At 70.3% G+C, this 54994-nt stretch carries 58 protein-coding genes and 1 pseudogene (1 of these 59 cut by a window edge); 37 read left to right on the plus strand and 22 right to left on the minus strand.

The window, feature by feature from the left end; all coding sequences use genetic code 11:
- Positions 1-111 precede the first annotated feature (111 nt).
- The 9 genes from pssA to RMT89_RS05180 all read right to left on the minus strand — a co-directional run bounded on the left by pssA (position 112) and on the right by RMT89_RS05180 (position 11051).
- Entirely contained in the window at positions 112-930 is an 819-nt protein-coding gene (gene pssA / locus RMT89_RS05140) for a CDP-diacylglycerol--serine O-phosphatidyltransferase (RefSeq protein ID WP_315882850.1), read from the minus strand.
- A 22-nt stretch (positions 931-952) separates the two neighbouring features.
- Positions 953-1609, minus strand: coding sequence for a phosphatidylserine decarboxylase (locus RMT89_RS05145; RefSeq protein ID WP_151786655.1), 657 nt, complete (start codon positions 1607-1609; stop codon positions 953-955).
- Positions 1610-1779: 170 nt separating this feature from the next.
- On the minus strand, positions 1780-2985 hold the full coding sequence (locus RMT89_RS05150) for an acyl-CoA dehydrogenase family protein (protein WP_315882706.1): 1206 nt from the start codon (positions 2983-2985) through the stop codon (positions 1780-1782).
- Between the two features lie 2 nt (positions 2986-2987).
- Positions 2988-3557: a MaoC family dehydratase gene (locus RMT89_RS05155; protein WP_315882707.1), complete on the minus strand. Its 570-nt coding sequence runs from the start codon at positions 3555-3557 to the stop codon at positions 2988-2990.
- Between the two features lie 15 nt (positions 3558-3572).
- Entirely contained in the window at positions 3573-4532 is a 960-nt protein-coding gene (locus tag RMT89_RS05160) for a CoA ester lyase (protein ID WP_315882708.1), read from the minus strand.
- Positions 4529-6556, minus strand: a complete 2028-nt coding sequence (locus RMT89_RS05165; RefSeq protein WP_315882709.1) for a protein meaA — start codon at positions 6554-6556, stop codon at positions 4529-4531. Before RMT89_RS05165 ends, RMT89_RS05160 begins: the two co-directional genes overlap by 4 nt.
- A 10-nt stretch (positions 6557-6566) precedes the next feature.
- The gene (gene ccrA, locus RMT89_RS05170; protein ID WP_315882851.1) at positions 6567-7904 is read right to left on the minus strand and encodes a crotonyl-CoA carboxylase/reductase; all 1338 of its coding nucleotides are present in this window, start codon (positions 7902-7904) and stop codon (positions 6567-6569) included.
- Between the two features lie 395 nt (positions 7905-8299).
- Positions 8300-9127 carry a TetR family transcriptional regulator gene (locus RMT89_RS05175; protein WP_315882710.1) on the minus strand — a complete coding sequence of 276 codons (828 nt, stop codon included), beginning with the start codon at positions 9125-9127 and terminating at the stop codon, positions 8300-8302.
- 118 nt (positions 9128-9245) lie between these two features.
- Positions 9246-11051, minus strand: coding sequence for a 3-hydroxyacyl-CoA dehydrogenase family protein (locus tag RMT89_RS05180; RefSeq protein WP_315882711.1), 1806 nt, complete (start codon positions 11049-11051; stop codon positions 9246-9248).
- A 387-nt stretch (positions 11052-11438) separates the two neighbouring features.
- On the opposite strand from RMT89_RS05180, the gene RMT89_RS05185 reads away from it, so the two are divergent.
- Entirely contained in the window at positions 11439-12014 is a 576-nt protein-coding gene (locus tag RMT89_RS05185) for an adenylosuccinate lyase (protein WP_315882712.1), read from the plus strand.
- 201 nt (positions 12015-12215) lie between these two features.
- On the opposite strand, the gene RMT89_RS05190 is transcribed toward RMT89_RS05185, so the two are convergent.
- The 4 genes from RMT89_RS05190 to RMT89_RS05205 form a co-directional block, all read right to left on the minus strand.
- Positions 12216-12719, minus strand: coding sequence for a GNAT family N-acetyltransferase (locus RMT89_RS05190; RefSeq protein ID WP_315882852.1), 504 nt, complete (start codon positions 12717-12719; stop codon positions 12216-12218).
- 20 nt (positions 12720-12739) lie between these two features.
- Positions 12740-13138, minus strand: a complete 399-nt coding sequence (locus RMT89_RS05195; protein WP_315882713.1) for a RidA family protein — start codon at positions 13136-13138, stop codon at positions 12740-12742.
- Between the two features lie 51 nt (positions 13139-13189).
- On the minus strand, positions 13190-14749 hold the full coding sequence (locus tag RMT89_RS05200; protein WP_315882714.1) for an alpha/beta hydrolase: 1560 nt from the start codon (positions 14747-14749) through the stop codon (positions 13190-13192).
- A gap of 136 nt (positions 14750-14885) precedes the next feature.
- Entirely contained in the window at positions 14886-15728 is an 843-nt protein-coding gene (locus RMT89_RS05205; RefSeq protein WP_315882715.1) for a radical SAM protein, read from the minus strand.
- Here RMT89_RS05205 and RMT89_RS05210 point away from each other — a divergent pair.
- The 11 genes from RMT89_RS05210 to RMT89_RS05260 all read left to right on the plus strand — a co-directional run bounded on the left by RMT89_RS05210 (position 15727) and on the right by RMT89_RS05260 (position 22743).
- Entirely contained in the window at positions 15727-16260 is a 534-nt protein-coding gene (locus tag RMT89_RS05210) for a transglycosylase SLT domain-containing protein (RefSeq protein WP_315882716.1), read from the plus strand. The genes RMT89_RS05205 and RMT89_RS05210 overlap by 2 nt on opposite strands.
- A 13-nt stretch (positions 16261-16273) precedes the next feature.
- Positions 16274-18589 (plus strand): LamG-like jellyroll fold domain-containing protein, encoded by a 2316-nt coding sequence (locus tag RMT89_RS05215; RefSeq protein ID WP_315882717.1) that lies wholly within the window; start codon positions 16274-16276, stop codon positions 18587-18589.
- A gap of 46 nt (positions 18590-18635) precedes the next feature.
- Complete coding sequence (locus RMT89_RS05220) at positions 18636-19121, plus strand: hypothetical protein (RefSeq protein ID WP_315882718.1); 486 nt, start codon at positions 18636-18638, stop codon at positions 19119-19121.
- Between the two features lie 3 nt (positions 19122-19124).
- On the plus strand, positions 19125-19661 hold the full coding sequence (locus tag RMT89_RS05225) for a hypothetical protein (protein ID WP_315882719.1): 537 nt from the start codon (positions 19125-19127) through the stop codon (positions 19659-19661).
- A gap of 26 nt (positions 19662-19687) precedes the next feature.
- Positions 19688-20386: a hypothetical protein gene (locus tag RMT89_RS05230; RefSeq protein WP_315882720.1), complete on the plus strand. Its 699-nt coding sequence runs from the start codon at positions 19688-19690 to the stop codon at positions 20384-20386.
- A gap of 173 nt (positions 20387-20559) precedes the next feature.
- On the plus strand, positions 20560-20835 hold the full coding sequence (locus tag RMT89_RS05235; RefSeq protein WP_315882721.1) for a hypothetical protein: 276 nt from the start codon (positions 20560-20562) through the stop codon (positions 20833-20835).
- Positions 20832-21044 (plus strand): hypothetical protein, encoded by a 213-nt coding sequence (locus tag RMT89_RS05240; protein ID WP_315882722.1) that lies wholly within the window; start codon positions 20832-20834, stop codon positions 21042-21044. The genes RMT89_RS05235 and RMT89_RS05240 overlap by 4 nt, the downstream gene beginning before the upstream one ends.
- Before the next feature lies 1 nt (position 21045).
- A complete protein-coding gene (locus RMT89_RS05245; RefSeq protein WP_315882723.1) occupies positions 21046-21288 on the plus strand; it encodes a hypothetical protein in 243 nt (80 codons plus the stop codon).
- Positions 21288-22232: a glycoside hydrolase family 25 protein gene (locus tag RMT89_RS05250; RefSeq protein WP_315882724.1), complete on the plus strand. Its 945-nt coding sequence runs from the start codon at positions 21288-21290 to the stop codon at positions 22230-22232. The genes RMT89_RS05245 and RMT89_RS05250 overlap by 1 nt, the downstream gene beginning before the upstream one ends.
- A gap of 14 nt (positions 22233-22246) precedes the next feature.
- On the plus strand, positions 22247-22432 hold the full coding sequence (locus RMT89_RS05255) for a hypothetical protein (protein WP_315882725.1): 186 nt from the start codon (positions 22247-22249) through the stop codon (positions 22430-22432).
- On the plus strand, positions 22429-22743 hold the full coding sequence (locus tag RMT89_RS05260; RefSeq protein ID WP_315882726.1) for a hypothetical protein: 315 nt from the start codon (positions 22429-22431) through the stop codon (positions 22741-22743). The genes RMT89_RS05255 and RMT89_RS05260 overlap by 4 nt, the downstream gene beginning before the upstream one ends.
- A 266-nt stretch (positions 22744-23009) precedes the next feature.
- Here RMT89_RS05260 and RMT89_RS05265 read toward each other — a convergent pair whose 3' ends face one another.
- The 3 genes from RMT89_RS05265 to RMT89_RS05275 all read right to left on the minus strand — a co-directional run bounded on the left by RMT89_RS05265 (position 23010) and on the right by RMT89_RS05275 (position 25425).
- The gene (locus RMT89_RS05265) at positions 23010-23225 is read right to left on the minus strand and encodes a hypothetical protein (RefSeq protein WP_315882727.1); all 216 of its coding nucleotides are present in this window, start codon (positions 23223-23225) and stop codon (positions 23010-23012) included.
- A gap of 263 nt (positions 23226-23488) precedes the next feature.
- Positions 23489-23980, minus strand: coding sequence for a hypothetical protein (locus RMT89_RS05270; RefSeq protein WP_315882728.1), 492 nt, complete (start codon positions 23978-23980; stop codon positions 23489-23491).
- Positions 23977-25425, minus strand: coding sequence for a hypothetical protein (locus RMT89_RS05275; RefSeq protein ID WP_315882729.1), 1449 nt, complete (start codon positions 25423-25425; stop codon positions 23977-23979). Before RMT89_RS05275 ends, RMT89_RS05270 begins: the two co-directional genes overlap by 4 nt.
- Before the next feature lie 309 nt (positions 25426-25734).
- Here RMT89_RS05275 and RMT89_RS05280 point away from each other — a divergent pair, with 309 nt between their 5' ends.
- The 5 genes from RMT89_RS05280 to RMT89_RS05300 all read left to right on the plus strand — a co-directional run bounded on the left by RMT89_RS05280 (position 25735) and on the right by RMT89_RS05300 (position 28595).
- A complete protein-coding gene (locus RMT89_RS05280; protein ID WP_315882730.1) occupies positions 25735-26178 on the plus strand; it encodes a hypothetical protein in 444 nt (147 codons plus the stop codon).
- Positions 26169-26669, plus strand: a complete 501-nt coding sequence (locus RMT89_RS05285; RefSeq protein ID WP_315882731.1) for a DUF6415 family natural product biosynthesis protein — start codon at positions 26169-26171, stop codon at positions 26667-26669. The genes RMT89_RS05280 and RMT89_RS05285 overlap by 10 nt, the downstream gene beginning before the upstream one ends.
- A gap of 178 nt (positions 26670-26847) precedes the next feature.
- On the plus strand, positions 26848-27087 hold the full coding sequence (locus tag RMT89_RS05290) for a DUF397 domain-containing protein (protein ID WP_315882732.1): 240 nt from the start codon (positions 26848-26850) through the stop codon (positions 27085-27087).
- 70 nt (positions 27088-27157) lie between these two features.
- Positions 27158-27679, plus strand: a complete 522-nt coding sequence (locus tag RMT89_RS05295) for a hypothetical protein (protein WP_315882733.1) — start codon at positions 27158-27160, stop codon at positions 27677-27679.
- 19 nt (positions 27680-27698) lie between these two features.
- Positions 27699-28595 carry a JmjC domain-containing protein gene (locus RMT89_RS05300; RefSeq protein WP_315882734.1) on the plus strand — a complete coding sequence of 299 codons (897 nt, stop codon included), beginning with the start codon at positions 27699-27701 and terminating at the stop codon, positions 28593-28595.
- Between the two features lie 61 nt (positions 28596-28656).
- Here the strand turns inward: RMT89_RS05300 and RMT89_RS05305 are convergent, their stop codons facing one another.
- Both RMT89_RS05305 and RMT89_RS05310 read right to left on the minus strand, forming a co-directional pair.
- Positions 28657-28899 carry a winged helix-turn-helix domain-containing protein gene (locus tag RMT89_RS05305; RefSeq protein ID WP_315882735.1) on the minus strand — a complete coding sequence of 81 codons (243 nt, stop codon included), beginning with the start codon at positions 28897-28899 and terminating at the stop codon, positions 28657-28659.
- 522 nt (positions 28900-29421) lie between these two features.
- Positions 29422-29649: pseudogene (locus RMT89_RS05310) on the minus strand (radical SAM protein); the annotation flags it as partial.
- A gap of 135 nt (positions 29650-29784) precedes the next feature.
- Here RMT89_RS05310 and RMT89_RS05315 point away from each other — a divergent pair.
- The 4 genes from RMT89_RS05315 to RMT89_RS05330 all read left to right on the plus strand — a co-directional run bounded on the left by RMT89_RS05315 (position 29785) and on the right by RMT89_RS05330 (position 36289).
- Positions 29785-30228 (plus strand): SRPBCC family protein, encoded by a 444-nt coding sequence (locus tag RMT89_RS05315; RefSeq protein ID WP_315882736.1) that lies wholly within the window; start codon positions 29785-29787, stop codon positions 30226-30228.
- A gap of 159 nt (positions 30229-30387) precedes the next feature.
- Positions 30388-32802 carry an MFS transporter gene (locus RMT89_RS05320; RefSeq protein WP_399497608.1) on the plus strand — a complete coding sequence of 805 codons (2415 nt, stop codon included), beginning with the start codon at positions 30388-30390 and terminating at the stop codon, positions 32800-32802.
- Positions 32803-32943: 141 nt separating this feature from the next.
- The gene (locus RMT89_RS05325) at positions 32944-35400 is read left to right on the plus strand and encodes a SpoIIE family protein phosphatase (protein ID WP_315882854.1); all 2457 of its coding nucleotides are present in this window, start codon (positions 32944-32946) and stop codon (positions 35398-35400) included.
- Between the two features lie 166 nt (positions 35401-35566).
- Positions 35567-36289 (plus strand): class I SAM-dependent methyltransferase, encoded by a 723-nt coding sequence (locus RMT89_RS05330; RefSeq protein WP_315882737.1) that lies wholly within the window; start codon positions 35567-35569, stop codon positions 36287-36289.
- A 114-nt stretch (positions 36290-36403) separates the two neighbouring features.
- Here RMT89_RS05330 and RMT89_RS05335 read toward each other — a convergent pair whose 3' ends face one another.
- Positions 36404-36574, minus strand: a complete 171-nt coding sequence (locus tag RMT89_RS05335; RefSeq protein ID WP_315882738.1) for a hypothetical protein — start codon at positions 36572-36574, stop codon at positions 36404-36406.
- Here RMT89_RS05335 and RMT89_RS05340 point away from each other — a divergent pair.
- The 7 genes from RMT89_RS05340 to RMT89_RS05370 are packed head-to-tail and all read left to right on the plus strand — an operon-like array spanning position 36573 to position 44389.
- Positions 36573-37406, plus strand: a complete 834-nt coding sequence (locus tag RMT89_RS05340) for a M55 family metallopeptidase (protein ID WP_315882739.1) — start codon at positions 36573-36575, stop codon at positions 37404-37406. The genes RMT89_RS05335 and RMT89_RS05340 overlap by 2 nt on opposite strands.
- Positions 37399-38703, plus strand: coding sequence for a M20/M25/M40 family metallo-hydrolase (locus RMT89_RS05345; protein ID WP_315882740.1), 1305 nt, complete (start codon positions 37399-37401; stop codon positions 38701-38703). Before RMT89_RS05340 ends, RMT89_RS05345 begins: the two co-directional genes overlap by 8 nt.
- 17 nt (positions 38704-38720) lie before the next feature.
- A complete protein-coding gene (locus tag RMT89_RS05350; protein ID WP_315882741.1) occupies positions 38721-40703 on the plus strand; it encodes a prolyl oligopeptidase family serine peptidase in 1983 nt (660 codons plus the stop codon).
- Entirely contained in the window at positions 40700-41623 is a 924-nt protein-coding gene (locus RMT89_RS05355; protein WP_315882742.1) for an LD-carboxypeptidase, read from the plus strand. The genes RMT89_RS05350 and RMT89_RS05355 overlap by 4 nt, the downstream gene beginning before the upstream one ends.
- 57 nt (positions 41624-41680) lie before the next feature.
- Positions 41681-43483, plus strand: a complete 1803-nt coding sequence (locus RMT89_RS05360) for a CocE/NonD family hydrolase (protein ID WP_399497611.1) — start codon at positions 41681-41683, stop codon at positions 43481-43483.
- 59 nt (positions 43484-43542) lie between these two features.
- The gene (locus tag RMT89_RS05365; protein WP_315882744.1) at positions 43543-43803 is read left to right on the plus strand and encodes a LapA family protein; all 261 of its coding nucleotides are present in this window, start codon (positions 43543-43545) and stop codon (positions 43801-43803) included.
- A 19-nt stretch (positions 43804-43822) separates the two neighbouring features.
- Positions 43823-44389 (plus strand): GNAT family protein, encoded by a 567-nt coding sequence (locus RMT89_RS05370; protein ID WP_315882745.1) that lies wholly within the window; start codon positions 43823-43825, stop codon positions 44387-44389.
- On the opposite strand, the gene RMT89_RS05375 is transcribed toward RMT89_RS05370, so the two are convergent.
- Positions 44380-44727, minus strand: a complete 348-nt coding sequence (locus RMT89_RS05375; RefSeq protein WP_315882746.1) for a VOC family protein — start codon at positions 44725-44727, stop codon at positions 44380-44382. The two genes, RMT89_RS05370 and RMT89_RS05375, sit on opposite strands and share 10 nt — an antisense overlap.
- Before the next feature lie 100 nt (positions 44728-44827).
- Here RMT89_RS05375 and RMT89_RS05380 point away from each other — a divergent pair, with 100 nt between their 5' ends.
- Together RMT89_RS05380 and RMT89_RS05385 are read left to right on the plus strand one after the other, a co-directional pair.
- Positions 44828-45316 carry a phage holin family protein gene (locus RMT89_RS05380; protein WP_315882747.1) on the plus strand — a complete coding sequence of 163 codons (489 nt, stop codon included), beginning with the start codon at positions 44828-44830 and terminating at the stop codon, positions 45314-45316.
- Positions 45317-45322: 6 nt separating this feature from the next.
- Entirely contained in the window at positions 45323-46360 is a 1038-nt protein-coding gene (locus RMT89_RS05385; protein ID WP_315882748.1) for an SDR family oxidoreductase, read from the plus strand.
- Positions 46361-46545: 185 nt separating this feature from the next.
- Here the strand turns inward: RMT89_RS05385 and RMT89_RS05390 are convergent, their stop codons facing one another.
- Both RMT89_RS05390 and RMT89_RS05395 read right to left on the minus strand, forming a co-directional pair.
- Positions 46546-47637 (minus strand): enolase C-terminal domain-like protein, encoded by a 1092-nt coding sequence (locus RMT89_RS05390; RefSeq protein WP_315882749.1) that lies wholly within the window; start codon positions 47635-47637, stop codon positions 46546-46548.
- A 3-nt stretch (positions 47638-47640) separates the two neighbouring features.
- The gene (locus RMT89_RS05395; protein ID WP_315882750.1) at positions 47641-48600 is read right to left on the minus strand and encodes a TIGR03557 family F420-dependent LLM class oxidoreductase; all 960 of its coding nucleotides are present in this window, start codon (positions 48598-48600) and stop codon (positions 47641-47643) included.
- A gap of 165 nt (positions 48601-48765) precedes the next feature.
- On the opposite strand from RMT89_RS05395, the gene RMT89_RS05400 reads away from it, so the two are divergent.
- The 7 genes in view from RMT89_RS05400 to RMT89_RS05430 are tightly spaced (at most 55 nt apart) and all read left to right on the plus strand, a layout consistent with a single transcriptional unit that may run on beyond the window.
- Entirely contained in the window at positions 48766-50499 is a 1734-nt protein-coding gene (locus RMT89_RS05400; RefSeq protein WP_315882751.1) for an FAD-dependent oxidoreductase, read from the plus strand.
- Positions 50496-52343 (plus strand): transketolase, encoded by a 1848-nt coding sequence (locus RMT89_RS05405; protein ID WP_315882752.1) that lies wholly within the window; start codon positions 50496-50498, stop codon positions 52341-52343. The genes RMT89_RS05400 and RMT89_RS05405 overlap by 4 nt, the downstream gene beginning before the upstream one ends.
- A complete protein-coding gene (gene ligD, locus RMT89_RS05410) occupies positions 52340-53278 on the plus strand; it encodes a non-homologous end-joining DNA ligase (RefSeq protein WP_315882753.1) in 939 nt (312 codons plus the stop codon). Before RMT89_RS05405 ends, ligD begins: the two co-directional genes overlap by 4 nt.
- Positions 53279-53329: 51 nt before the next feature.
- Complete coding sequence (locus tag RMT89_RS05415; RefSeq protein ID WP_315882754.1) at positions 53330-53662, plus strand: gas vesicle protein; 333 nt, start codon at positions 53330-53332, stop codon at positions 53660-53662.
- Between the two features lie 55 nt (positions 53663-53717).
- Complete coding sequence (locus tag RMT89_RS05420) at positions 53718-54143, plus strand: gas vesicle structural protein GvpA (protein WP_315882755.1); 426 nt, start codon at positions 53718-53720, stop codon at positions 54141-54143.
- Entirely contained in the window at positions 54140-54904 is a 765-nt protein-coding gene (locus RMT89_RS05425; protein ID WP_315882756.1) for a GvpL/GvpF family gas vesicle protein, read from the plus strand. Before RMT89_RS05420 ends, RMT89_RS05425 begins: the two co-directional genes overlap by 4 nt.
- A gap of 6 nt (positions 54905-54910) precedes the next feature.
- Positions 54911-54994, plus strand: partial view of a gas vesicle protein GvpG gene (locus RMT89_RS05430; protein ID WP_315882757.1) — the 5' end (the start) only. It continues 144 nt past the right edge of the window; the window shows 84 of its 228 coding nt (coding positions 1-84); it begins with the start codon at positions 54911-54913; its stop codon lies off the right edge, out of view.

Below are 54994 nucleotides of genomic sequence, written 5' to 3' on the forward strand. Positions count from 1 at the left end.
ACTTCGCAGCACTTCGCCCCGCCGACCAAACGACCGGCGGGGCGAAGTAGCAGGGCCCCGGATTAACCAACAGCGTCCGTAACCCGGTCCGGGGCCCCACTCAGCGGAGCGCTACGGCAGCTGCGCCGCCCGCGCCTCACGCCTGTTGTCCCTGAAGTTGTTCACCCGACGTGCCGTGGCGAACAGCGGAATCACCGCCCCCATGACCAGCTGCAGAGCGCAGCCCGTCTGCAGGAGCAGCTGCCCGCCCGGCGCGTCGAACGCCCACGCCGTCAGCAACGCCATCGAGAGCACGATCCACGCCAGCATCGCCACCGCGAGCCGCCCCCGCGGCTTCGGGTACTCGACCCGGCTCACCATCAGCCACGCCGTCCCAAGGACCGCCAGCAGCGTCGCCACGAAGGGCAGCTCCAGCAGCACGATCGAGACGACCGTCAGCGCGCCGAACGGCGAGGGCATGCCCTGGAACATGCCGTTCGGTGGCGTCACGCACGAGAACCGCGCAAGCCGCAGCACCACCGCCAGCAGCACCACGATCGCGCCGACCGCGGCCACCTTCTGGTGGGCCCCGTCGGTCACCATGCCGTAGACGAGCACGAAGTACGCCGGCGCGAGGCCGAAGCTGATCAGGTCCGAGAGGTTGTCCAGCTCGGCGCCCATCGGCGAGGAGCGCAGCTTGCGCGCGACCAGGCCGTCGAACAGGTCGAAGATGGCGGCGCACAGCATCAGGATCACGGCCGTGGCCGCGCTGTGCCGCGCCATGCCGACCTCTTCACCGCCCGTGAAGTGCGGGATGAGGATGCCGGTGGTGGTGAAGTACACCGCCATGAAGCCGCACGTGGCGTTGCCGAGGGTGAGGGTGTCCGCTATCGAGAGGCGGAGAGAGAGGGGCATCTCCTCCTCTTCGTCCACCTCGTCCGCCTCGGGCACCCAGCCCGTCTGAGTCTCCGGATCAATCACGGTCAATGCGAGTCACCCCAGCCACGGTCTTCTGCCCGACCTCGACCGCGACCTCCACGCCCTCGGGCAGGTAGATGTCGACACGCGAGCCGAAGCGGATCAGACCGATCCGGTCACCCTGCTCGACCTTCGTCCCCTGCGGGATGTACGGCACGATGCGACGGGCTACCGCGCCGGCGATCTGGATCATCTCGATGTCGCCGAGTTCGGTGTCGAAATGCCAGACTACGCGCTCGTTGTTCTCGCTCTCCTTGTTGAACGCCGGAACGAACCCACCCGGGATGTGCTCGACCGAGGTCACCGTGCCGGAGAGGGGCGCGCGGTTGACGTGGACGTTCAGCGGGCTCATGAAGATCGCGACGCGGGTGCGGCCGTCCTTCCACGGCATGATGCTCTGCACCACACCGTCGGCGGGCGAGATGACCCGGCCCTGGGCGATCTCGCGCTCGGGGTCGCGGAAGAACCACAGCATGCCCGCCGCGAGCGCGGTGGCGGGCACGGCCACGGCCTTGGCGGCGCCGGAGCGGCGGGCCCTGGCCAGGCTGAGGGCTGCGGTGGCGACGGTCGGGAGAAGCCACGGCGATGCTCCGCGCGCGAGGCGTACGCCGGCCCGGCTGTCGCGAGGTGCAGAGGTTTGGCTGTGGGGCATGGATGACCTTCGTAGCGGATGATGCCGCGCGGTGAGGGGGGACGGCGGCTTTCCCGGGATCGTACCGGTCGCGGGCCGCAACTGGGCAAGCCAGGAAGCCGAGTCGGCAGCCGAAGAGTGTTGACGGGGTGTGATCTTCTTCTCGAAGAAAACACCCCGAACCCGGACATCTAGCCCTGGAGTCGATACTCTTCGAGCAGCCTGCGACCGATGATCATTTTCTGGATCTCGGCGGTACCTTCACCGATCAGCAGCATCGGAGCCTCACGGTAGAGGCGCTCGATCTCGTACTCCTTGGAGAAGCCGTAGCCGCCGTGGATCCGGAAGGCGTCCTCCACGACCTCCTTGCAGTACTCGGAGGCGAGGTACTTCGCCATCCCAGCCTCAAGGTCGTTTCGTTCCCCGGAGTCCTTTTTGCGTGCCGCGTTCACCATCATCGCATGGGCGGCCTCGACCTTGGTAGCCATCTCGGCCAGCTTGAACTGGATCGCCTGGTGCTGGGCGATCGGCTTGCCGAAAGTGTGACGCTGCTGGGCGTAGTGGACGCCGAGTTCGAACGCACGCTGAGCGACACCGCAACCACGCGCCGCCACGTTGACGCGGCCGACTTCCACGCCGTCCATCATTTGGTAAAAACCTCGGCCGGTGGTCCCGCCGAGCACCCGGTCGGCGGGAATCCGCAGGCCATCCATGATGAGTTCGGTCGTGTCCACCCCCTTGTACCCCATCTTGTCGATCTTGCCCGGAATGGTCAGGCCGGGGCGGACCTCACCGAAGCCGGGCTCCTTCTCGACGAGGAAGGTCGTCATCGACTTGTGGGGCGCCGTGCCCTCGGGGTGTCCTTCGTCACTTCGCACCAGAACGGCCACGAGGGACGACGTTCCGCCGTTCGTCAGCCACATCTTCTGACCGTTCAGGACGTACTCGTCGCCGTCCTTGACCGCCTTCGACGTGATGGCCGACACATCGGAGCCCAGGCCCGGCTCCGACATCGAGAAGGCGCCGCGGATGTCGCCGGCCGCCATGCGCGGCAGGAAGTGGTCCTTCTGCTCCTGCGTGCCGTGCTGCTTGAGCATGTACGCCACGATGAAGTGGGTGTTGATGATGCCGGAGACCGACATCCAGCCGCGGGCGATCTCCTCGACGCAGAGGGCGTACGTCAGGAGCGACTCGCCCAGACCGCCGTACTCCTCGGGGATCATCAGGCCGAACAGGCCCAACTCCTTGAGGCCGTCGACGATCTGCTGCGGGTACTCGTCGCGGTGCTCCAGCTCGGTCGCGACCGGAATGATCTCCTTGTCCACGAAGTCGCGGACGGTGGAGAGGATCTCCTGCTGGATGTCGGTCAGACCGGCGGTCTGGGCGAGTCGCGCCATGGCTACTTCTCCTGCTCCTTGAGCTCAGAACCAGCGGGGTCGGCCCGCAGGGCCGTCGGTTGAGGGTGGTGGGGGGAGACGGGCGGGCGGCCCGGCTGCTCGCCGCCGCGCTCCTTGATGTACGTCTCGGTCGGCACCATCACCTTGCGGCGGAACACACAGACCAGCGTGCCGTCCTGCTTGTAGCCCTTCGTCTCGACGTAGACGATGCCGCGGTCGTTCTTCGACTTCGACGGCCACTTGTCGAGCACGGTCGTCTGGCCGTAGATGGTGTCGCCGTGGAAGGTCGGCGCCACGTGCTTGAGCGACTCGATCTCCAGGTTGGCGATGGCCTTTCCGGAGATGTCCGGGACGGACATGCCGAGCAGCAGCGAGTAGATGTAGTTCCCGACGACGACGTTCTTGCCGAAGTCCGTCGTCTTCTCCGCATAGTTGGTGTCCATGTGGAGCGGGTGGTGGTTCATGGTGAGGAGACAGAACAGGTGGTCGTCGTACTCCGTGACCGTCTTTCCGGGCCAGTGCTTGTACGTCGCCCCGACCTCGAACTCCTCGTAGGTGCGTCCGAACTGCATCGCGCTCAGGGCTCCTTAGTTGCCGGGGGTCTCGAACTTGCTGGTGCGCTGCATGCCGGCGGCGCGGCCCTTGCCGGAGATGACCAGGGCCATCTTGCGGCTGGCCTCGTCGATCATCTCGTCGCCGAGCATCGCGGAGCCCTTCTTGCCGCCCGCCTCGGACGTGTAGTAGTCGTACGCGTCCAGGATCAGCTCGGCGTGGTCGAAGTCCTCCTGCGAGGGCGAGAAGATCTCGTTGGACGCCTCGACCTGACCCGGGTGCAGCACCCACTTGCCGTCGAAGCCGAGCGCGGCGGCGCGCTGGGCGACCTCGCGGTAGCCGTCGATGTTGCGGATCTGGAGGTAGGGGCCGTCGATCGCCTGGAGGTTGTTGGCGCGGGCGGCCATCAGGATCTTCATCAGGATGTAGTGGTAGGCGTCCGCCGGGTAGCCGGGCGGCTGCTCACCGACGACGAGCGACTTCATGTTGATCGAGGCCATGAAGTCGGCCGGGCCGAAGATGATCGTCTCGACGCGCTGGGACGCGGTCGCGATCTCGTTGACGTTGTTCAGGCCCTGGGCGTTCTCGATCTGCGCCTCGATGCCGATCTTGCCGACCTCGAAGCCCATCGTCTTCTCGATCTGCGTCAGCAGCAGGTCAAGGGCCACGATCTGCTGGGGCGTCTGCACCTTCGGCAGCATGATGCAGTCGAGGTTCTGGCCCGCGCCCTCGACGACGGTCACGACATCGCGGTACGTCCACTCGGTCGTCCAGTCGTTGACGCGCACGACCCGCGTCTTGCCCGTCCAGTCGCCCTCGTTGAGGAACTTGACGATGGTGTGCCGCGCCTCGGGCTTGGCGAGCGGGGCGCACGCGTCCTCCAGGTCCAGGAAGACCTGGTCCGCCGGGAGGCCCTGCGCCTTCTCCAGGAAGCGCGGGTTGCTTCCCGGTACCGCCAGGCAGGAACGGCGGGGACGCAGACGGTTGACGGTCATGCGGGGACCTCCAGGGGGTCGAGCTTGTTCGCTTTCCGGATCTCGTCGACGATGCGGCCGATGATCCCGGTGATGTCGAAGTCCTTCGGGGTGAAGACCGCGGCGACTCCGGCGGCTCGCAGCTGCTCGGCGTCACCGTTGGGGATGATGCCACCTGCGATCACGGGTATATCTGTGGCACCGGCCACACGCAGCCGTTCCAGCACGTCCGGCACCAGCTGGGCGTGCGAGCCGGACAGGATGGACAGGCCGACCGCGTGCACGTCCTCGGCGAGGGCCGCGTCCACGATCTGCTCGGGGGTGAGCCGGATGCCCTGGTAGACCACCTCGAAACCGGCGTCACGCGCGCGTACGGCGATCTGCTCGGCGCCGTTGGAGTGCCCGTCCAGGCCCGGCTTGCCGACCAGGAAGCGCAGCTTGCCGACGCCGAGATCGCGGGCCGTCTCCGCCACCCGCCGGCGGACCAGCGCCATCGCGGTGCCCTCCTCGGCGGTCACCGCGACCGGCGCGGAGGACACGCCCGTCGGCGCCCGGAACTCGCCGAACACCTCGCGCAGGGCCCCGGCCCACTCGCCGGTCGTGACGCCGGCGCGGGCGCACTCCAGGGTGGCCTCCATGAGGTTGGCGGTGCCCTTGGCGGCCTCCTTCAGCTTCTCCAGCGCCTTGCAGGGGCGCGGGTGGTTGAAGGGCGGCTGGTAGCGGGTGTCGCGCCAGTGCGCCAGGGCCTCGACGACCCGGGCCTCGACGGCCGGGTCGACGGTCTGGATCGCGGCGTCCAGGTCGGCCGTGAGCGGGTTCGGCTCGGTCGACTCGTAGATGTTGACGCCGACGATCTTCTCCTGCCCGGATTCGATACGGGCGCGGCGCTCGGCGTGGGACGCCACGAGCTGCGACTTGAGATAGCCGGACTCGACGGCGGCCATCGCGCCGCCCATCTCCTGGATCCGGTCGATCTCCGCGAGCGACTCCTCGACCAGCGCTGCGACCTTGGCCTCGATCACCTTCGAGCCCTCGAAGATGTCCTCGTACTCCAGCAGATCGCTCTCATGGGCGAGCACCTGCTGGATACGCAGCGACCACTGCTGGTCCCAGGGCCGGGGCAGGCCCAGCGCCTCGTTCCAGGCCGGGAGCTGGACGGCACGCGCGCGTGCGTCCTTGGAGAGGGTGACGGCCAGCATCTCCAGCACGATCCGCTGGACGTTGTTCTCCGGCTGAGCCTCCGTCAGGCCCAGGGAGTTGACCTGGACGCCGTAGCGGAAGCGGCGCTGCTTGGCGTCCTGGATGCCGTAGCGCTCCAGGGTGATCTTCTCCCAGATGCGGCCGAAGGCGCGCATCTTGCACATCTCCTCGACGAAGCGGACGCCCGCGTTCACGAAGAAGGAGATCCGGGCGACGACATCGCCCATGCGCTCCTCGGGGACCTGGCCGCTGTCGCGCACGGCGTCGAGGACCGCGATCGCCGTGGACATCGCGTACGCGATCTCCTGGACCGGCGTGGCGCCCGCCTCCTGCAGGTGGTAGCTGCAGATGTTGATCGGGTTCCACTTGGGGATGTGGGAGACCGTGTACGCGATCATGTCCGTGGTCAGGCGGAGCGAAGGCCCGGGCGGGAAGACGTGCGTGCCCCGGGACAGGTACTCCTTGACGATGTCGTTCTGGGTCGTGCCCTGGAGCTTGGTGATGTCCGCACCCTGCTCCTCAGCGACGACCTGGTAGAGCGCCAGCAGCCACATGGCGGTGGCGTTGATGGTCATCGAGGTGTTCATCTGATCCAGGGGGATGTCCTGGAACAGCCGGCGCATGTCACCGAGGTGCGAGACGGGCACCCCGACCCGGCCCACCTCGCCGCGGGCGAGGATGTGGTCCGGGTCGTAGCCGGTCTGCGTCGGCAGGTCGAAGGCGACGGACAGACCCGTCTGGCCCTTGGCGAGGTTGCGCCGGTACAGCTCGTTGGACGCCTCGGCCGTGGAGTGACCGGCATAGGTCCGCATGAGCCACGGCCGGTCCTTCTGACGCTCAGTCATGCATCGGCCCTCAGATGTTGCGGAAGCGGTTGATGGCGTCGATGTGCTGGGCGCGCAGTTCCTCGTCGCGCACGCCCAGGCCCTCCTCGGGGGCCAGGCACAGCACGCCGACCTTGCCCTGGTGGAGGTTGCGGTGCACGTCGAACGCGGCCTGGCCGGTGTCCTCCAGGGAGTAGACCTTCGACAGCGTCGGGTGGATCTTGCCCTTCGCGATCAGCCGGTTGGCCTCCCAGGCCTCGCGGTAGTTGGCGAAGTGCGAGCCGATGATCCGCTTCAGCGACATCCACAGGTAGCGGTTGTCGTACTCGTGCATGTAGCCCGAGGTCGAGGCGCAGGTGGTGATGGTGCCGCCCTTGCGGGTGACGAAGACGGAGGCACCGAAGGTCTCGCGGCCGGGGTGCTCGAAGACGATGTCGATGTCCTCGCCGCCGGTGAGTTCGCGGATGCGCTTGCCGAAGCGCTTCCACTCCTTCGGGTCCTGGGTGGTCTCGTCCTTCCAGAACTTGTAGCCCTCGGCGTTGCGGTCGATGATCGCCTCGGCGCCCATCGAGCGGCAGATCTCCGCCTTCTGAGGGCTGCTCACCACACAGATCGGGTTGGCGCCACCGGCCAGCGCGAACTGCGTGGCGTAGCTGCCGAGTCCGCCGCTCGCGCCCCAGATCAGGACGTTGTCGCCCTGCTTCATGCCGGCGCCGTTGCGGGAGACCAGCTGGCGGTAGGCGGTGGAGTTGACCAGGCCCGGGGCGGCGGCCTCCTCCCAGCTGAGGTGCTTGGGCTTGGGCATCAGCTGGTTGGACTTGACGAGGGCGATCTCGGCGAGGCCGCCGAAGTTCGTCTCGAAGCCCCAGATGCGCTGCTCCGGGTCGAGCATCGTGTCGTTGTGGCCGTCGGAGGACTCCAGCTCGACGGAGAGACAGTGCGCGACGACCTCGTCACCGGGGTTCCAGGCGTTGACGCCCGGTCCGGTGCGCAGGACGACGCCCGCGAGGTCGGAGCCGATGATGTGGTAGGGCAGGTCGTGGCGCTTGGTGAGCTCGCTGAGCCGGCCGTAGCGCTCCAGGAACCCGAAGGTCGACAGCGGCTCGAAGATCGAGGTCCAGACCGAGTTGTAGTTCACCGAGGAGGCCATGACGGCCACCAGGGCCTCGCCCGGGCCGAGTTCCGGCACCGGCACGTCGTCCAGGTGGATCGACTTGCGGGGGTCCTTGTCGCGGGTTTCGAGGCCCGCGAACATCTCCGTCTCGTCCTTGTGCACGGTGATCGCGCGGTACGACTCGGGGAGCGGCAGAGCGGCGAAGTCGGCCGGGGTCGATTCCGGCGACTGGATCGCGTCCAGGATGTCCTTCACGGTCACGGTGTTGCCTCCGGCGATACGCGTCCTGAGGGGGACGCTGAGGGTTACGTCGGTGCTGCTGAGGGTGGGTGCGGTTGCCGTCGGTTCGGCGTGTGGTGCTGTTCGGCAGCGCTTTGTGGCGCGGGAGGGTGCCTGTGACGCAGGCGTCCGGCGCGCGGGCCGTTGGGCTCGTCGGGACAGGCCGGACACCATCAACGTATGACACCGCGTGTCAGGTGGCAAGGCACTGAGTGCCAGGAGTTGCTCTCAAGTGAAATCTTTACGTAACAAATGAGCGATGATCGATCGAACCGGGTCTGAGAGATGCTGGAAAACCTGCCCTGACATGCCAAAACGGCCACCCCGCGGGGTGGCCGTCATCACAGTGGCGAAGGGTCCTGGAGACCGCTTCAGCGCTCCTTGAGCGCCTCCTCGATGGTCCGCATCACCTGGTCCAGCGGTGCGTCCGTACGGGCGACCGTCACCAGCACCTCGCCGTGGGTGGAGACCGTCGCCGCGGTCGGCTGGGGGGTGGTGGACCGGCCGGCGCCGATGCCGGTGCCGAAGGTCTTGCGGACGATGGCGAAGGCGTGGTCCAGCTGCGTCTCCACATCGCCCTGGCCGCCCGCCCGCAGCCAGCGCCGCAGCACATGGTTGTGGGCGGTGACCACGGCGGACGCGGCCACCTCCGCCAGCAGCGGGTCGTCGTTGGCGTCGTCGTCGTGCGCGTGCTCGTCGAAGTGGCCGAGGAGATAACGGGTGAAGAGGCGTTCGTAGCGGGCCACCGACGCGATCTCGGCCTCGCGCAGGGTGGGCACCTCGCGCGTGAGCTTGTAGCGGGCGACCGAGATCTCCGGGCGGGCCGCGTACATCCGCATGACTTCCTTGATGCCGCGGCACACCGTGTCGAGCGGATGCTCGTGCGCGGGGGCGGCGTTGAGCACCGCCTCGGCACGGATCAGGGTGTCGTCGTGATCGGGGAAGATCGCCTCTTCCTTGGAGCGGAAGTGGCGGAAGAAGGTGCGGCGAGCGACCCCGGCCGCGGCCGCGATCTCGTCGACGGTGGTCGCCTCGTACCCCTTCGTGGAGAACAGCTCCATCGCCGCGGCCGCCAGTTCTCGGCGCATCTTGAGCCGCTGGGCGGCCGCGCGGCTGCCTGCGGCACTTTCCGGCGCGTCGGGCGTAGCTGGTGTACGTGAGGACTTGGCGGACTGGGACATGACCCGAACGTACTGCATCTGTGCAGGGTGGTGCGCATGCCCCGGGGTTCCCCCGCCCTGGCCGGGCGGGGGAACGGCCGCGGGGTCGAGCAGTCCGCCCCAGTCCTCGCCTACGCGGAACCAGTCGCCGGGACGGTCACCGGCGGGCATATTCGCGGAAGCCGCGGCCCGTCTTGCGGCCGAGGCAGCCCGCGGCCACCAAGTGCTCCAGCAGGGGCGCCGGAGCCAGGCCCGGGTCACGGAACTCGCGGTGCAGGACCTTCTCGATGGCCAGCGAGACATCGAGCCCGACCACGTCCAGGAGCTCGAACGGGCCCATGGGGTAGCCGCCGCCGAGCTTCATCGCCGCGTCGATGTCGTCGAGCGAGGCGTAGTGCTCCTGCACCATCTTGATCGCGTTGTTCAGGTACGGGAACAGCAGGGCGTTCACGATGAATCCGGCCCGGTCGCCGCAGTCCACGGCGTGCTTCTTGATGCGGCCGCAGACCTCGCGGACCGTGGCGTGCACCTCGTCGGCCGTCAGGACGGTACGGACGACCTCGACCAGCTTCATGGCCGGCGCCGGGTTGAAGAAGTGCATGCCGATCACGTCCTGCGGACGCGAGGTGGCGCGGGCGCAGGCGACGACGGGCAGCGAGGAGGTGGTGGTGGCCAGCACCGCGCCGGGCTTGCAGACCTTGTCCAGGGTGGCGAACAGCTGCTGCTTGACCTCCAGGTCCTCGGCGACGGCCTCGACGGCGAGGTCGACCTCGGCGAAGGCGTCGTAGGAGCCCGCAGGGGTGATCCGGTCCAGGGTCAGGGCGGCGGCCTCCGCGGTCATCCGGCCCTTGTCGACGGAGCGCGCGAGGGACTTGCCGATCCGGGCCTTCGCGGTCTCGGCCTTCTCCTCGCTGCGGGCGGCGAGGACCACCTCGTAGCCGGCCTTGGCGAAGACCTCGGCGATGCCGGAGGCCATGGTGCCGGAACCGGCGACACCGACGGAGCGGACCTCGCGGCCCGCGACCGGGACGGAGCCCTCCAGCGGCGTCAGGGCGTCCCGCACGACGGCCGCGCTGCCCGGGGCCTCGTAGGTGTAGAAGCCGCGTCCCGACTTACGGCCCGTCAGGCCCGCCTCGCTGAGCTGCTTGAGGATCGGCGCGGGGGCGTGCAGCCGGTCGTGGGACTCGGCGTACATGGCGTCCAGGACCGTGCGCGCGGTGTCGATGCCGATGAGGTCGAGCAGGGCGAGCGGGCCCATGGGCAGTCCGCAGCCGAGCCGCATCGCGGCGTCGATGTCCTCGCGGGAGGCGTACTTGGCCTCGTACATCGCGGCGGCCTGGTTGAGGTAGCCGAACAGCAGCCCGTCGGCGACGAATCCGGGCCGGTCGCCCACCGCGACGGGCTCCTTGCCGAGGTCGAGGGCGAGGTTGGTGACGGCCGTGACGGCCGTGGGCGCGGTCAGCACCGAGGAGACGACCTCGACCAGACGCATCGCCGGGGCCGGGTTGAAGAAGTGCAGCCCGATCACCCGCTCGGGGCGCGCCGAGTCGGCGGCGAGCCGGGTGACGGACAGGGCGTTGGTCCCGGTGGCCAGGATCGTCCCGGGCCGCACGATCCCGTCCAGCGCACGGAAGATCTGCTGCTTGATCTCGTACGACTCCGGCGCCACCTCGATCACCAGGTCGGCGTCGGCCGCCGCGGCGAGGTCGGTGCAGGTGCGGACCCGGGCGAGGGCGTCGGTGCGCTCCTGCTCGGTGAGCTTGCCGCGCTCCACGGCGCGAGCGGTGGAGGCCTCCAGGGCGGCGACGGACTGGGCTGCCGCGGCCTCGCTGATGTCGATGCCGACAACCTCGCGGCCGGCCTTGGCGAGGACCTCGGCGATGCCGGTGCCCATGGTGCCGAGGCCGATGACGGCGACGGTCCTGATCGGGGACAGAGGGGTGTCGGACAGGGGAGTGGCCATCGCGGGACTCCTGGAATGAGGGTGACGACTGGGAGTGCAACCGGGTGCGCCGAAGGGGCGCACCGGGTGCTTGAGAAATGCGGGATGCGGGTGTGGTCCGGGCTACTTGCGCACACGCCCGGTGCCGTCACCGTGGACGTGCACACGTCCGGTGAACGGTGATGGCCGACCGGCCCTGTCCCGTGGCCGAGTCGTACTGCGGTACCAGATGTACCGAACCGACTGCTTCCACGGTGGCTGCGTCACCAGGCCACCGCGGGTGGATCGCGAGGGGGTATCTCGCTCGTCTGAGCTTAACCCGCCGGTAACGAGCGCGCCAGTCCCCGTCCTTCACCGTCTTTGTGATGTAGGTCCCGACGCGACGGACGCGCCCATAGGCTCGATGTCATGGACGAAGAGTTGCGATCACTCACGGAGCGCTTACGGCGGGAGTCGGGCGGGGGCGCGGGCTTCGAGCGGCTGGCGGGGACCGGAGACCTGGATGAGCTGGCCGATGTCCTGACCGCGCCGGGGCAGTCGCTGTGGGCCCGGGAGCTGGCCGCGTTCCGGCTCGGACTCGCGGGAGACCGGCGGGCGTTCGAGGCCCTCGTCCTGCTTCTGAACCACCGTGATCCGCAGCGCTGCGCGTCCGCCGCGTACGCCCTGGCCCGGCTCGGCGATCCGCGCACGGCGCGAGCGGCGGCGGCGCTCGCCACCAACGAACTGCGGGTCGCGTACGCCTTGCACCCGGTCCGGCTGCTGGTCGAACTGCGGGCCGCCGAGGCCGTCCCGGCCCTGATCACCACCTTGGAGCGACGGCTGCGCCCGCACGACCCCCACCGCCGGGTCGCGCTCGCCTGTGTCGAGGGCCTTGGCGCGCTCGGCGACGCCCGCGCCCGGACCGTGCTGAACGAGGCGCTGGCCCATCCGACGCTCGCGGAGGCGGCGGTGCATGCGCTGGCGCGGATCCCCAGACAGCGGTGACGGGGATTCCTGGGTCAGTGGTGACGCGGATTCCTAGACCCGTACTTCGCAGGTCACCCGATCGTGAAGACCAAGCGGTCGTAGCTGATCGCTCGCCGGTCGGAACCGCAGCAGCGATGGCCGTCTCGGTCCGGCCCGGTCGAGATCGGACGCCGTGAGGCCGATGCGGAGAACCTTTTCGGCGACCTGCGAAGTACGGGCCTAGACAGCCGTGAGTTCTCTGACATACCGCACCTCCGGCACCATCACACCGTCCACCTCGAACGGCTCCTCGGCGCCGTCGGCGAGGAACCCGGCCCGTTCGTAGAAGCGACGGGCGTCGGTGTTCCCCTTGAGGACCCAGAGCAGCATGCGCGGGTACCCGGCGGCCGTGCACCGGCGTATCGACTCCTGGAGCAGAGCCTGGCCGATCCCGGCGCCGTACTGGCCGGGGTCCACGTAGATCGCGTACAGCTCGGCGTCGTCGGTGCGGATGTCCCCCGCTCGGTAGGGGCCGTGGCAGGCCCAGCCGACCGTGCTGCCGTTCCGCTCGGCGATCAGGTCCACGCGCATGCCGGGGCCCTGGGTGAGGCGGGTGCGATGCCGCTCGGCGTCCTCCGCGACGCTGAGACCGTCGAGGTGGGACTGGGGCATCAGCCCCCGGTAGGCGGTGCGCCAGCCGCCGACGCGGATCTCGGCGACGCGGTCGCAGTCGGCGTGCACCATGTCCCGCAGGTGGATGTCCGTCACCCGGCCACCACCGCGAACGCCTCGATCTCCATCCGGAACTCCGGCCGCACCAGGGCCGTCACCTGCACCGCCGACGCGGCCGGCAGGCGGTCGTCCGGTATGTGCTCGGCGCGGGCCTCGCGGATCGCGGGCAGGTCCGCCATGTCCGTGACGAAGAAGGTGAGTTTGACGACGTCCTCGAAGGTCGCCCCGGCGGCGGCCAGACAGCGCCTCAGGTTCTCGAAGACCTGACGGGCCTGCGCGGCCGGGTCGCCCTCGCCGACCAGCTCGCCCTTCTCGTCGAGCGGCAGCTGGCCGGCGACGGCCACGAAGCGGCCGGTGCCCAGGACGACATGGCTGTACTGCGGGGCGGCGGCCACCCCGTCGGGGGCGGGAATCCTCGTCAGCTCACTCATGTGTCCATGGTGGACCATGGGTCTGACAACGCCCGCCCCCCGGGGGGAGAATCAGCCGCGGAAGCCGAGCAGCCCGTGCAGGGTCGTGCCCCGCGAGGAGGCCGGCGACGTCGAGCTCAGCGGCTTCGGGTCGGGCAGCGCGTCGCACACCGCGTCCACCTCGCCGCCGCTGCGCGGCACCGTGCCGTCGCTCAGATACTTCGCCAGGTGCTTGTCCAGGCAGGCGTTCCCGCTCAGTGAGATGCCGTGGTTCTGGCCGCCCTGCTCGACCACCAGGCTGGAGTTGCGCAGCATCCGGTGGACCGTCACGGCACCGGGGTACGGCGTGGCCGCGTCGCCGGTCGCCTGGAACAGCAGCACCGGCGGCAGTTCGCCGTTGGTGACGTCCACCGGCTCCAGGGAATCGGTCGGCCAGAACGCGCAGGGCGCGTTGTACCAGGCGTTGCTCCAGGTCATGAAGGGCGCCTTCGCGTACACCGCCCAGTTGTCCTCCCGCCACTGCTCCCAGTCGCGCGGCCAGTCGGCGTCCCGGCACTGGACGGACGTGTAGACGCTGTAGCTGTTGTCGCCCGCGGCGTCCACGGCGGCGAAGTTGTCGTACGCCTCCACCAGCGGATCGGTGTTCTTGTCACCCACGTACGCGGCGAACGCCTCGGCGAGGTAGGGCCAGTAGCCGTTGTAGTAGCCGCCGGGCAGGAAGGTCTCCTCCAGTTCGGCGGGGCCCACCTTGCCGCCGGCCGGTTTCTTCGCCAGCGCGGCCCGCATCGCGTACCACTTGTCCTCGATCTTCGCCGGATCGGTGCCCAGCTTGTAGGTCGCGTGGTTCTTGGCGACCCACGCCATGAAGGCGAGGTGGCGGTCGTTGAAGGCGTAGTCCTGAGCGAGGTTGTCCTCGTACCAGACGCCCGTGGGGTCCACCACCGAGTCCAGGACCAGGCGCCGCACCCGCTCCGGGAAGAGCTTGGCGTAGACCGTGCCGAGATAGGTGCCGTACGAGTAACCGAAGTAATTGATCCGCTCGGCACCCAGCGCTTGCCGGATCCGGTCCATGTCCTGCACGGCGCTGATCGTGTTGATGTACGGCAGCAGACGCGCGTACTTGTCGCCGCACGCCTTCGCGAAGGACTTCGCCCGCTGGAGATTGGCCTTCTCGATCGCCGGGGTGCTCGGTACCGAGTCCGGGCGCACCGGGTTGAAGTGGCCGGGTTTGCAGTCGAGGGCGGGCTTGCTCTTGCCGACCCCGCGCGGGTCGAAGCCGATGACGTCGTACTGCGCCGCCACCTCCTTGGGCAGCGTGGAGGCGACGAAGCCGGCCAGCGTCAGACCGCTGCCCCCGGGGCCGCCGGGGTTGACCAGCAGCGGGCCCTGGTACTTCTTCGCGGTGTGGGGCACGCGCGAGAGCGCGAGCGTGATCTTCTGCCCCTGCGGATTCGCGTGGTCGAGCGGCACCTTGAGGGAAGCGCACTGGAGCGTCGGGTAATTGGAGGTGCCGCAGCTCTTCCAGGTGAGCTTCGGAGCCGAGCCCGGCGCGTTCGCCTCGGCGGGGACGGCCGTGAACGTCCCGGCCACGACCACGGCGGCACCGCACAGCACGGCTGTGCGTTTTCTCATCGAGTCCTCCCAGGACGGAGGGTGTGCGGACCGCGAGGGTCACGGTCCACGCCGCATCGTCCCGGAAAGGACGCCCGGAAGAACGTGTTCTGGCAATACTTGACCCAATTGGGCCGTCCGTTGCGCTCGGATGCTCTCAGATCAGCGAGAGTTGAACCGGCTCGGTCAGCTGAGCCTCGGTCACCTGCGCCTCGCCCGGCTCCGGCTCACGGATCCGGCGCGGCATCCCCGCGCGCGTGGGGCCGATGCCGTACTCCTCGGCCAGCTCGTGCACCTGACGGGTGATCCGGCGCTGGTACCACTTCGGGGCGTAGGCGCCGTCCGCGTACAGCCGCTCGTAGCGGCGCACCAGATACGGGTGATGGTGTTCGAGCCAGGCCATGAACCACTCACGGGCGCCGGGGCGCAGATGCAGCACCAGCGGGGTCACGGAGGTCGCGCCGGCCGCCGCTATCGCCCCTACGGTGGCCCGCAGTTGGGCCGGGCTGTCGCTCAGGAACGGGATCACCGGCGCCATCAGCACCCCGACCCCGATGCCGTGCTCACCGAGCGTCTTCACGACGTCCAGGCGCCGCTCGGGAGCGGGCGTGCCCGGCTCCACGGTGCGCCACAGCTCGGCGTCGGTGAAGCCCACCGAGACGGAGATACCGACGTCCGTCACCGCGGCCGCCTGCTTCAGCAGCTCCAGGTCGCGCAGGATGAGCGTGCCCTTGGTCAGGATCGAGAAGGGGTTGGCGTGGTCGCGCAGGGCGCCGATGATGCCCGGCATCAGCCGGTAGCGGCCCTCCGCCCGCTGGTAGCAGTCGACGTTCGTGCCCATCGCGATGTGCTCGCCCTGCCAGCGCCGCGAGCCGAGCTGGCGGCGCAGCAGCTCCGGCGCGTTCACCTTGACGACGATCTGGGAGTCGAAGCCGAGCCCGGTGTCGAGGTCCAGATAGCTGTGCGTCTTGCGCGCGAAGCAGTACACGCAGCTGTACATGAAGACCCTCGGCTGGGGCCCGTCCCAGTGGCCCGCGCTGAAGGCCCTGTGGCAGGCCGAGTCCGGCTGGAACCCCCTCGCGCACAACAAGAGTTCGGGCGCCCACGGCATCCCGCAGAGCTTGCCCGCGAGCAAGATGCGCTCGGAGGGCGCCGACTACTGGACGAACCCGGCAACGCAGATCCGATGGGGCCTGAAGTACATCAGGTCCCGCTACGGCTCCCCGGCCGCCGCCTGGTCGTTCTGGCAGCGGCAGTCCCCGCACTGGTACGACCAGGGCGGCTTCCTGCCCCGCGGCCTGTCGCTGGTGATGAACGACACCGGCGGGAGCGAGCCGACCGCCGTGTTCACCCGCGAGCAGTGGACGACGCTGGGCGGCCTCGCCCAGCGCGGCGGGGGCGGCGAGGTCCACTACCACGTCAACGTCACCGTGCAGGGCGCCATCGACCCGATCGGCACCGCGAAGACGATCCGCAAGGTTCTCAAGGAGCTGAAGCGGAACTTCGGCGACGGCGACCTCGGGATCGGGTGAAGGGGGCGGGACGGTGGCGCGACTGGTCGTGGACTGCGCTTTCGGGTACTCGGTCACTGCCGCGAACCCGGTGTGGACCGAGATCACGAAGTTTGTGGACGCGCTCGACGCCGGTGTGCGCGTCGACCGGGGCGCGTCCGACGAGTTCTCGGAGACCCAGCCGGGCACCTGCACCCTCACCCTGACCAACGCCGACGGCCGGTTCACGCCCGGTCTCGCGTCCGGCGCGTACAACCCGAACGTCCGCAAGAACACGCCGATCCGCGTGCGTGAGATCACCACGGCGAAGAACCTGGTCACCAACCCCGGCTTCGAAACGGACCTGAGCGGCTGGTCGGCCGGGGGCACGGTGCCGCCCACCCTGACCCAGTCGGTCACGCACGTGTTCTCCGGCTCCCAGGCCATGCTCATCACCTGGGGGGCCGGTGGCACCCTGCCGCTCGCGCAGCTCACCGTGCAGGGCCTGGACATCGGCACCACCTACACGGCATCGGCGTATGTGTGGGTGCCCACCGGCAGCCCCGCCTGCCTGCTGGTGATGGGCGGGCAACTCGGCGCCAGCAGCGCGGTGAATGACGCGTTCACCCGCATCGGCGTGACCTTCACCGCCACCGACACCTCCCACACCGTGCAGGTGTGGCCCGCGACCTCGCCGACCGCCGGACAGCAGGCGTGGGTGGACGCCGTGCAGGTCGAAGAGGGCTCCAGCGCCACTACGTTCGACCCGGATGCGGCGCAGGTCCACCCGCTCGGCGTGTTCATGGTCAACCAGTGGCCGGTGCGCTGGGACGGCCTGCACTCGAAGGTCACCATCACCTGCACCGATCCGTTCAAACGGCTCGCCAAGACCCCCGGCGCCGCGTCGTCCACGCTTCAGGCGATGCTTGTCGAGGAGGTCCTGCTCGACAAGCCGTACGCCTACTACCCGCTGTCGGAACCCGAGGGCTCCACGTCGGCGGGGGACGTCGCCAGCAGGGGCGCCGGGCAGGCGACCATCGGTCAGGCGGGCAGCGGCGGCACGCTCACGTTCGGCACGGGCAAGGGCCCCAACGACGGCCTCACCGCACCGGTGTTCGCGCCGGTCAACGCCACCAACGGCAAGCACCTGTTCGTCGATCTCGGCACTGGTTACGAGCAGTTGTCCAACACCGACACCGTGAAGATCGAGGCGTGGTTCAAGACGTCCGTGAAGGGCCGCGTCATCGTCGCCCTGAGGTCGACGAACTTCGCGTTGCAGATGCTGTTCTACCTGGACGCCACCACCGGTGCCCTCGTCGTCGAGAACCGTGGCGAGACGGTGCAGACGGCGACCTTCGTCACCGGTGATCTCGCCAACGGCGTGGTGCACCACTTGCTGTACGACGAGAACGGCAAGCGGATCTACATCGACGGCGTCGACAAGGGCCAGAACGCGGCCATCGCGAACACCTTCAACCTGAGGCTGCTGCGGATCGGCGGCTACAGCGACAACCAGGTGTGGGACGGTGTGATCGCGCACGTCGCCCTCTACGCGGACAACGCGCTGACTGCGGCGGACGTGCTCACCCACTACACCACCGGGCTGTCGGGGAACTCCGGTGAGAGCGGCCTGACCCGCATCCAGCGCCTGGCCTCCTACGCCGGGATCACCAGCGTGACGGGGCAGGGCACCGGGTTCTCCCCGGTCGGCTCGCAGAAGACGCTGGGCGACTCCGTGCTCACCCACATGCGGCAGGTCGAGGCCGCCGAGTCCGGCCATCTGCTCGCCTCCCGCTCGGCGGCCGGGCTCCTCTTCCAGTCCCGCGGCCTCCGCTACAACCAGGTGCCCGCGTTCTCCCTGGCCTACCACCAACTGGAGACCGACGACACGGAGATGTCCGACGACGACCAGAAGATCGTCAACATTGTCGTCGCGTCCCGGGAGGGCGGCGCGACCCAGCGCGTCATCGACCAGGCGTCCATCGACCTGTACGGCCCCTACGATCTGCCCCTCGAACTGATCAAGGCCAGCGACAACGAGGTCCTCGACGCCGCGAACTGGACCATCAGCCGGTACAAGGACCCGCCGCCGGAGATGCGCGAGGTCGTCGTCGACGGCTACAGCCTGCCGCTCGCCACCTACCGGGCCCTGCTGAACGCCGACGTGTCCACCGTCTTCGACATCACCTCCCTGCCCGCCGAAGCGCCGGCCTCCAGCCAGACCGTCACCATCGAGGGCTACGAGCAGACGATCCGCGAGGGCAGCCACCTGTTCGCCTTCCATGTCTCGCGCGCGGCCACCGACTCCGTGTGGGTTCTCGACTCCGCCAGCTACAGCCAGCTCGGCATCAGCACCCGCCTCGCCTACTAGACCTTGATCATTAGGGCCTGCGGCCCTCCGGATTCCAGGGAGTGCCGTGGCCCGCATCGACGTGCCCCCGACCAGGGGCGTCACCCGCGCCGAACGGTTCTTCCTTCCGCCCCCGCACCTCAGGCCCGACGCGTGGGACCTGGTGCCGGTCGCCGAACGCGCCGTCCTCTGGTTCGAGCAGAAGGCGCAGCGACGCCTGCCCCGCACCGACGCCTTCGACCTGTCGGTGACCCTGTATGCGCGGATCGACGCCGGCCGCTGGGTGGCCTCGTGCCCCTGCAAGTCCGCGCAGATCATCTCGCCTGCGGATCCGCGGATGTGGTGTGTGGAGTGCCTGTCCGGCTGGTTCCAGGTGATCTTCCCCGCCGACGTGGGGGCCGCCGAGCGGGCGGTCGAGCAGCTGCCCGCGCATGAGCAGTTCTGGTTCCACCCGGACGACGACTTCTCCTGGTCCCGTCTCGGACCCGGCGCCGGCCTCGGCAAGCGCCCGCCGATCCCGCCCGCCCAGGGCGGAGAGGAACCGGGGGTGTAGACGGTGGCCTTCACACCCAGGACGTGGGTCGTCGGCGAGACGGTCACCGCCGCGATCATGAACGCCGAGATCCGCGACCAGTTCAACCAGCGGCAGCTGTTCACCTACAAGACCGCGGACACCCCGCGCGCCACAGCGACCCAGTCCGACGACCCGCACCTGACCCTGACGGCCGAGGCCAACGCCCGCTACGTCATGGAAGGCCTGCTCATCGTCGACACCTCCGACGCCACCCAGGCCGACCTGAGCCTGGACTGGACGGTGCCCGCGGGGGCGACCGGCAGGTGGGTGGGCATCGGCCAGCCGTCCAGCGCCACCGGCACGGACGGCACCGTGCGCACCGTGGTTTCGAACATCGACGCCCTGCGCACTTACGGCGCCACCGTCGACTCCGCGAACCAGCTGGGCATCGTCCTGCGCGGCCTGCTCATCACCTCCACGACCGCCGGCACCTACGCCGTGAACTGGGCCCGCACCGGGACAGCCGGAACGCTGATCCTGGTGGCCAACTCCTGGCTGATGCTGCGGCGCGTCGCGTAAGCCCCGCCAGACCGAAGGAGATCCCGTTGAGCCGATACCGCAGGCACTGCCGGCGCGCCGCCGTCGCAGCCACTGCGGCCGCCCTCGTGGCGGCCTTCTTCGTTCCGCAGGCGGGCGCGGTGACGCCGTCCGAGGACGCCTGCCGCACGACCGACAACTACACCCCGAAGGGAAACTGCGGCCCGTTCACGCAGGTGTTCAGGGACGCGTTCAACACGGCCGTCCCCAAGGGGAGGTTCCGGGACTGCGCCGGGGATTACGACTATCGGTGCGAAGGGCTGAAGGCCGACTACCCGTCGGTATACGCCAACTGGGGGGCCTACCCGTCCGGCTGGCCCGACACCGCCACCTCGGGCGCCGACGGCAACGGCGGCCGGACCTTCGGCGGCTACTACCGGCCCGAGCTCACCACGTCGATCATCAGACAGCCGAGCGGGGACGGCCAGCTGCGTGTGCGGATGTACCGGCCGTCGACCGGTGGCAGCAACCGGGTATCCGCGCCCGTCCCCCGCAAGTGCATGAACCTGCGGTACGGGAAGTTCACCGAGCGGCTGATCGTGCGCACCCGCACCGACGGGTACAAGATGGCCCACCTGCACTACTCGCCTGACGAGATCGATGTCGGCGCTCACGTAATTGGCCCAGCGGCCGCTCGTCGTGCCCCAGGGGAGCGCGAGCGAATTCGTTCGTCGCACTCATCGCGGCTGCGGCGAGCACGTGGTTGAAAAGCGCAGCTGGGACGAGCTGGGAGGTACCTCTGTTCGCTCGCCGGCTCGCGTCGACTGGTGGTGAGCGAGGACCTGCGACCGGATGGGCACGACGAGCGCAGGCCGGAGCAATTGCGTGAGCGTCCACAATCGACTACCCGGAGGCGGGCGGCAACTTCAAGTCGGACCCGGTGAGCTGGTTCACCCACGGTTTCAACGAGGACGGCGGGGACGTCGCCCCCAATACCGCCTGGACCAGCTGGCACACCTACTCCCAGGAGGTTGTGCCCGGCCAGGTCCGGTTCTACTTCGACGGCAGGCTCGTCGGCCGCATCTACGCCGACTACCCGGACGTCACCCCGTGGGTTCTCCAGAACGAATCGGCCCTCGCCGGAGGGTACGCAGCACCAGGCTCTTCGGTGACGATCGACACCACCTGGGTGACCTGTTACCGGTACGCGGGATGAACTTCCCCCTGTGGCTGTGGGCCATCCCCGCCGGGAGCTTCGCCGTCCTGGAGGCCCTCGCCATCGCCAACCGGCGCCAAGGGGACACGGCTTCCGAGATCATCCGAAGGCTTGCCGGAGTGAAGCCCGTACGCCCGTGGCGGCCCCTCGGCGTCGCCGCCATCGCCGCGTTCTGCGCCTGGCTCGCCAACCACCTGATCGGAGGCTGAGATGACCGTGGACAGCAGCGGTTTCCACGCTCGCGACGGATGGTACTTCCGCCGCGAAGAGGACGGTTCGGTGCGCATCCTGGCGCCGGACAGCATGGGGCCCGGCGCCCACCAGGTCGTGACGCTGGACGCGGACACGTGGGCGTCCGTCGTCGCCTCTGTGAGTGGTGGGGGCGAGACCAGCGAGAGCTTCCAGGCTGCGCGTCAGTTCCACGACGGCGGCTCCGAGCCGGAGCGTGTGTGATGCCCACCTGCCGAGGCGTCGATGTCTCCGGCTACCAGGGCCCGCAGGACTGGGCTGCCCACAAGCAGGCCGGTGTGGTGTTCGCGTGGGTCAAGGCCAGCGAGGGCCAGCGCTCCCGCGACGCCCGGTTCGACTCCCACATCGGCGCCGTCATCAAGGCCGGGCTGGTCCCCGGCGCCTACCACTTCGCCTGGCCCAACCAGGACGCGGTGACCGAGGCGAACAACTACATCGGCGTGGTCAAGCCGTACGCCAGCGCAGGCGACTTCGTGCACTGGCTCGACCTGGAGCGCTACCCGGACGGCCGGAACTACGCGGGCCGCACCTCGGCGCAGATCCGGGCGTGGGCCGAGACGTGGATCGCCCGCGTGCAGGCCGCCTTCCCCCGCCAGCGCGTCGGCGTCTACACGTCGGCCGACGACATCGCCAAGGGGCACCTGCCGCCCGGGGTGCCGCTCTGGTACCCGGCCTACCCGTGGGGGCCGGCCGACTACAGCCGTGCCGAGGGCGTCCCGCAGCCGAAGACGTCCGGCCGTACGCCGCTGTTCTGGCAGTTCACCAGCCAGCCCATGGACCGGAACATCTGCTACCTGTCCGCCGCCGGGCTGCGCGCCTGGGCGGCCGGAGACAAGGAGGACGACATGGCGCTCAGCGCCGAGGACAAGCAGTGGCTCAAGGAAGAGATCGGCAAGGTTGCCCCTGCGGTGTGGCAGGTGGACGACATCCCGGCCGCCGCGCCTCCGTACAACAACAGCGACTACGACACCAACAAGACGTGGTCGGCCCGGTACGCGCTCGGAGACGCCGTCCTCAAGCCCCGGCAAGTGCGCGCCGAGCTGGCTGAGCTGGCGGCGAAGGTCGACTCCCTCGCCGTGGGCGGCGTCGACCTGGACGCCCTCGCCGCGAAGGTCGCCGACCTGCTGGCCGCACGGCTGGCCGAGTAAGGGAGGGCTGACACATGAGAGTGTCCCGCTACGCCAAGGCCGTCGTCGCCGCCATCGCGGCCGGCGCCGGATCCCTCGGCACCGCAATGCACGACGGCACCATCACCCAGGCCGAGGGCGTCACCGCCGTGCTGCTGACGGTCGGGGCTCTCACGGCCGTCTGGCGGGTGCCGAACCGGGAGCCGAAGGACTCGGCATGACCGCGGCTCCGGACCCGACGACGAACGTCGCGGTCGAACTGGCGCAGCTGCGAGGGGAGATCAGCACGGGCTTCGAGGCCATCAAGGGCACCTTGGCCGTACTCGTCGAACGAACTAACCGGACCGACACCGATGTCAAGCAGCTGCGCAGCGACACGGAAGCCGAGCTGAAGAAGCGCGACGAGGAGATCGGGAAGCTGCGGACCGAGCTGGAAGAGCTGAAGAAGGGGCGGTGGCCGCTCGCCCAGATCGCCGTCCTGGTCAGTGTGGGCGGTCTGATCGCCGCGGTCGTCGCACTGTTTGTGACCTGATCCGTCTGTAGACGTCTACAGAGCGTCGAACCCCCGCCGCCTTCGGGCGGCGGGGCTTTCTTGCGTCCCCTCGATGGCCCGGCAGGATGGGCACACAGTCTGAGCGTTGCGCCCGTACCGGCAGGTCAAGCCCTGGCAGCGGGCACATGGTCCGATCTGCTCAGGGGAGCAGCCCAGCATCAGCGCGGCGGACACCCGATCCGTCGTCGGAGGGATGCGTCTGGGCACCTCGTCCATGTGTCCGAATGTAACCCGGGGCTGACCCGTCAGTGGTGCCAGACATCCGGGCCGCCGCCCCGCCACTCGATCAGCTCCGACGTGGCCACATCCACCTGGTCCCAGCTCTCCAGACCAGCCCGGCGGAGGAACTCGATGATGTCGCGGGCGTTGAAGGCGCGACCCAAGATCACCCCGTCCACGCGCACCCGGCGGCCGCCGTCCTCGTCGGGCGGGTACACGATTACGGGACGGGGTCCGGGCATGGGTCCAGGATGATCCGGGCCGCCGGGGCGTGCATCCGGGGCAGGTCGTCTTTCGTGCTCCTGGGTATTGCGGAATCAGGCCACCGCGGCGCATTGGGGTCGCCCGCCGTCTCACCGGAGCCATCTCCGGCTTTCCCGGGGACGGTGGACTGTCCCCGTTCGACCTCCCCTGGGTGGATCGGCGGCAGCACCCCCTCCTTCCGCTGTCACTCGGAGAAGCAGAAGCGGCCCCCGCTGCCTTCGGGCAGCGGGGGCCATAGTCATCAGCCGCGACGCGCAGCCCCATCGGGCCAGACGACGTCGACGGGGAGGTCAGCGTCCCGCGCCTCCAGGACGGTGTCTGCGGTGCCGCCGCCCTTGCCACTCGGGGGCTCGCCGTTCCATACGGCGACGAGTCGGTCCGCGCGCTTCAGGAGCGTCCGGTTGGCGTCCTCGTACGCTGAGCGGTTCGCAGTCTCGTGGTCCAGGATGACGACTTCGACGGCAGCATCCCTGAGCTGGTCGAATGTCTCTTCGTGATCGGGCTTGACCTTGGTCTGCCGGTAGTCCTTCGACGGAATCACCACGACGAGTCGGCCACCGAGTTCCAGGACGGCTTCGGCGAAGAGGGAGTCGGATCCCTTCGCGATGCACGAGACACCCACCAGACTTCCATCGGCCGCATAGGGCTTGAGAGCTTCGCGCAGCGCGTCGCGTACCAGCGGCACGCTGTTTTCGGTCAGGTCCATGTGACCGGTGACGGCGAGAGTGGTCAAGAAGGGACTCCTTCGGATAGCAGGTTGCGGATCATTGTGCGTGCCTCGACGGCGGGCTTGGCTGTGAGGCCGACGGTATGCGGGTACAGCTTGGCGAGTTGTTCGCGGACTCGCCGAGAACGGCTCGTGGACGCGGCCTGGACCGCCTGCCTGGTGTGCGTGACTGCGCCGGTCAGGTCGCCGGTGAGGAAGTGGCACTCGGCGAGGCCGATGATGTCGAGGGTGTAGCTGCGTCCGGCTTCCGGTCCACGGACGGCCAGGGCCTGGCGGATGGCGTCGGCGGCCTGGGCCGCGTACGGACGGGGCTCGTGTCGGGCCAGATCCAGGAGGCGACCGCCCGTGACGCCGTTCAACTCAGCGTCGCCGAAGTAACTGATCCAGTACGGCTCGTCCTGCCCTGCGTCTGCAAGATGGGCGGCGGCTTCCTCGGTCGTGCGACGGAAGGCGCTGGTGCGGCCCATCGCTGCGTACGCCCATGCTTCCCGGGTAGCCAGCATGGCGCCCACGCGAGGCGTGACCTGCTGCCTGATGCCGTGCTGGGCAAGGTGCACCAGTTCGAGAGCGTCGCCAGGCCGGTCGAGATAGAGCATCTGCCGCGCCATCGCAGCGAGAGTGTTCGCGCCGAACAAGGGGTCGCTTCCTGCGTGCGCGGCGCGGAGCGCGAGCCGATAGTAGTCCTGGGCTCTGCGCTGGCTGCCGGCGTCCCACGCCATGCTTGCAGCGGTGGCGGACAGCTGGGCCAGGACACGGAGGAGTCTCTGCTCGACGTCCGTGGCCTGGTGTTCGTCAAGGTGGGCGGCCACCTCGTTGAGCTGGCCGATGACGGCCTTGCGGCGCAGGCCTCCGCCGATCTTGTAGGTACGGAAGTTGCGTGCGCACGCCTCCAGTTCCTCAACGTCGCTAATACCGAGGCGTCCGTGGCTTCGACGGTGCTCGCCACGTGGGGCGGGGGCGAGCCAGGCTTCGAGGCTGTCGAGGAAGGCAGCGCCGGTGGTGGCGGCTGCGAGTGCGCGCGTGGCTGTGCGACGGTCCATCACAAGGTCGCTCCGGGAGAGGTCAGCGGCCAGGCGCACGGTCGCGGACGGCTGCCAGGTGGCCTCGCCGGGTTCGTCCCGTGCTGCTGGCGCGGGTGGGTCGTCGGCTGCGCCGACCTGTCTGGCCTCCCATGGCCGGTCGGCGAGACCGACCATGCGCCCGGGAACGCGCAGCCCGTCGGAGATGCGGCAGATCACCTCGAAGCTGGTGACCTGCTGCTGCCCGCTGATGATCATGGAGACCTTGCCTGGCGTGAGTTGGCAGGCCGCACCGATGCGGTTCTGCGACAGGCCGCCCCACTTCTTGATGAGCGAGAAAGCCGCGGAGAAGTCGTGCTCTGCCAGGGCTCGGCGTAAGTCGTCTCGTTCGAGGACTTCTGGTGCGAGCGGGCCGGGGGTGGTGGCGTCCATAAGGGCCAACTTCCGGTGTGATCGTATGCGCTTCGTCGCGCCGTTTCGAACCAGGAACGAGTGTATTACCGCCTCGGTAACCCTTGCCGGTCATCCCCGAGTTGCGTGCAAGCGACGAACCTCGATGCATAACAGATCAGACCCGGCGACCGCGCGAACGGCCCCGGGAGTGGCCAACGCTCGAACCCATGAGGGAGCGTCGACATGACGAACAGTACGGCCCCGAGAGGGGCATTAACACCACCAAGCCCGCCCCCGGCAGAGGGCGTTGGAGCGTGGCTCGCTTCCGCGCACTCCTCGCCCGCCGCAGTGCACCGCGAGTGGGACAGTGAGGCCAGGCTGGCCCTGATCCCGCTGGGACGGCTCTTCGACGCGGTCCGCATCGCCGAGCGCCTCGTTCACAGCGTGGCCGGAGTCAGCGACCCGACCGCCGTCAACGCCTGGCTCGGCTGGAGTTTCAACGGCCGCCCGGTCATCCACGACCCCGCGGGCCGCCGCTACTACGCCCTCGTGCCGCCCGGCACCGCGCCCGACTGGCGAGCGCCCGCCGCGGCCTGCCTCGGTGATGGCACTTACCTGGGCGTGCCGCGTACCGATCTGACGGAGCTGGACGAGCACGCCTCGGGCTCGTACTGGGCGGTGCCCATGACCCGACCGGGCTGGCTGTGCAGCACGTCGGAGGTGCTGACGTTCGTCATGGTGGCTGGCTGCCTGATCGACGAGGACGACAGCGAGGCTGGGTCATGTCCCTGATCGAACCCCCCGCCGCGACGGGCGCCCTGCCGGTGGACATCGCCACGATGCGCGCGAACGTCGCCCAGGTGCTCCCCCCCGAGGTGACCCCCACCGACCGGGCCACGCTGGAGACGCTGACCGAAATGCTGCGCGGCCACATGCAGCTCCTCATCCCCGAGATCGAGCAGGCCGCCGCGGAGCTGCCCGCCGACGACGTCCCTCGCTACTGCGCGCTGGTCTCCGTCGGCGAAGCCCGCATGAAGCTGAACGCCCGCCCCGGACGTCTGCCGTACGACGCTGTGGCGTACGTGCGCAGACTCGGCCGGTCGCTGCTGGCCCTGTGCGACCACTACGAGACGCTGACCGGCGCACGGATGTGCCTGGCCTGCGACCAGCCCATCAGACCTGGCGAGGCAACGCGCCCGTACGGCCAGGCCAGCCCCTCCGGGGGAGCGTCCTTCTCCGGCCGGATCCACGGCCACTGCGCCAACGCCGTCCGCATCCGCTAACTGGCGGCGCCTCCCCGGCGTGAAAGGGGCCCATGGCGACCGAATTCGGGACAGGGTCGCACCCCATGAACGCCCACCCCGGGCCCCAACCCTGGACAGGTCGAGCCCCGGGGCGGGTGCACAACGGCCAGGAGACCGCCTCTCCGAGAACGGATCACCGAAACGCTGGAGGCCAGATATGGCCAAGCCCAACCTGTACGAACTGCCCGTCGCCGACGGCTCGGCGAAGAAGTGGTGCGGCGGCAACCTCGGTGGCGACAACGAGACGTGCGTCGTCACCACCGCCATCCCCGGCACCGACGGCTACGTCGTCACCGACTCCAAGCCCGAAGGCGCCGGACACCGCCTCTGCATGACCACCGACGAACTCGACTCGTTCGCCATCGAGTGGGCCAGCAGCCGCGGCCTGGCGCTCTAGGCTGACCGCCCACCTCACGCACACTGCGGGCCGCCTCTGCGCGCGGGGCGGCCCGTCTCGGAAGGACAGCATGACCACCACTGCACCCGAGCTCCAGGCGCTGACCAGCCAGACGTGGTCTGGTCACTGGCACGGCTTCGGCCCCTGGGTCGGCTCCGTAGAGACGTACGCCAAAGAGGGCAACCGGCGGCCCGCACATACGATCCAGCCCGACCCAGCGTCGGACCACGCCACCCGGTACAGGGAGGCCGCCAGCGAGTTCGCCACCGGCAGCGTGCCCCCGCTGATGACCGGGCACTGGCTGCTGAAGCGCGGGCAGGCAGCCCCAGCCCGCACCTGGACGGACGTCACTGACGCTGTCGAGTGGCTCAAGGGCATCTACACCGCCAACCCCCCGTTCGAGCGCACCGACGGCAAGCAGGCCTACGCAGCCTTGGACGTGAAGATGGCCTACGCGTACGACGTGCTCCCCCGAGGAGTCGACGTCGCCTGGGTCCACCACACCCAGGCCCGCAGTCTGTTCTCCGCCTCGGTCGTGTGCTGCCCGCCTCTCTTCCACCCGGGCATTTCCTGCCCGATGCCGCCTTCCTGATCCGCGAGGAGACACCCTCATGTCGCTTCGTTTACTGCTGCCCCCCGAGGGAGTAGCCGACCTCCTGGCCACCTGGCCCGACGAGCCGCGCGTGTACGAGCGCGGGCGGACCGAGGTGGACGAGGCCATGAGCCTGGACGTCTTCACTGAACTGATCGACACCGGTTGTGTGCCGCCGGACGAAGTCGCCGTCGTCAAGGCCGGCCCGGCCAGCCGGACCGCGTTCCTGACGAACGGGCGAACCGACCCGGCCAAGCTGCGCCGACTGGCGGACCAGGGCTACACCATCCGGCTCGGGAACATGCAGCGCTGGCTCCCCTTCTTCCGTCGACTGTCGCAGAGCATCAAGGAGGAGACCGGCTATTCGAACTATGCGTCCGCCTTCCTCACTCCCGAAGGTGAGCAAGGGCTTCTGCACCACTGGGACCAGCAGATGGGCGTCATCGTGCAAGTGGCCGGCACCAAGACCTGGCAGTTGTGGAAGCCGCCGATCGAGGCCCCGATGCGTGAGTGGGGCGAGTCGTTCCGGGTGTGGCGCGAGGACTTCATCCCGGAGTGGGAGGCGGCCGGGCCGGACCTGACGATCGAGCTGAACACCGGACAGACGCTGTTGCTGCCCCGCGGCTGGGTCCATAACCCGCATGCGCTGCACCATGATGAGCCCAGCCTGCACCTGACCTTCGCCATCAAGGAGCGCACGCCGCTCTGGCTCGCCGAGCAGCTCCTGGCTCGGGCGATCGAGCAGCCGGAATTCCGTCGCGTGGTCCTGCCGGGAGAACTGGAGGAGTCGGTGCTTGCCGATCAGCTGAGCGAGACGACGCGCGCGCTCGTCGCATTCCTCACCGAGCTGGACATGAAGGCGATGGCGGGCCTGGTCCGTAAGGCGGCCGTGACTGATCTGGAGTACACGACCTAACGCTCGGAGCGTCCCCAGACCGGCCCCGCCCGTCCGCTTCCCCCGTGGCGGATGGACGGGGTCACCCGCCGCGCGGCTTCTGGGCGACGAACGACCCGAGGCCGGGTTCCGTGTAGATCAGGCCGTCTTCCCTGAGCTGGCGGTGGACCTTCTGCCCGGTCGCCCCGGCGATCCCGAACTCCTGCTGCAACCCGATGACGGAGGGGATGCGGGTGCGCGGGGGATAGGTGCCGTCGGCGATGCGCTGACGGATCACCTCGTAGACCTGGCGCCAGCGTGGCACGTCGGGGGCGAAGTCGATCACCGGGACACGCTAGGGGTGTCACGGCGCGTCAGGCGAGATACAGCATGCCTAGTACGCCATAGCATGCCCCGTGTAATGTGAAGCCAAGCCAGACCCTGGGGGCATTCAGCCATCTGGGGGGCGTGGCCCTCTTGGTGACGGAGGGAAGAGTCGCCCCATAGACGCCCGTCCCGCCGGAGTCCCGCAAGACTCCGACGGGGCGGGTTCTTTACGTCTGCTCGCCTTCCAGGGCCCGTCGTACCACAGGCTTGCGGACCTGTAGCACGACGGGAGCTCACCGGCCGCCGAGGCGGCTCGCAGTACTGGAGCGCAGCAGTAGCCAGCCTGTGACGCTGCTGTCGGCCCGGTGCCTGTCCGTACCCTCAAGCAGTGCGCTGTACGCGACTCGGCCGGCCTCGCTCGCGGTTGGGCCTGCGCCCTCCCTCGCTGCCGGGATCGCCCTCGCCATGCCCTTCCAGGCGTCGTCCGCGTTGGATGACCTGCGCATCGAACCTCCCTAGCTAAATAGGGTCATTGAACGAAGTACACGCACGCGTGCGAACAACCGCGGTAGGGGTTGACCGTCCACTCGAAGGGCATGCGGGAGGCCCCCGGCACCCGGTTGATGATCGAGCGGGCCCGGATCTCGTGGAAGGTGATCCCATGGAACTCGGGGGTGTCGAAGGTACGGGTGGTCACCGCGTCGGCGCCGAACAGGGCGGCGTCGGCCCGGCTGTGGTCGGACTCCAGGGCGAGGTTCTCCCAGCGCATGAGGCCTCCTCGGTAGCACTGACCATAGAATAGAACACATGTTCCCTTGATCGTGCGACCCCGATTTGGGCGGCCGGGTCACCGGGTGGTTGGCTTGCCCCCACCCCCCGAGCATGCATCTCCTGGAGGAAGTCAATGGCGCAGGTCGAGGCCACTACGGAGCGGGTCGTCGCGGCGGACGCGGAGAAGGTGTTCGACGCCCTCGCCGACTACAACGGCACCCGCCAGAAGCTGCTGCCCGAGCACTTCAGCGAGTACGAGGTGCGCGAGGGCGGCGACGGCGAGGGCACCCTCGTCCACTGGAGGCTCCAGGCCACCAGCAAGCGCGTGCGCGACTGTCTGCTGGAGGTCAGCGAGCCCACCGACGGCGAGCTCGTCGAGAAGGACCGCAACTCCTCCATGGTCACCACCTGGCGGGTGACCCCGGCCGGCGAGGGCAAGTCGCGGGTCGTCGTCACCACCACCTGGCAGGGCGCCGGCGGCGTCGGCGGCTTCTTCGAGAAGACCTTCGCGCCCAAGGGCCTCGGCCGGATCTACGACGCCCTGCTCGGCAAGCTCGCCGCCGAGGTCGAGAAGTAGCCCTCCAGCCCAACGGGCTGAACCCCGGCGGTCGTTGGCCGCCTCACCGATTCGGGTGGATCTCCATACCGCCCACCCGTTTGCCGTAACTCGTCGCGCTTACTGGCAGTTGTCGCTTTACGCGGGAATTGTGCGGTGGCGCGACGAGGGGAGCGGTACGTGGGCGGGATCACTCTGGAGCGGGACGAGACGGTCGCCGCGCCCGTCGAGCCGAAGACGCCCCGGACGGCCGAACTCAGCCCGCGCCGGGTGCGGTTGGTCTTCTTCGGGCTGATGCTCGCGCTGCTGCTGGCCGCGCTGGAGCAGATGATCGTCGCCACCGCGCTCCCGAAGATCGTCGGCGAGCTGCACGGCCTGGACAAGATGTCCTGGGCGATCACCGCCTACCTGCTCACCTCCACCATCGGCCTGCCGATCTACGGCAAACTCGGCGATCTGCTCGGCCGTAAAGGCGTCTTCCAGTTCGCGATCGTCGTCTTCGTCATCGGCTCCGCGCTCGCCGGGCGGGCCGAGACCATGGACCAGCTGATCGTCTACCGCGCCGTGCAGGGCGTGGGCGCGGGCGGGCTCATGATCGGTGTGCAGGCGATCATCGCCGACATCGTGCCGCCCCGGCAGCGCGGCCGCTACATGGGGCTGATCGGCGCCGTGTTCGGACTCGCCTCCGTCGCGGGGCCCCTGCTCGGCGGCTACTTCACCGACCACCTCTCCTGGCGCTGGTGCTTCTACATCAACGTCCCCCTCGGCATCGTCACCCTCGCCGTCGTCGCCGTCGTACTGAAGCTGCCGAAGCCCGAGACCAAGCCCCGGTTCGACATTCTCGGCGCGCTGCTGCTCGCCGCCGCCTCCACTTGCCTGGTGCTGCTGACCAGTTGGGGTGGCACCGAGTACGCCTGGGACTCGCGCGTCATCCTCGGACTCGGCGCTGGTGCGGCGGCGGCCACCGTGCTGTTTCTCGTCGCCGAGCACTTCGCCCCCGAACCCCTCATCCCGCTACGGCTGTTCAGGGACTCCGTCTTCAACATCACCGGCCTGGTGGGCCTGGTGATCGGCGTCGCCCTGTTCGGCGCCGCCAGCTATCTGCCGACCTTCCTGCAGATGGTCGACGGGGCGTCCGCCACCGAGTCCGGGCTGCTGATGCTGCCCATGATGGGCGGCATCGTCGGCGCCTCCATCATCTCCGGACAACTCATCAGCCACACCGGGCGCTACAAGATCTACCCCGTCCTCGGCGGCGCGCTCTCCGTCGTCGGCATGTGGCTGCTGTCCCGGCTCGACGCCGACACGCCCCGGCTGCACTACAGCATCTGGATGGCCGTCCTCGGCGCCGGGATCGGCATGGTGATGCCGGTCCTGATCCTCGCCGTGCAGAACTCCGTGCGCCCCGCCGACCTCGGCACCGCCACCAGCGCCAACAACTACTTCCGGCAGATCGGCGGCAGCGTCGGCGCCGCGATCTTCGGCACCCTCTTCGCCGCCCGGCTCACCGACGCGCTCACCGACCGGCTGCCCGCGCGCGCCGGCGCCGAGCTGCCCGACGCCGAGTCCATCACCCCGCAGGTCGTCCACGCGCTGCCCCCGGCCCTGCGCGACGACTACATCCAGGCCTACGCCGACGCCATGCCGAGGATCTTCCTCTACCTCGTGCCGGTGCTCGCCGTCGGCCTGCTCATCGCCTTCTTCCTCAAGGAGAAACCGCTGGTGTCCCACCCCACCGCCGAAACCGAAACCGCACCCGTGAACGCCCCCGTCCCGCACGCCCTCCCCCACCCTTCGGGCGGGGGGACCCCCATCTCGCTTCGCTCGCCCTACGCCGCCGGAATCCCCGTCTGCGGCACGGTGCAGCACCCCGACGGAACCGTCGTCCCGCGCGCGGCACTCACCCTCATCGACGCCGTCGGACAGCAGATCGGCCGGGGCGGCAGCGGCGAGGACGGACGGTACGCGCTGTCCACGCCGGGATCGGGGTCGTACGTCCTCATCGCCGCCGCGGGCGGACACCAGCCGCAGGCCGTCTCCGTGACCGTCGGTGAACGCCCGGTCGAACTGGACGTGGTGCTCGGCGGCGCCGGGCGCCTCGCGGGCACCGTGGTGACCGCCGACGGCACCTCCGTACGGGACGCGACCGTCACTCTCACCAACGTCCACGGCGAGGTCGTCGCCAGCACCCGCAGCGGACGCGAGGGCGGCTATGTCATCACCGAGCTGGTCGCGGGCGAGTACACCCTCGCCGCCGGCGCCCCCGCATTCCGTCCGGCCGCGCTGCCCGTCACCGTGCAGGCCGCCCGGGAGACCCGGCAGGACATCGAGCTCGCCGGGGGCGCCGTGCTGCGCGGGACGGTCCGGGCCAACGGCGGACGCCCCGTCGAGGACGCGCGCGTGACGCTGTTGGACGCGGCGGGCAACGTCGTCGACACGCTCACCACCGGCCCGGACGGGACGTTCCGGTTCGTCGATCTGTCCTCCGGCGAGTACACCGTGATCGCCGCGGGCTACCCGCCGGTCGCCACGGTGCTCCAGGTCGCCGGCGGCGGCCGCACGGAACGCGACCTTCAGCTGGGGCACGAGGACTGAGAGCCTGAGAAGCGCGGGTGTGCGCGCCGGGGCGTGGGCAGTTGCCAATTCCCGCATTGCCGCACATCACCACCGGCTCTCGCCGTACCGTGGAGTCGGCGGCACAGATCTTGCCAAGCCGTGGGGAGAGAGGCCTTGGCCATGGACCGTGGCATCGAGAGGGACGTACCTCCCAGCCGCGGAGCTGGGATCGGCGCGACGGAGGGCGTCGCGAGCGGCCGTGTCCCGCTGGCCGTCGTCGTGGTCGACCGCGAGGGCCTGGTGTCCCACTGGAGCACCGGTGCCGGGCGGCTGTTCGGCGCCGCCAAGGACGAGGCGATCGGACGGCCCGCCGCCGACCTGCTGCCCGTCTCCGGGGCGCTGCCCGAGGAGGCGGACACCACCCCGTACGGGGCGTACGCGGCCTACGACGGTCTCGGCCCCGACCTGGAGTCCTCCCTCGACGGACGGCTCAGCTTCCCCGCCGCGGGCCGCGCCCGGCTCACCGTGCCGGGCCACGACCGCTCCGACGTCCTGTGGTGGGCGTACCCCCTGGTCGGCCCGTGTCGCGAGCGGTTACTGGTGCTCGCGGCCGACGCGGACGGGCTCCAGCAGCGGGAGCCCGACGGCCTGGGCTTCGAGCGGATCGCGCCCGGGTTCGCCCTGCACACCGACTTCCCCGGTGCCGAGGAGCTGGCCCGCCGGCTGCCCGAGATCCTGCCCAGCATGAGCGTGGGCGAGAGCTCCCGCATCGTCGCGCAGATCCTCGAACTGGGCTATCCGGTCCTGGAGTTCAGCCAGAACGAACGGGTGCCCGTCACGCCCGACTGGGGTGTGCCGAGGCGCGCCGAACGCAGGGCCCGCCGGGAGAAGGCCGCCCGCGCCGCGGTGCTCGGGCTGCCCGTGCCCGAGGAGGACGCCGAGGAGAGCGTGGACCTCGAATACGCCGCCGTCCGCGAACGCCTGGAGTTCCTCAACGAGGTCAGCGGCCGCATCGGCACATCCCTCGATCTGTCGCGGACGATCATCGAGGTCAGCAAGGCCGTCGTGCCCCGCTTCACCGATGTCGCCGGCACCTACCTGCGCGAACAGGTCGTCGCGGGCGAGGGATTCCCGGACGGCGTGCCGGACACCACCACCATGTGGCACCGGGTCGCCGTCGAGCACACCGACGAACCCGGCCGCTGGGACGACGTCGTGCCGGTCGGCGAGGCCATGCCGTTCCCGGCGCACACCCCGTTCTTCCAGTGCATGACCAGCGGCGAGCCCGTGCTGGTGCCGCGGATCAGCGAGGAGATGGGCCACGCCATCGCCTCCCAGTTCGAAAAGCGCGACATCCGGCCGCTCATCACCGGCCGCTCCATGCTCGTCGTACCCCTCAAGGCCCGCAATGTGGTCCTCGGCTTCATGATCCTGCTGCGCCACCCCGAGCGGCCCGTCTTCAACGACATGGACCGGGTCACCGGCGCCGAACTCGCCGCCCGGGCGGGCCTCGTGCTCGACAACGCGCGCATGTACACCTTCCAGGAGAGCGTCGCCGAGACCCTCCAGGACAGCATGCTGCCGCACATCCCGCCGCGCATGGCGGGCTGTGACATCGCCACCCGCTATCTGCCGGGCACCCTGCTCGGCCGGGTCGGCGGCGACTGGTTCGACTCGGTGAAACTGCCCGGCGCCCGCACCGCCCTCGTCGTCGGCGACGTCATGGGCCACGGCCTCAACTCCGCCGCGATGATGGGCCAGTTGCGTACGGCCGTCCAGACCATGGCCGCCCTCGACCTGCTGCCCGCCCAGCTCCTGCGCAACCTCGACGACCTCGCCCAGCGCCTCGGCGACACCTACCTCGCGACCTGTCTCTACGCCGTCTACGACCCGATCGCGAGCGAGCTGCACCTCGCCAACGCGGGCCATATCCCGCCGGTGCTGGTGCGCGCCGAGGACGGGCGCAGCGAACTGCTCGATCTGCCGACGGGGGCGCCCATAGGGGTCGGCGGTGTGCCCTTCGAGGCGGTACGCGTGCGCGTGGAGCCGGGCGACCGGCTGGTGATGTGCACCGACGGACTGGTCGAGGTGCGCGGCGAGGACATCGGCGTAGGACTGGCGACGCTGTGCGAGTCGGCCGCACATCCGGCCGCGTCCATGGACGACGCCTGCGACACGATCATCCGGGCCCTCAACACCCGGGGCGGCCGCAAGGACGACGTCGCCCTGCTGATGGCCCGGCTCAACGGCATCGGGCCGGAGGACGTCGCCGAGTGGCGGCTCACCCTCGACCCGGCCGAGGCCGGCCGGGCCCGCGCGGTGGTCCGGGAGCAGCTGCACGACTGGGGTCTGGCCCGGCTCGTCGACCTCGCCGAGCTGCTGGTCAGCGAGCTGGTCACCAACGCGCTGCGGCACTCGCACGGCCGTTCCGTCGAGCTGCGGCTGGTCCGGGGCGACACCCTGCTGTGCGAGGTGGACGACGACGACCACGAGCTGCCGATCTTGCTGAACGCCGGTCCCGCCGATGAGCTCGGCCGGGGGCTGCGGCTGGTGAGCACCCTTGCGCGCGAGTGGGGCACCAGCCGTACGAGTGCCGGAAAGACCGTCTGGTTCGAACTGACGCTCCCGCGACGTTGACCGGCCCCCGTGTCCCCAGGGGCGCACGAGCCGCCCGGGGGCGTACACGGATCGAATGCGGCGTGAAGGAATGCGCCACGTGCTTGTAGCGCCGCCCGGGGCGCGATAGACCGTACTCGCCCGTCACTTCGTGGCGGGATGTCCGTCGCATCCTGGGGAGTTGGGCATGAGCGTGACGAGTCGGTACCGGGAGGCCTGGGAGGGCTTCTGGCGGGAGGCGCCCGAGGAACAGGGGGCGGTGTTCTGGGACGCGGAGCCGGCGCTGACCGGCGGCCCCCATCTGGCCCTGTTCGAGCCGCACTTGACGGCACCGACGCTGCCGCTGGTGGACCTCGGCTGCGGCAACGGCACCCAGACCCGTTTCCTCGCCGACCGCTTCCCGCATGTCGTCGGCGTCGATCTGTCCGCCGCGGCGATCGACCACGCCCGCCAGGCCGACCCCGCGGGCCTGGCCACCTACCGGGTCCTGGACGCGGGGGAGAAGGACGAGACGCAGACGCTGCACGCGGAGCTCGGTGACGCCAACGTCTATATGCGGGGCGTCCTGCACCAGGCGGAGCCCGGCGACCGGCAGGCGCTGGTGGACGGCGTCGCCACCCTCGTCGGCACCTGTGGCCGGGCCTTCCTGGTCGAACTGGCCGAGGCCGCCAAGCCCGTCCTGATGGGCCTCGCCCAGAGCCCCTCGGGCCCGCCGCCGAAGCTCGCCCCCGTCTTCCGGCACGGCATCGCGCCCGGCGAGGTCGCCGACGACGCGGTCCTGGAGTATCTGCGCTCGGCCGGGCTCTCCGTGGTGGCTTCGGGTGAACTGCCCCTCACCACCACGGAGTACGACTCCGACGGCACCCGTATCGAGCTGCCGTCGAGGTGGGTCGTCGTGGGCCGCGCCTAGGAGACCACTGAGAATCTTGAAAACCCGCCCGACTTGCACCGGATTGCCCCGATCGACTTTTGCGGGCGAACCTGGGCGATCGGGGCGGCCCAAGCAAGATCTTCAAAACACCCCCTAGCTCAAGGTACGGCCGCGGCGGTACGCCACCCAGCCCGTGGCCGTCAGTGCCGCCGCGAGCGCGGCCACGGTGCCGAGGGTGACGCCGGTCGAGGCCAGACTGCCGGCACAAGAGCTTACGGCGCTTCCTGGCCGGGCCCGCTCGCGGCGCGTAACGTGACGGGGCATGAAGATCCTCATCAGCGCCGACATGGAGGGCGCCACGGGGGTGACCTGGCCGGCCGACGTGCTGCCGGGCACCCCGCAGTGGGAGCGCTGCCGCTCGATGTTCACCTCGGACGTCAACGCCGCCGTCCAGGGTTTCTTCGACGGCGGCGCCGACGAGGTCCTGATCAACGAGGCGCACTGGACCATGCGCAACCTCCTGCTCGAAAAGCTCGACGAGCGGGCCGAGATGCTCACCGGGCGGCACAAGTCCCTGTCCATGGTGGAAGGTGTGCAGCACGGCGACGTCGACGGCATCGCCTTCATCGGCTACCACGCGGGCGCCGGCATGGAGGGCGTCCTCGCCCACACCTACCTCGCCAACTCCATCACCGGGGTGTGGCTGAACGACGTACGGGCCAGCGAGGGCCTGCTCAACGCCCATGTCGTCGCCGAGTACGGGGTGCCGGTCGTACTGGTCACCGGGGACGACGTGGCCTGCGAGGATGCGCTCGGCTACGCGCCCGAGGCCCCGAAGGTCGCCGTCAAGGACCATGTCTCGCGGTACGCCGCGGTCTGCCGTACCCCGAACCGGACCTTCGCCGACATCCGGGCCGCCGCCAAGGAGGCAGCCGCTCTGGCGGTCCGTCATGAAGTCGTCCAGGGCGGGCCGTTCACCGTCGCCGTGGAGTTCGACGCCGAGCATCTGTCGATGGCCGCGACCGTCGTGCCCGGTGTGGAGCGGATCGGGGAGCGGAAGGTGGGGTACACCAGCGGGACCATGTACGAGGGGATCCGGACCTTCAAGGCGGTCACCACGATCGTCTCGGCGGCGGTGGAGGAGCAGTATGGCTGACCGGCAGGCACTGGACGAGGTCGTGACGTTCACGTCCGAGCTCATCCGGATCGACACCACCAACCGGGGCGGGGGCGACTGCCAGGAGCGGCCCGCCGCCGAGTACGCCGCCGCCCGGCTCGCGGAGGCGGGGCTCACGCCCACCCTGCTGGAGCGCACCCAGGGCCGCACCAACGTCGTCGCCCGCATCGAGGGCAGCGACCCCTCCGCGGACGCGCTGCTGCTGCACGGTCATCTGGACGTGGTGCCCGCCGAGGCACGGGACTGGAGCGTGCACCCCTTTTCCGGGGAGATCCGCGACGGGGTCGTCTGGGGGCGCGGGGCCGTCGACATGAAGAACATGGACGCGATGATCCTCGCCGTCGCCCGCTTCTGGGCCCGCCAAGGAGTGAAGCCCCGGCGGGACATCGTGATCGCGTTCACCGCGGACGAGGAGGCGAGCGCCGAGGACGGTTCCGGGTTTCTCGCCGACCGGCATCCCGAGTTGTTCGAGGGCTGCACCGAGGGCGTCAGCGAGTCCGGGGCGTTCACCTTCCACGACGGCTCCGGCCGAGAGCTGTACCCGATCGCGGCCGGTGAGCGGGGCACCGGCTGGCTGAAGCTCACCGCGCGCGGGCGGGCCGGACATGGCTCCAAGGTCAACCGGGACAACGCCGTGACCCGCCTGGCCGCCGCCATCGCCCGGATCGGCGACCACGAATGGCCACTGAGACTGACCCCGACCGTGCGCGCCGCCCTCACCGAACTCGCCGCCGTGTACCGCGTCGCCCCCGACCTGGACGACGTGGACGGGCTGCTGAAGAAGCTCGGCCCGGCCGCCTCCCTGGTCGAGGCCACCGTCCGCAACAGTGCCAACCCGACCATGCTGGAAGCCGGTTACAAGGTGAACGTCATCCCGGGGGAGGCCATCGCCCATGTCGACGGCCGGTATCTGCCCGGCCACGAGGAGGAGTTCCGCACAACCCTTGACCTGCTCACCGGACCTGACGTGGAGTGGGAGTTCCACCACCGGGAGGTGGCCCTCCAGGCGCCGGTGGACTCGCCGACGTTCGCGAAGATGCGGGCCGCCGTCGAGGAGTTCGCGCCGCAGGGGCATGTCGTGCCGTACTGCATGTCCGGCGGCACCGACGCCAAGCAGTTCTCGCGCCTCGGCATCACGGGGTACGGGTTCGCGCCGCTGAAGCTGCCGGAGGGCTTCGACTACCAGGCCCTCTTCCACGGCGTCGACGAACGCGTCCCGGTCGAGGCGCTGCACTTCGGCGTCCGGGTCCTGGACCACTTCCTGCGGACGGCCTAGGCGAGTTGGGGGAGAACGTGCAGACGCTGCCGTACGGTTCCTGGCCCTCGCCCATCGACGCGGCCCTCGCGGCCGCGCACGACGGGCACCCCGAGTACGTGGGCTTCGTCGGCGCCGAGACCTGGTGGACCGAACCGCGCCCCACCGAGGGCGGCCGCCGAACCCTCGTGCGCCGCCGCGCCGACGGCACCCAGGAGTCGGTGCTGCCGCCGCCGTGGAACGTGCGCAGCCGGGTCATCGAGTACGGCGGTCAGCCCTGGGCCGGGGCCGAGGTGGAGGGCGAACCGCTCGTGGTGTTCGTCGACTTCGCCGACCAGCGGCTGTACCGGTACCGGCCCGGCGACGAGCCACGTCCGCTCACCCCGCTCTCCCCGGTGGGCGGCGGACTGCGCTGGGCCGACCCCCAGTTGCTTCTCGAGCGCGGTGAAGTGTGGTGCGTGCTGGAGGAGTTCACCGGCGACGGGCCGACCGATGTGCGGCGCGTCCTGGCCGCCGTACCGCTGGACGGGTCGGCCGCGCAGGACCGGGACGCCGTGCGCGAACTCAGCGACGACGCCCACCGGTTCGTCACTGGGCCGCGGCTCTCGCCCGACGGACGGCGTGCGGCCTGGCTCGCCTGGGACCATCCGCGGATGCCGTGGGACGGGACCGAGCTGATCGTCGCCGACGTCGGAGCCGGACTCTCGGGCACGCGGACCGTCGCGGGAGGGCCCGAGGAGTCCGTCGCCCAGGCCGACTGGGCACCCGACGGATCCCTGCTGTACGCCAGTGACCGCACCGGCTGGTGGAACCTCTACCGCGACGGCACACCCCTGTGCCCGCGCGAGGAGGAGTTCGGCGGGCCGCTGTGGAAGCTCGGCCACCGCTGGTTCGCCCCGCTGGACAGCGGACTGATCGCCGTCGTGCACGGCCGGGGCGCCACCGCGCTCGGGATACTGGACCCCGAGACCGGCGAGGTCGTCGACGCGGCCGGGCCCTGGACCGAGTTCACGCCCACCCTCGCGGTGCACGGCGAGCGGGTGGTCGGCGTCGGCGCCAGTCCGCGCAGCGCCCACGAGGTGGTCGAGCTGGACACCCTCCCCCACGCTCGAACAACCTCGCGCGGGGGCGCCCCCATCGGCCGGGCCCGGGTGATCGGCGCCGCTCACGACGACCCCGTGGACCCCTCCTACTACCCCGAGCCGCAGATCCGCACCTTCGCCGGACCGGCCGGACGCGAGATCCACGCGCACGTCTACCCGCCCCACAACCCCGGCTGCGTCGCCCCCGACGGCCGGCCCGCGCCGTACGTCGTCTGGGCGCACGGCGGGCCGACCGGGCGGGCGCCCCTCGTACTGGACCTGGAGATCGCCTACTTCACCTCGCGCGGCATCGGCGTCGCCGAGGTCAACTACGGCGGCTCCACCGGCTACGGCCGGGAGTACCGCGACCGGCTGCGCGAGCAGTGGGGCCTGGTCGACGTCGAGGACTGCGCGGCCGTCGCGCTGGCCCTCGCCGAGGAGGGCACGGCCGACCGCGACCGGCTCGCGGTGCGCGGCGGCAGCGCGGGCGGCTGGACCACGGCGGTCTCGCTCGCCACCACCGACGTCTACGCCTGCGGCACGATCATCTATCCCGTCCTCGACCTCGCCGCCTGGGCGGACGGCGAGACCCACGACTTCGAGTCGCGGTACCTGGAGAGTCTGGTCGGGCCGCGCGAGGAGGTGCCCGGGCGGTACGCGGAGCGGTCGCCGACCGAGAACGCCGAGCGGATCACCGTGCCGTTCCTGCTGCTCCAGGGGTTGGACGACGTGATCTGCCCGCCCGCGCAGTGCGAACGGTTCCTGGCCCGGATGGCGGGGCGTCGGGTGCGCCACGCGTACATCGCCTTCGAGGGGGAGGGACACGGCTTCCGGCGGGCGGAGACCATGGTGCGGGTGCTGGAGTCCGAGCTGTCCCTCTACGCTCAGGTGTTCGGGCTGAACCCGCCCGGTATCCCGACCCTGGAGCTCGCCAAGTGAAACCCCTGCTGCGTCCGTCCCGGCTCGCCCCCGGCGCCCGTGTCGCCGTCGTCGCGACCAGCGGGCCGGTGCCCGAGGAGCGGCTCCAGGCCGGGCTCGACGTGCTGCGCGGCTGGGACCTCGACCCGGTGGTGGCACCCCATGTGCTCGACCGGCACTCCGAGTTCGGCTACCTCGCCGGAACGGACGCCGACCGGGCCGCCGACCTCCAGAACGCCTGGTGCGACCCGTCCGTCGACGCCGTGCTCTGTGCCCGCGGCGGCTACGGCGTGCAGCGCATGATCGACCTGCTCGACTGGGACGCGATGCGCGCGGCCGGCCCGAAGGTGTTCGTGGGGTTCAGCGATCTCACCGTGCTCCACGAGGCGTTCGCGCGCCGGCTCGGACTCGCCACGCTGTACGGGCCGATGGCGGCGGGAATCGACTTCATCAAGAGCGCACGGGCCCAGGAACACCTGAAGGCCACGCTGTTCGCCCCGGAGACGGTCCGTGAGATCGCCTCCGGCGGGCGGGCCCTGGTGCCGGGACGGGCGCGGGGCGTCACCCTGGGCGGCTGTCTGTGCCTGCTCGCCTCGGAGGTGGGCACGCAGGACGCCCGGCCGTCCGCGCGGGGCGGGCTGCTGTGCCTGGAGGACGTGGGGGAGGAGACGTACCGCATCGACCGGTATCTCACCCAACTCCTGCGCGCGGACTGGTTCGACGGGGTGCGCGGGCTGCTGCTCGGCTCGTGGCAGGAGTGCGAACCCTACGACCGGCTGCGGCTCCTGCTCGTCGACCGGCTCGGCGGGCTCGGTGTCCCGGTGGTGGAGGAGTTCGGATTCGGGCACTGCGCCGACGCGTTGACGATCCCTTTCGGGGCCATGGCGGAACTTGACGCGGACGCAGGCACATTGACGCTGGCGGAGCCGGCGCTGTGCTGAACTCCGGTCAAGAAACACCCGTCGCGGTGATTGACCTCCTCTGACACGTGTCACACCATGACTTCCGGCCGGTACTTACCGGTCGGTAAGTCGGGTTGTCCTCAGTGTGGAGGTCTCGTGTCCCGTCGTGTGCTCGGATCCTGCGTCCCCCTCGCTCTCCTGCTCGGCGCCACGCTCACCCACCCCGCCACCGCGACCACGCAATACACCGTCACCGCGCTGAAGTTCACCGTTCAGACCGGCGGCCGCAGCTGCACCATTGACGCCGACCTGTACCGCCCCTCCGGTGCGGGGCGCGCGCCCGCCGTACTCGCCACCAACGGCTTCGGCGGCAGCAAGAACGACGGCTCCACCGACGCCATCGGCAAGGCATTCGCCGAGCGCGGCTATGTCTCACTCGTCTACTCAGGCCTCGGCTTCGGCCGTTCCGGCTGTCTGATCTCGCTGGACGACCCGGCGATCGACGGCACGGCGGCCTCGCAGCTCATCGACTTCCTCGGCGGCAAACGCTCCGCCGACGACGGGACCACCGCCGACTTCGTCACCCTCGACTCGGCGGGCGACCCACGCGTCGGCATGATCGGCGGCTCCTACGGCGGCGCCATCCAGCTGGCGACGGCGGCCATCGACCGGCGGGTGGACGCGCTGGTGCCGATGATCACCTGGAACGACCTGGCGTACTCCCTCGACCCCAACAACGCCGTCGGCGCCCGCCAGGTGCCGGGTGCCTTCAAGTGGCAGTGGACCAACGGCTTCTACCTCATCGGGGAGGGCCAGCCGCTGCTCCAGCCCAGCCTCGACCCGTCCCGGATCAACTCCCTGACCTGTCTGCACTTCGTCTCCCAGGCCTGCGACACCATCCGCACCCTCAACTCCGGCCGCTACCCGGCGGACCGCACGGCCGAGCTGCTCTCCTACGCCCGCAGCGTCTCGCCGGTCTCCTATCTGAGCCGCGTCAAGGCACCGACCCTCCTCGTCCAGGGCCAGACCGACAGCCTCTTCAACCTCAACGAGGCGACGGCGACGTACAAGGCGCTCCAGGCCCAGGGCACGCAGGTCAAGATGGTCTGGCAGAACTGGGGGCACAGCGGCGGCATGGCCGCGGGTGAACTCAACCTCAGCCAGGGCAACTTGGAGACCAGCTACGTCGGCCGGCGCGTCCTCACCTGGTTCGACCGCTACCTGGGCAAGAAGAACGTCGACACCGGACCCGCCTTCGCCTACTACCGCGACTGGATCACCGACCCCAACGGCACCTACGCCACCGCCGACCGCCTTCCCTCTCTCAGCCGGAATCTCTACCTCTCCGGTGACGGCAAGCTCGTCGACAACCGGGCCAAGGTGGCGCGGGGCAGCCGTACGTACACCAACTGGCTGGTTCCCACGAGCCATTCGGAGAGCTCGCTGGCCGGCATGATCGGGCTGCCCGACCCGGCGCCCTACGACACCGAGGGCACCTACCTCGGCTGGACCAGTGAGCCGCTCGCCCGGACCACCGACGTCGTCGGCGCGCCCCGCGCCACGCTGAAGGTGGTCTCCCCGAAGGCCGAGCGGACACAAGGGTCCGGCGACGCCGCCGACAAGCTCGTCCTGTTCACCAAGCTCTACGACGTCGCGCCCGACGGCAGCAAGACGCTGGTGCACCGGCTGGTCGCCCCGGTGCGGGTGCCCGATGTGACGAAGAGCTTCACCGTGACCCTGCCCGGGATCGTGCACCGGTTCGAGAAGGGACACCGGCTGCGGTTCGTGGTCGCGGCGAGTGACGACGCCTACTTCGGCAACCGCGGGATCAAGCCGGTCACCGTGGTCAGCGCCCCCGAGGACACCGGGGTGCTGCGGCTGCCGGTGGCGGGCGGCTGAGTCACCCGGAGACCCGGCCTCACCGTGCGTGACGGGGTCTTCGGGCGCACCCTGGTGGTATGAGTTCGAAGACCTCCGAGAGCGCCGGCAAGACGCGGCGAAAGGGCGATGAGCGGAATCCGGCATTCACGGCAGGGCGCATAGCCGTGCTGGTGCTGGCTGTCCTTGGCCTCATCTTCATCTTCGAGAACACTCAGGAGACCGAGATCCGCCTGCTGATCCCCCTGGTCACGATGCCCCTGTGGGCGGCGCTCCTGGGCACCGCCCTCATCGGCGCGCTGTGCGGGGCGTACTTCATGGGCAGGCGGCGCCGCCGGTAGACCGCCGTAGGCTGGCGGGATGCCGCACCTCGCATCCCGCTATCTCGCCGAAGGCCCGCGCGTGGGCATACGCCACTTCAGCCACGACGACGCCGCAGAGTTCACCTCCCGGGCCCGGGAGAGCAAGGAGCTGCACCAGCCCTGGCTCTTCCCGCCGGACACCGCCTCCGCCTACGCCGCCTACGCCGGGCGGCTGATCGAGGACCCGTCCAAGGCGGGTTTCCTGGTGTGCGAGAAGGACGACGGCGGCTCGATCGCGGGGTTCATCAACATCAACAACATCGTCCGGGGCGCCTTCCAGTGCGGCGCGCTCGGCTACGGCGCCTTCGCGCACGCCGCCGGGCGGGGGCTGATGCGGGAGGCGCTGGGCCTCGTGGTGGATCACGCCTTCGGCCCGCTCGGGCTGCACCGGCTGGAGATCAACGTGCAGCCCGCCAACACCGCCTCGATCGCCCTGGCCGGTTCCTGCGGCTTCCGCCTGGAGGGGTTCTCCCCGGGCATGCTGCACATCGACGGGGCCTGGCGCGACCACGAACGCTGGGCGCTCACCGCCGAGATGCGAGCCCGCGCACGGCGTCAGGACTGACGGTCCACGTACTCGTACACCGCGCCGTCCGGATGCATCGCGATCAGGTTGCGGCCCGCCGGGGTCGGCACCGGGCCCGCGATCACCCGGGCACCCAGCTCGACGAGCGTGTCCCGGGCCTCCTCGACGTCCTTCACGGCGATGGTCGCGGCGACCTTGCGCAGCACCTCCAGCTCCGCCTCCGGGCCGCTCATCAGCAGGAAGCAGCCGACCGCGGCCACCTGTACCCCGCCGCGCTCGAAGCGGAGGGCCCGGCCGCCGGCCAGGCGCTCGTAGAAGGGGACCGCGGTCTCCAGGTCGTCGACGCAGACGCGCAACGTGGCTCCCAGAATCTCCATGGGGACGAGCCTAGTTGGGGCGCGGCGGGCGCGGAGATCGTTTTGCCCGATCTCCACAGGGCCCGCGTTACGCGCACGCCGCCAGGGGTACCCGGCGGCCATGGAGCGCTTGGATCACCTAGAGCATCTGGACAAGCATCTGGTCGACGAGCTGGCGCAGGTGGCGCGCGAGACGATCCGCGACGAACTGCGCGAGCAGACCCGAAGGCAGCGCCGTACGGCGATGCTGTACGCCGCCTCCGGCACCGTCGCCCTGTACGCGGGCGCGGCCCTCGCGCTCGCCCTCGGCCTGGCCCTGGCCGTCGCCCTGCCCGACTGGGCGGCGGCGCTGATCACCGCAGCGATCCTCGGCGTGGTGGCGTATGTGCTGCGCGGCGCGGCCCGGCCCAAGCACGCCGTCCCGGCGCCGGAACACGTGGTCGGCGGCACCCCGCCGGTCGCCCCGCCGAGCGGGCTCGGCATGCCGTATCCGCCGATGCCGTCCGGCGCGCCCGCAGCGTCCGGCGCGCCCGGTGCCCCCGCGGGGCCCGAGACCCCGCCGCCGCACCCCGACGACATCGACCCCGAGCGGCCGCACCACCGGGCGTGACGCACGGTGGCCAGGCCGTGGGAGGTCACCCTGCCGGGGCGGCGCAGGACCGTCGTGGTCACCGGCGCCAGCGGCGGCGTCGGCCGGGCCACGGCGGTGGCCTTCGCCGCGTGCGGCGACCGGGTCGCCCTGCTGGCCCGGGGACGCGAGGGCCTTGCCGCGGCGGCGGACGAGGTGCAGCGGGCGGGCGGTGAGGCGCTCGTCGTCGGCGTCGACATGGCCGACGCCAAGGCCGTCGACGACGCGGCACAGCGGGTCGTCGACGCGTTCGGGCGGATCGACGTCTGGGTCAACAACGCCTTCGCCGGCATCTACGCTCCGTTCACCGAGATCACCCCGGACGAGTTCCGGCGCGTGACGGAAGTGACGTATCTGGGCTATGTGTTCGGCACCCGGGCCGCGCTGCGCCATATGCTGCCGCGCGACCGGGGCACGATCGTGCAGGTCGGGTCCGCGCTGGCCTATCGGGGGATTCCGCTGCAGTCCGCGTACTGCGGCGCCAAGCACGCGATCCAGGGGTTCAACGAGTCGCTGCGGTGCGAGCTGCTCAGCGCGGGGAGCCGGGTCCGTACGACGATGGTGCAGCTGCCCGCGGTCAACACCCCGCAGTTCGACTGGGTGTTGAACCGGCTGCCGGGCCGCGCCCGGCCGGTCGCGCCCGTGTACCAGCCGGAGGTGGCGGCGCGGGCGATCGTGCACGCGGCGGGGCACGGGCGGCGCAGGGAGTACTGGGTGGGCGGTTCCACGGCGGCGACCCTGATCGCCAACGCGGTCGCACCCGGGTTCCTGGACCGCTACCTGGCGCGTACCGCCTTCGAGGCACAGCAGGACGAGGGGGAGCAGACCGGACCCGGCAACCTCTGGACCCCGGCGGACGGGCCGCACGGCCGTGACTTCGGTGCGCACGGGCGGTTCGACGAGGAGTCGCACGCGGGCAGTTCACAGGAGTGGGTCTCCCGCAACCGGGGGCGGATGGGCCGCGCGCTCACGATCGGCGCGGGGGTGCTGGCCGTACGACAGCTGACCCGCCTCGCTCGCCGCTAGGGGGTGTTTTGAGAGTCCTGTGCGGTGCCCGCGGTGTTCGGTGCGTGCCCTTGGCGTGCCGGACGAAGGCCCTCGTACTGGACGTACTTGGGTCTTTGGCCGGTGCGGCGAGGGTGCGTGCCGGGCGCCGTGGGTGCTGTGCGGGACTTTCAAAACACCCCCTAGTGCCGCGACCGGCGCACGCATCAGGCCACCCGGAACTCCTCCACTTCCTCCGTCCTCAGCGTCAGACCGTGTCCCACGCCGCTCAGGGGTCGTACCGTGCCGCCCGTCGGGTCCAGGGCGCCGTCGAAGAACATGTCCTCCAGACGGACGTGGTCGTGGAACCACTCGATGTGGCGGAGGTTGGGGATCGAGGCGGCGGCGGCCGCGTGCGCGTGGGGCGCGCAGTGCGCCGAGACCTCCAGGCCGTGGGCCTGGGCCAGGGCCGCCGCGCGCAGGAACTCGGTCAGCCCGCCGCAGCGGGTCGCGTCGATCTGCAGGCAGTCGACCGCTCCGGCCCCGATCATGCGGGCGAAGTAGGGGAGGTCGTAGCCGTATTCGCCCGCCGTGACGTCGCACACCAGCGCGTCACGGACCAGGCGCAGGCCCGTCAGATCGTCGGAGGACACCGGCTCCTCGAACCAGACCACTCCGAGCTCGGCGAGGGCGTGACCCACCCGGACCGCCTGTTTACGGGTGTAGCCGCCATTGGCGTCGACGTACAATTCCGCCTCGGGGCCGATCACTTGGCGTGCCGCCTCGACCCGCGACATATCGCGCAGCACCGCGCGGCCGCGGTCCTCGCCGATCTTCATCTTCACGCGCGGGATGTGCTGTCCGTGCACCCAGCCGTTCAACTGCGCGGCCAGATGGGTGGCGTGGTACGTCGTGAAGCCTCCGCTGCCGTACACGGGGACGCGTTCGCGGCAGGTGCCCAGCAGCCTGGCCAGGGGGAGTTCCAGCAGGCGCGCCTTCAGGTCCCACAGGGCGATGTCGAGCGCGGAGATCGCGCAGGCGCTGACTCCGGGGCGGCCCGCGTTGCGGATCGCCCGGCACATCGCCTCGTGCGCGCCGGGGATGTCCAGGGCGCTGCGGCCCTCGACCAGGGGCGCGAGCTGGTCGCGCAGGAAGTCGCCGACCGCGGCCGGACCGTACGTCCAGCCGGTGCCGGTCGCGTCGCCCGCCGTCACCTCGGCGATCACTGTCGTCGTGGCGTCCCAGGTCAGCGTCCCGTCCGCTTCCGGCGCGTCGGTCGGCACCGTGTAGACCGAGACGACAGGCCGTTGGATTTTCATCGCTCACACCTGCTGGAGCTGCGGCAGCACCTTCGAGCGGTAGAAATCGAAGAAGCCGCGCTGGTCGGGGCCGATCTGGTTGACGTAGACCCGGTCGAAGCCCGCGTCGGCGAAGGCGGCCAGCGCCGCCACATGCTCCTCGACGTCGTCCCCGCACACCGAGCCCTCGCGCACCGTCTCCTCGGTGACCAGCGGCTCCAACTGCTCGAAGTGCTTCGGCGAGGGCAGGATCTGGCCCATCTCGCCGGGCAGGAACTGGTTGGACCACAGCCGGTGAACCGTCCGTACCGCCTCGTCGCGGTCCGTGCCCCAGCAGACCTTCGTCCCGCCGCTGACGGGCTTCGCGCCCCCGCCGCCCTTGCGGAACTGGGCCACCATGTCCTCGTCCGGCATCATCGTGATGTACCCGTCCGCCACCCGGGCCGCCAGCGCCGTCGCCGCCGGGCCGAAGCCGGAGATGTCGATCGGGACGGGCTCGTCGGGGACCGTGTACAGGCGGGCGTTCTCGACCCGGTAGTGCGTGCCGTAGTGGCTGACCTCCTCGCCGGAGAACAGCCGGCGCATCACCTGGACCGACTCCTCCAGCATCTCCAGACGCACCCGCGCGGGTGGCCAGACATGGCCGAGGATGTGCTCGTTGAGGGCCTCGCCGGTGCCCACGCCGAGCCGGAAGCGGCCGTTCGACATCACCGCGGCGGTGGCCGCGGCCTGGGCGATCACCGCCGGGTGGATCCGTACCGTCGGGCAGGTCACGGCCGTCTCCACGGGCAGCGACACCGCCTCCGAGATCGCGCCGATCACCGACCACACGAACGGGCTCTCGCCCTGCGCGTCGTTCCACGGGTGGTAGTGGTCCGAGATCCACAGCGACTGGAATCCGGCCTGCTCCGCCATCCTCGCCTGCTCGACGAGCTCGGCCGGCCGGAACTCCTCGCACGAAAGGAAGTAGCCGTACTCGGGCATAGGGGAACACCTCCGGGACTGCCGCGTGGGCGGCGGGACGGGTCCCGGTCCGGGTACCCGGCGGCGAGGGTGGAAACCGGGCCGGCCGGGGTGACGTTTGGCGGCCCTGACCAGGGGGACGCGGAAGGCTCCCGAGCGAGCCGTCGACAAGCGCCGGAGGCAAACGTGAGTCGCCCCCGCATCGTGATCGTCGGCGCCGGATTCGCCGGGTACCGGACGGCCCGTGTGCTGTCCCGGCTCACCCGGCACCGTGCGCGGATCACCCTGCTGAACCCGACCGACTACTTCCTGTATCTGCCCCTGCTGCCCCAGGTCGCCGCCGGCGTCCTGGAACCGCGCCGGGTGACCGTCTCGCTCTCCGGCACCCTGCCCGACGTACGGCTGGTGCTCGGCGAGGCGGACGCCGTCGACCTCGACGGGCACACCGTGCACTACAGCGGCCCCGAGGGCGATCCCGGCACGCTCTCCTTCGACCGGCTGGTGCTGGCCGCCGGCAGCGTCAACAAGCTGCTGCCCGTCCCCGGCGTCGCCGAGCACGCGCACGGCTTCCGCGGACTGCCCGAGGCGCTGTATCTGCGCGACCACGTGACCCGTCAGCTGGAGCTGGCCGCCGCCGAGGACGATCCGAAGAGCTGCTCGGCGCGCTGTACGTTCGTCGTGGTCGGCGCCGGATACACCGGCACCGAGGTCGCGGCCCAGGGCAAGCTCTTCACCGACGCCCAGACCCGGCGCCGCCCGCTCAAGCCCCGCTGGCTGCTGCTCGACATCGCCGACCGTGTCCTGCCCGAACTGGACGAACGGCTCTCCCGCACCGCCGACAAGGTGCTGCGCGAGCGCGGCGTCGACGTCAGGACGGGCACCTCGGTGAAGGAGGCCACACACGGCGGAGTGCTGCTGAGCGACGGCGAGTTCATCGACACCCGCACGCTGGTGTGGTGCGTCGGCGTACGCCCCGACCCGCTCGTCGAGTCGCTCGGGCTGCCCATGGAGCGCGGCCGGCTGCTCGTCGACCCGCACCTCCAGGTGCCGGGCCGCCCCGAGCTGTTCGCCTGCGGGGACGCGGCGGCCGTACCGGATCTGGAGAAGCCCGGCGCGTACACCCCGATGACCGCGCAGCACGCCTGGCGACAGGGCAAGATCGCCGCCCGCAATGTGGCCGCCTCGCTCGGGATCGGGGAACGCCGGGCCTACCGTCACCGTGACATGGGCTTCGCCGTCGACCTCGGCGGAGTGAAGGCCGCCGCCAACCCGCTCGGCCTGCCCCTGTCCGGCGTGGCCGCCGGCGCGGTCACCCGCGGCTACCACCTCGCGGCGATGCCCGGAAACCGCGTCCGCGTCGCCGCCGACTGGCTCCTGGACGCCGTACTCCCGCGCCAGGCCGTCCAGTTGGGGCTCGTCCGTTCGTGGTCGGTGCCCCTGGACACGGCCTCGCCGGAGCTGGCGCGGGTGCCGGGGAAACGGGACAAACCGGTGGAGGACCAGATGAACGAGCCCGCCAGGAACCAGCCTGGCGGCGAGCCGGCCAGGAACCAGCCTGGCGGCGAGCCGGCCAGGAACCAGCCTGGTGGCGAGCCGGCGAAGAGTCAGCCTGGTGGCGAGCCGGCGAAGAGCCAGTCCGGTGGCGAGCCGGCGAAGAGCCAGTCCGGTGGCGAGCCGGCGAAGAGTCAGCCTGGTGGCGAGCCGGCGAAGAGTCAGCCTGGTGGCGAGCCGGCGAAGAGTCAGCCTGGTGGCGAGCCGGCGAAGAGCCAGCCCGGTGGCGAGCCGGCGAAGAGCCAGCCTGGCGGCGAGCCCGCCAAGAACCAGCCCGGTGGCGAGCACACCGAGCCCCCCGGCCCCATCAAGCGCACCGACTTCCCGCCCGACCCGCGTCCCGACCACCCCGCGGAAGGAGACTCATGAACACCGCCGAGCTCGTCGAACTGGGACAGCAGTTGCGGGTGGACAGCGTGCGCGCCTCCGACGCCGCCGGGTCCGGGCATCCGACCTCGTCCATGTCCGCAGCCGACCTGATGGCCGTACTCCTCGCGAACCACTTCCGTTACGACTTCGACCGCCCCGCCCACCCCGGCAACGACCGCTTCGTGCTGTCCAAGGGACACGCCTCGCCCCTGCTCTACTCCGCCTTCAAGGCGGCCGGTGTCGTCGAGGACGCCGAACTGCTCACCTTCCGCAAGCTGGGCAGCGCCCTGGAGGGGCATCCCACACCGCGGCGGCTGCCGTGGGTCGAGACGGCCACCGGGTCGCTCGGGCAGGGCCTGCCGGTCGGTGTCGGGATCGCGCTCGCGGGCAAGCGGCTCGACCGTACCGGCTACCGGGTGTGGGTGCTGTGCGGGGACAGCGAGCTGGCCGAGGGCTCCGTGTGGGAGGCCGCCGAGCACGCGTCGTACGAGCATCTCGACAACCTCACCGCCGTCATCGACGTCAACCGGCTCGGCCAGCGCGGCCCCACCCGGCACGGCCACGACCTCGACGCCTACGCTCGGCGCTTCCAGGCCTTCGGCTGGCACACCGTCGAGATCGACGGACACGACGTCGACGCGATCGACCGCGCCTACGGCGAGGCCAGGTCCACCACCGGACAGCCCACCGCGATCCTCGCCCGCACCCTCAAGGGCAAGGGCGTCGAGTCCGTCGAGGACCGCGAGGGCCTGCACGGCAAGCCGCTGAGTGACGCCGAGGAGGCCGTCGCCGAACTCGGCGGCCGACGCGACACGCTGATCCGGGTGCACGAACCGCCCGCCGCCCGCATGCTGCACGCCGTCCGCGCCGGCCACTTCGAACTGCCGCGGTTCGACACGGGCGACGAGGTGCCGACGCGGGACGCCTACGGAAAGGCGCTCACCGCGCTCGGCACCGGACGCGGCGATGTCGTCGCCCTGGACGGCGAGGTCGGCGACTCCACCCGCGCGGAGCTGTTCGCCAAGGAACACCCCGACCGCTACTTCGAGTGCTACATCGCCGAGCAGCAGATGGTCGCGGCCGCGGTGGGACTCGCCGCGCGCGGCTGGGTGCCGTACGCCGCCACCTTCGCGGCCTTCCTCACGCGCGCGTACGACTTCGTCCGCATGGCCTCGATCAGCGGCTCCGGGATCAATCTCGTCGGCTCCCACGCGGGCGTCGCGATCGGCCAGGACGGGCCCTCGCAGATGGGCCTGGAGGATCTGGCGATGATGCGCGCGGTGCACGGCTCGACCGTGCTGTACCCCTGCGACGCCAATCAGACCGCCCGGCTCGTCGCCACGATGGCCGGCCTGGAGGGCATTCGCTACCTGCGCACCTCGCGCGGTGCGAGCCCGGTGATCTACGGCCCCGACGAGGAGTTCCCGGTCGGCGGCAGCAAGGTGCTGCGCTCCTCCGGAGCGGACCGGATGACCCTCGTCGCCGCGGGCGTCACGGTCCACGGGGCGCTGACCGCCGCCGACGCGCTGGAGCGCGAGGGCATCGCGGCCCGGGTGATCGACCTGTACTCGGTCAAGCCCGTGGACCGGATCACGCTGCGCCGGGCCGCCGAGGAGACCGGCTGTCTGATCACGGTGGAGGACCACCACGAGGAGGGCGGCCTCGGCGACGCCGTCCTGGACGCCTTCCTCGACGGCCGCCCGGTGCCCCGTCTTGTGCGGCTCGCGGTCCGTACGATGCCCGGCTCGGCCTCCCCCGACGAGCAGTTGCACTCCGCGGGCATCGACGCCGAGTCGATCGCGGCGGCCGGCCGGCTGCTGGTGGCGGAGGCGATCGTGCCATGAGCGGAGAGGACGACGTACGGACCGTGCGAGCCGGGCGGCGCACGGTCGAGGTGCACCGCTCCGAGAAGGTGCTCTTCCCCGGCGACGGCGGCACCAAGGAGTACACCAAGGGCGACCTGGTCGACTACTACCGGTCCGTCGCTCCCTTCATGCTGCCGCATCTGCGCGGCCGCCCCCTGATGCTGGAGCGGCACCCCGACGGGCTCGGCGGGCCGAAGTTCATGCAGAAGAACACCCCGGACAGCTATCCGGACTGGGTCACCCGCGTCGAGGTGCCCAAGGAGGGCGGCACCGTCTGTCACACGGTCTGCGACGACACCGCCACCCTCGTCCTCCTCGCCGACCAGGCCTCCCTCACTCTGCACCGCTGGCTCTCCCGTGTCGGGCGTCTCGACCGGCCCGACCGGATGGTGTTCGATCTGGACCCGGCCGAGGAGGACTTCGGGCAGGTGCGTGAGGCGGCCTGGCTGCTGGGCGAGCTGCTGGACGAACTGAAGCTGCCCTCCGCCCTGATGACGACCGGTTCGCGCGGACTGCATGTGATCGTCCCGCTGAACGGCCATCACGACTTCGACGAGGTACGGGAGTTCGCCCGGGACGTCGCCGACACCCTCGCCGCCGCCCACCCGGCCCGGCTCACCACCGCGGCTCGCAAGAAGGACCGCGGCGACCGCCTCTATCTCGACGTGCAGCGCAACGCCTACGCGCAGACCGCCGTCGTGCCCTTCACGGTCCGTGCCCGCCCCGGCGCCCCCGTGGCCGTCCCCATCGACTGGACCGAACTGGACGACCCGGATGTGGACGCCCGCCGGTGGACCATCGCCGACGCCGTTGACCAGGCCCGCACCAACCCCTGGGCCGGGGTGCTGGACCGGGGCCGGGCCCTCGGACCCGCCCGGCGCAGGCTCAACGCCCTCGGTGGCAAGGGCACGTAAAGCTACGGGTTTGACCAAGTCCCCTCGGGCCACTCGGCGTTCGAGGGGACCATGACTGATTCACACGACACACACAAGAAATCCCAACAGGAAACGGGCGAATCGAACAAAGAGCCGACCCCGATGGAAGTGCTGCGCCAAGCGCGCGCCCAGCTCGCCGAACTCACCGGCATGACCGCCGAGACGGTCTCGTCCTTCGAACAGAGCGAGGACGGCTGGACGCTGGAGATCGAAGTCCTGGAGCTGGCCCGTGTGCCCGACACGATGAGCCTGATGGCCGGCTACCAGGTCGACCTCGACCGGCAGGGGCAGCTCACCGGCTACCGGCGCGTCCGCCGCTACGAACGCGGGCGCTCCGACGCACATAGGCCCGGCGGCCGTTAGACCGCCGGCCCGCGCCCGTTTCGACCACGATCACAGAACAGGAGGAACGGCCGGCATGACCGTTGTCCCGGCACAACAGAGCGGCGGAGGGGGCGGCACCAGCGGTCTCTACGACGTTCTGGAGCTCGTCCTCGACCGGGGGCTCGTCATCGACGCGTTCGTGCGTGTCTCCCTGGTCGGCATCGAGATCCTCAAGATCGACGTCCGGGTTGTCGTCGCCAGCGTCGACACCTATCTCCGCTTCGCCGAAGCCTGCAACCGGCTCGACCTGGAGGCAGGCCCGCGCAAGAGCCCGGGCCTGCCCGACGTGGTCGGCCAGATCACCGAGTCCGGCGCCCGCGGCAAGTCCAAGGGGGCGCTGTCCGGCGCCGCGCAGACCGTGTCCGACGCCTTCCGGCAGGCACGCGAGGAGGGCGAGGCCCAACCCAAGCCGCGCGCCCGCAAGTCCACCGCGGCGCGCAGGAAGGAGGAGCAGGAGTGAGCACGTATGTGTACGGCATCACCGCGAGCTCGCATCCCGCACTCCCCAAGGACATGACCGGCGTCGGCGAACCGCCGCGCCCGGTGCGGGTGCTGACGGAGGGCGGTCTGGCCGCCCTGGTCAGCGACGCGCCCGAGGGGCTGCGTCCCAAGCGCCGGGATCTGCTCGCCCACCAGAACGTCCTCGCCGAGACCGGCGCCGCCGGCTGTGTGCTGCCCATGCGGTTCGGCAGCGTCGCCCCCGACGACGACACGGTCACCGGGGTGCTCGCCGAGCGCGCGGAGCACTACCAGGAACGGCTGCGCACGCTGGACGGCACGGTCGAGTACAACGTCAAGGCCACGCACGACGAAGAGGCCGTGCTGCACCGCGTGATGTCGCAAAGCCCGGAGATCCGTTCCCTGACCGAGGCCAACCGGCAGGCGGGCGGCGGCAGTTACGAGCAGAAGCTCCAGCTCGGCGAGATGGTGGTGGCCGCCGTCAAGGCGCGCGAGGCCGAGGACGCCGCCGAGGTCCTGCGGGTCCTGGAAGCCGAGGCGGCGGCGGTGAGCGTGGGTCCCGAGTCCACCGGCTGGCTGGCCAACGTCTCCTTCCTGGTGAACCGGGACACCGCCGAGGCGTTCCTGGCCGCCGTCGACGAACTCCGCAAGAGCCGGCCGCACCTGGAGGTGCGCGTCAACGGCCCGCTGCCGCCGTACAGCTTCGTCGATCCCGGCCCGGCGCAGCCCGCGAGCGCGACCACCACCGCCGCCGAGGAGTGAGGAACCGTGGGACTGGTCGCAGAGGTGCTGCTGCTGCCGTTCGCCCCGGTGCGCGGCAGCGCGTGGGTGATCGGACAGGTGCTGCGCGAG

This window comes from Streptomyces sp. P17 (assembly GCF_032436805.1).
In the GTDB taxonomy this organism is placed as follows: domain Bacteria; phylum Actinomycetota; class Actinomycetes; order Streptomycetales; family Streptomycetaceae; genus Streptomyces.

Excerpts from the sequence above, each read along its gene's own strand:
- RMT89_RS05260 (WP_315882726.1), top strand. The coding sequence starts at position 22,429 with ATGACCGCGGCTCCGGACCCGACGACGAACGTCGCGGTCGAACTGGCG.
- RMT89_RS05375 (WP_315882746.1), bottom strand. The coding sequence starts at position 44,727 with ATGGAGATTCTGGGAGCCACGTTGCGCGTCTGCGTCGACGACCTGGAG.
- RMT89_RS05390 (WP_315882749.1), bottom strand. The coding sequence starts at position 47,637 with ATGAAAATCCAACGGCCTGTCGTCTCGGTCTACACGGTGCCGACCGAC.
- RMT89_RS05180 (WP_315882711.1), bottom strand. The coding sequence starts at position 11,051 with ATGGCCACTCCCCTGTCCGACACCCCTCTGTCCCCGATCAGGACCGTC.
- RMT89_RS05415 (WP_315882754.1), top strand. The coding sequence starts at position 53,330 with ATGACTGATTCACACGACACACACAAGAAATCCCAACAGGAAACGGGC.
- RMT89_RS05210 (WP_315882716.1), top strand. The coding sequence starts at position 15,727 with ATGAAGACCCTCGGCTGGGGCCCGTCCCAGTGGCCCGCGCTGAAGGCC.
- RMT89_RS05250 (WP_315882724.1), top strand. The coding sequence starts at position 21,288 with ATGCCCACCTGCCGAGGCGTCGATGTCTCCGGCTACCAGGGCCCGCAG.
- RMT89_RS05185 (WP_315882712.1), top strand. The coding sequence starts at position 11,439 with ATGGACGAAGAGTTGCGATCACTCACGGAGCGCTTACGGCGGGAGTCG.
- RMT89_RS05155 (WP_315882707.1), bottom strand. The coding sequence starts at position 3,557 with ATGCAGTTCGGACGCACCTACGAGGAGTTCGAGGTCGGGGCGACGTAC.
- RMT89_RS05360 (WP_399497611.1), top strand. The coding sequence starts at position 41,681 with ATGACTTCCGGCCGGTACTTACCGGTCGGTAAGTCGGGTTGTCCTCAG.
- RMT89_RS05145 (WP_151786655.1), bottom strand. The coding sequence starts at position 1,609 with ATGCCCCACAGCCAAACCTCTGCACCTCGCGACAGCCGGGCCGGCGTA.
- RMT89_RS05290 (WP_315882732.1), top strand. The coding sequence starts at position 26,848 with ATGGCCAAGCCCAACCTGTACGAACTGCCCGTCGCCGACGGCTCGGCG.
- ligD (WP_315882753.1), top strand. The coding sequence starts at position 52,340 with ATGAGCGGAGAGGACGACGTACGGACCGTGCGAGCCGGGCGGCGCACG.
- RMT89_RS05300 (WP_315882734.1), top strand. The coding sequence starts at position 27,699 with ATGTCGCTTCGTTTACTGCTGCCCCCCGAGGGAGTAGCCGACCTCCTG.
- RMT89_RS05325 (WP_315882854.1), top strand. The coding sequence starts at position 32,944 with ATGGACCGTGGCATCGAGAGGGACGTACCTCCCAGCCGCGGAGCTGGG.
- RMT89_RS05205 (WP_315882715.1), bottom strand. The coding sequence starts at position 15,728 with ATGTACAGCTGCGTGTACTGCTTCGCGCGCAAGACGCACAGCTATCTG.
- RMT89_RS05395 (WP_315882750.1), bottom strand. The coding sequence starts at position 48,600 with ATGCCCGAGTACGGCTACTTCCTTTCGTGCGAGGAGTTCCGGCCGGCC.
- RMT89_RS05370 (WP_315882745.1), top strand. The coding sequence starts at position 43,823 with ATGCCGCACCTCGCATCCCGCTATCTCGCCGAAGGCCCGCGCGTGGGC.
- RMT89_RS05200 (WP_315882714.1), bottom strand. The coding sequence starts at position 14,749 with ATGAGAAAACGCACAGCCGTGCTGTGCGGTGCCGCCGTGGTCGTGGCC.
- RMT89_RS05420 (WP_315882755.1), top strand. The coding sequence starts at position 53,718 with ATGACCGTTGTCCCGGCACAACAGAGCGGCGGAGGGGGCGGCACCAGC.
- RMT89_RS05150 (WP_315882706.1), bottom strand. The coding sequence starts at position 2,985 with ATGGCGCGACTCGCCCAGACCGCCGGTCTGACCGACATCCAGCAGGAG.
- RMT89_RS05175 (WP_315882710.1), bottom strand. The coding sequence starts at position 9,127 with ATGCAGTACGTTCGGGTCATGTCCCAGTCCGCCAAGTCCTCACGTACA.
- RMT89_RS05265 (WP_315882727.1), bottom strand. The coding sequence starts at position 23,225 with ATGCCCGGACCCCGTCCCGTAATCGTGTACCCGCCCGACGAGGACGGC.
- RMT89_RS05295 (WP_315882733.1), top strand. The coding sequence starts at position 27,158 with ATGACCACCACTGCACCCGAGCTCCAGGCGCTGACCAGCCAGACGTGG.
- RMT89_RS05335 (WP_315882738.1), bottom strand. The coding sequence starts at position 36,574 with ATGCCCCGTCACGTTACGCGCCGCGAGCGGGCCCGGCCAGGAAGCGCC.
- RMT89_RS05285 (WP_315882731.1), top strand. The coding sequence starts at position 26,169 with ATGTCCCTGATCGAACCCCCCGCCGCGACGGGCGCCCTGCCGGTGGAC.
- RMT89_RS05340 (WP_315882739.1), top strand. The coding sequence starts at position 36,573 with ATGAAGATCCTCATCAGCGCCGACATGGAGGGCGCCACGGGGGTGACC.
- RMT89_RS05315 (WP_315882736.1), top strand. The coding sequence starts at position 29,785 with ATGGCGCAGGTCGAGGCCACTACGGAGCGGGTCGTCGCGGCGGACGCG.
- RMT89_RS05165 (WP_315882709.1), bottom strand. The coding sequence starts at position 6,556 with ATGACTGAGCGTCAGAAGGACCGGCCGTGGCTCATGCGGACCTATGCC.
- RMT89_RS05380 (WP_315882747.1), top strand. The coding sequence starts at position 44,828 with ATGGAGCGCTTGGATCACCTAGAGCATCTGGACAAGCATCTGGTCGAC.
- RMT89_RS05275 (WP_315882729.1), bottom strand. The coding sequence starts at position 25,425 with ATGGACGCCACCACCCCCGGCCCGCTCGCACCAGAAGTCCTCGAACGA.
- RMT89_RS05190 (WP_315882852.1), bottom strand. The coding sequence starts at position 12,719 with ATGGTGCACGCCGACTGCGACCGCGTCGCCGAGATCCGCGTCGGCGGC.
- RMT89_RS05245 (WP_315882723.1), top strand. The coding sequence starts at position 21,046 with ATGACCGTGGACAGCAGCGGTTTCCACGCTCGCGACGGATGGTACTTC.
- RMT89_RS05330 (WP_315882737.1), top strand. The coding sequence starts at position 35,567 with ATGAGCGTGACGAGTCGGTACCGGGAGGCCTGGGAGGGCTTCTGGCGG.
- RMT89_RS05365 (WP_315882744.1), top strand. The coding sequence starts at position 43,543 with ATGAGTTCGAAGACCTCCGAGAGCGCCGGCAAGACGCGGCGAAAGGGC.
- RMT89_RS05195 (WP_315882713.1), bottom strand. The coding sequence starts at position 13,138 with ATGAGTGAGCTGACGAGGATTCCCGCCCCCGACGGGGTGGCCGCCGCC.
- RMT89_RS05405 (WP_315882752.1), top strand. The coding sequence starts at position 50,496 with ATGAACACCGCCGAGCTCGTCGAACTGGGACAGCAGTTGCGGGTGGAC.
- RMT89_RS05240 (WP_315882722.1), top strand. The coding sequence starts at position 20,832 with ATGAACTTCCCCCTGTGGCTGTGGGCCATCCCCGCCGGGAGCTTCGCC.
- RMT89_RS05160 (WP_315882708.1), bottom strand. The coding sequence starts at position 4,532 with ATGACCGTCAACCGTCTGCGTCCCCGCCGTTCCTGCCTGGCGGTACCG.
- RMT89_RS05345 (WP_315882740.1), top strand. The coding sequence starts at position 37,399 with ATGGCTGACCGGCAGGCACTGGACGAGGTCGTGACGTTCACGTCCGAG.
- RMT89_RS05255 (WP_315882725.1), top strand. The coding sequence starts at position 22,247 with ATGAGAGTGTCCCGCTACGCCAAGGCCGTCGTCGCCGCCATCGCGGCC.